Source organism: uncultured Sphaerotilus sp., assembly GCF_963924895.1.
In the GTDB taxonomy this organism is placed as follows: Bacteria; Pseudomonadota; Gammaproteobacteria; order Burkholderiales; family Burkholderiaceae_C; genus Sphaerotilus.
Genome location: NZ_CAWURG010000010.1, coordinates 1 through 55,977, shown reverse-complemented (window position 1 = coordinate 55,977; position 55,977 = coordinate 1). Strand labels below are relative to the sequence as shown.

Annotated in this window: 53 protein-coding genes (1 of these 53 only partly in view); 26 read left to right on the top strand and 27 right to left on the bottom strand. The window is 65.8% G+C overall.

Annotated features, from left to right (window positions below):
* The 8 genes from AABN02_RS03805 to AABN02_RS03770 form a co-directional block, all read right to left on the bottom strand.
* A protein-coding gene (locus tag AABN02_RS03805) for a glycosyltransferase family 2 protein (RefSeq protein WP_338413587.1) crosses the window boundary here: on the bottom strand, positions 1-442 show its 5' end (the start). 1,016 nt of this gene lie to the left of the window's left edge; the window shows 442 of its 1,458 coding nt (coding positions 1-442); the start codon lies at positions 440-442; its stop codon lies off the left edge, out of view.
* Positions 443-496: 54 nt separating this feature from the next.
* Positions 497-2,605, bottom strand: a complete 2,109-nt coding sequence (locus AABN02_RS03800; RefSeq protein WP_338413586.1) for a glycosyltransferase — start codon at positions 2,603-2,605, stop codon at positions 497-499.
* Positions 2,606-2,682: 77 nt separating this feature from the next.
* Positions 2,683-4,998: an FkbM family methyltransferase gene (locus AABN02_RS03795; protein WP_338413585.1), complete on the bottom strand. Its 2,316-nt coding sequence runs from the start codon at positions 4,996-4,998 to the stop codon at positions 2,683-2,685.
* A gap of 66 nt (positions 4,999-5,064) precedes the next feature.
* Positions 5,065-7,212 carry a hypothetical protein gene (locus tag AABN02_RS03790; RefSeq protein ID WP_338413584.1) on the bottom strand — a complete coding sequence of 716 codons (2,148 nt, stop codon included), beginning with the start codon at positions 7,210-7,212 and terminating at the stop codon, positions 5,065-5,067.
* Positions 7,213-7,214: 2 nt separating this feature from the next.
* Positions 7,215-8,834: a polysaccharide biosynthesis/export family protein gene (locus tag AABN02_RS03785; protein ID WP_338413583.1), complete on the bottom strand. Its 1,620-nt coding sequence runs from the start codon at positions 8,832-8,834 to the stop codon at positions 7,215-7,217.
* Positions 8,835-8,836: 2 nt separating this feature from the next.
* Complete coding sequence (locus AABN02_RS03780; RefSeq protein ID WP_338413582.1) at positions 8,837-9,940, bottom strand: capsular biosynthesis protein; 1,104 nt, start codon at positions 9,938-9,940, stop codon at positions 8,837-8,839.
* On the bottom strand, positions 9,937-10,644 hold the full coding sequence (locus tag AABN02_RS03775; protein ID WP_338413581.1) for an ABC transporter ATP-binding protein: 708 nt from the start codon (positions 10,642-10,644) through the stop codon (positions 9,937-9,939). Before AABN02_RS03775 ends, AABN02_RS03780 begins: the two co-directional genes overlap by 4 nt.
* 6 nt (positions 10,645-10,650) lie before the next feature.
* Positions 10,651-11,487 carry an ABC transporter permease gene (locus tag AABN02_RS03770; RefSeq protein WP_338413580.1) on the bottom strand — a complete coding sequence of 279 codons (837 nt, stop codon included), beginning with the start codon at positions 11,485-11,487 and terminating at the stop codon, positions 10,651-10,653.
* Positions 11,488-11,783: 296 nt separating this feature from the next.
* Here AABN02_RS03770 and AABN02_RS03765 point away from each other — a divergent pair, with 296 nt between their 5' ends.
* Together AABN02_RS03765 and AABN02_RS03760 are read left to right on the top strand one after the other, a co-directional pair.
* Positions 11,784-12,236 (top strand): hypothetical protein, encoded by a 453-nt coding sequence (locus AABN02_RS03765; protein WP_338413579.1) that lies wholly within the window; start codon positions 11,784-11,786, stop codon positions 12,234-12,236.
* A gap of 64 nt (positions 12,237-12,300) precedes the next feature.
* Entirely contained in the window at positions 12,301-13,218 is a 918-nt protein-coding gene (locus AABN02_RS03760) for a DUF808 domain-containing protein (protein WP_338413578.1), read from the top strand.
* Here the strand turns inward: AABN02_RS03760 and AABN02_RS03755 are convergent.
* Positions 13,207-14,241: a hypothetical protein gene (locus tag AABN02_RS03755; RefSeq protein ID WP_338413577.1), complete on the bottom strand. Its 1,035-nt coding sequence runs from the start codon at positions 14,239-14,241 to the stop codon at positions 13,207-13,209. The genes AABN02_RS03760 and AABN02_RS03755 overlap by 12 nt on opposite strands.
* Before the next feature lie 71 nt (positions 14,242-14,312).
* On the opposite strand from AABN02_RS03755, the gene AABN02_RS03750 reads away from it, so the two are divergent.
* Entirely contained in the window at positions 14,313-15,368 is a 1,056-nt protein-coding gene (locus AABN02_RS03750; protein WP_338413576.1) for a tRNA-dihydrouridine synthase, read from the top strand.
* On the opposite strand, the gene AABN02_RS03745 is transcribed toward AABN02_RS03750, so the two are convergent.
* Entirely contained in the window at positions 15,299-15,508 is a 210-nt protein-coding gene (locus tag AABN02_RS03745) for a hypothetical protein (protein WP_338413575.1), read from the bottom strand. The genes AABN02_RS03750 and AABN02_RS03745 overlap by 70 nt on opposite strands.
* Before the next feature lie 421 nt (positions 15,509-15,929).
* Here AABN02_RS03745 and AABN02_RS03740 point away from each other — a divergent pair, with 421 nt between their 5' ends.
* Entirely contained in the window at positions 15,930-16,640 is a 711-nt protein-coding gene (locus tag AABN02_RS03740; RefSeq protein ID WP_338413574.1) for a hypothetical protein, read from the top strand.
* 27 nt (positions 16,641-16,667) lie between these two features.
* On the opposite strand, the gene AABN02_RS03735 is transcribed toward AABN02_RS03740, so the two are convergent.
* The gene (locus AABN02_RS03735) at positions 16,668-18,488 is read right to left on the bottom strand and encodes a glutamine--tRNA ligase/YqeY domain fusion protein (protein WP_338413573.1); all 1,821 of its coding nucleotides are present in this window, start codon (positions 18,486-18,488) and stop codon (positions 16,668-16,670) included.
* A gap of 232 nt (positions 18,489-18,720) precedes the next feature.
* On the opposite strand from AABN02_RS03735, the gene AABN02_RS03730 reads away from it, so the two are divergent.
* On the top strand, positions 18,721-19,548 hold the full coding sequence (locus tag AABN02_RS03730; protein WP_338413572.1) for a hypothetical protein: 828 nt from the start codon (positions 18,721-18,723) through the stop codon (positions 19,546-19,548).
* Positions 19,549-19,662: 114 nt separating this feature from the next.
* Here the strand turns inward: AABN02_RS03730 and AABN02_RS03725 are convergent, their stop codons facing one another.
* The 9 genes from AABN02_RS03725 to AABN02_RS03685 form a co-directional block, all read right to left on the bottom strand.
* On the bottom strand, positions 19,663-20,472 hold the full coding sequence (locus tag AABN02_RS03725; RefSeq protein ID WP_338413571.1) for a LytTR family DNA-binding domain-containing protein: 810 nt from the start codon (positions 20,470-20,472) through the stop codon (positions 19,663-19,665).
* A complete protein-coding gene (locus AABN02_RS03720; protein WP_338413570.1) occupies positions 20,469-21,599 on the bottom strand; it encodes a histidine kinase in 1,131 nt (376 codons plus the stop codon). Before AABN02_RS03720 ends, AABN02_RS03725 begins: the two co-directional genes overlap by 4 nt.
* 35 nt (positions 21,600-21,634) lie before the next feature.
* Positions 21,635-22,708, bottom strand: a complete 1,074-nt coding sequence (locus tag AABN02_RS03715; protein WP_338413569.1) for a hypothetical protein — start codon at positions 22,706-22,708, stop codon at positions 21,635-21,637.
* 76 nt (positions 22,709-22,784) lie between these two features.
* Complete coding sequence (locus AABN02_RS03710) at positions 22,785-23,540, bottom strand: outer membrane lipoprotein-sorting protein (RefSeq protein ID WP_338413568.1); 756 nt, start codon at positions 23,538-23,540, stop codon at positions 22,785-22,787.
* Between the two features lie 46 nt (positions 23,541-23,586).
* Positions 23,587-24,822, bottom strand: coding sequence for an FtsX-like permease family protein (locus AABN02_RS03705; protein WP_338413567.1), 1,236 nt, complete (start codon positions 24,820-24,822; stop codon positions 23,587-23,589).
* Positions 24,819-25,499: an ABC transporter ATP-binding protein gene (locus AABN02_RS03700; protein WP_338413566.1), complete on the bottom strand. Its 681-nt coding sequence runs from the start codon at positions 25,497-25,499 to the stop codon at positions 24,819-24,821. The genes AABN02_RS03705 and AABN02_RS03700 overlap by 4 nt, the downstream gene beginning before the upstream one ends.
* The gene (locus tag AABN02_RS03695; RefSeq protein WP_338413565.1) at positions 25,496-25,813 is read right to left on the bottom strand and encodes a hypothetical protein; all 318 of its coding nucleotides are present in this window, start codon (positions 25,811-25,813) and stop codon (positions 25,496-25,498) included. The genes AABN02_RS03700 and AABN02_RS03695 overlap by 4 nt, the downstream gene beginning before the upstream one ends.
* 134 nt (positions 25,814-25,947) lie before the next feature.
* A complete protein-coding gene (locus AABN02_RS03690) occupies positions 25,948-26,301 on the bottom strand; it encodes a heavy metal-binding domain-containing protein (protein ID WP_338413564.1) in 354 nt (117 codons plus the stop codon).
* 50 nt (positions 26,302-26,351) lie between these two features.
* Positions 26,352-27,914, bottom strand: coding sequence for a helicase HerA-like domain-containing protein (locus tag AABN02_RS03685; RefSeq protein WP_338413563.1), 1,563 nt, complete (start codon positions 27,912-27,914; stop codon positions 26,352-26,354).
* 80 nt (positions 27,915-27,994) lie between these two features.
* Here AABN02_RS03685 and AABN02_RS03680 point away from each other — a divergent pair, with 80 nt between their 5' ends.
* The 13 genes from AABN02_RS03680 (at position 27,995) to AABN02_RS03620 (ending at position 38,965) form a co-directional block, all read left to right on the top strand.
* Positions 27,995-28,720, top strand: coding sequence for a YebC/PmpR family DNA-binding transcriptional regulator (locus tag AABN02_RS03680; RefSeq protein ID WP_338413562.1), 726 nt, complete (start codon positions 27,995-27,997; stop codon positions 28,718-28,720).
* 89 nt (positions 28,721-28,809) lie between these two features.
* Positions 28,810-30,105 carry a phosphoribosylamine--glycine ligase gene (purD, locus tag AABN02_RS03675; RefSeq protein ID WP_338413561.1) on the top strand — a complete coding sequence of 432 codons (1,296 nt, stop codon included), beginning with the start codon at positions 28,810-28,812 and terminating at the stop codon, positions 30,103-30,105.
* 31 nt (positions 30,106-30,136) lie between these two features.
* Positions 30,137-31,102, top strand: coding sequence for an oxygen-dependent coproporphyrinogen oxidase (gene hemF / locus AABN02_RS03670; RefSeq protein ID WP_338413621.1), 966 nt, complete (start codon positions 30,137-30,139; stop codon positions 31,100-31,102).
* Entirely contained in the window at positions 31,092-31,727 is a 636-nt protein-coding gene (nadD, locus tag AABN02_RS03665; protein ID WP_338413560.1) for a nicotinate-nucleotide adenylyltransferase, read from the top strand. The genes hemF and nadD overlap by 11 nt, the downstream gene beginning before the upstream one ends.
* A 26-nt stretch (positions 31,728-31,753) precedes the next feature.
* A complete protein-coding gene (rsfS, locus tag AABN02_RS03660; protein WP_338413559.1) occupies positions 31,754-32,428 on the top strand; it encodes a ribosome silencing factor in 675 nt (224 codons plus the stop codon).
* A 36-nt stretch (positions 32,429-32,464) separates the two neighbouring features.
* The gene (rlmH, locus tag AABN02_RS03655) at positions 32,465-32,935 is read left to right on the top strand and encodes a 23S rRNA (pseudouridine(1915)-N(3))-methyltransferase RlmH (RefSeq protein WP_338413558.1); all 471 of its coding nucleotides are present in this window, start codon (positions 32,465-32,467) and stop codon (positions 32,933-32,935) included.
* A 13-nt stretch (positions 32,936-32,948) separates the two neighbouring features.
* Positions 32,949-34,121 (top strand): AAA family ATPase, encoded by a 1,173-nt coding sequence (locus AABN02_RS03650; RefSeq protein WP_338413557.1) that lies wholly within the window; start codon positions 32,949-32,951, stop codon positions 34,119-34,121.
* On the top strand, positions 34,118-34,753 hold the full coding sequence (locus AABN02_RS03645) for a DUF4276 family protein (RefSeq protein ID WP_338413556.1): 636 nt from the start codon (positions 34,118-34,120) through the stop codon (positions 34,751-34,753). The genes AABN02_RS03650 and AABN02_RS03645 overlap by 4 nt, the downstream gene beginning before the upstream one ends.
* Positions 34,754-34,759: 6 nt before the next feature.
* The gene (locus tag AABN02_RS03640) at positions 34,760-35,362 is read left to right on the top strand and encodes a Maf family protein (protein ID WP_338413555.1); all 603 of its coding nucleotides are present in this window, start codon (positions 34,760-34,762) and stop codon (positions 35,360-35,362) included.
* A 25-nt stretch (positions 35,363-35,387) separates the two neighbouring features.
* Entirely contained in the window at positions 35,388-36,869 is a 1,482-nt protein-coding gene (gene rng / locus AABN02_RS03635; RefSeq protein WP_338413554.1) for a ribonuclease G, read from the top strand.
* Positions 36,870-36,888: 19 nt separating this feature from the next.
* On the top strand, positions 36,889-37,209 hold the full coding sequence (locus tag AABN02_RS03630; RefSeq protein ID WP_338413553.1) for a 4a-hydroxytetrahydrobiopterin dehydratase: 321 nt from the start codon (positions 36,889-36,891) through the stop codon (positions 37,207-37,209).
* The gene (locus tag AABN02_RS03625; protein WP_338413552.1) at positions 37,206-37,850 is read left to right on the top strand and encodes a YitT family protein; all 645 of its coding nucleotides are present in this window, start codon (positions 37,206-37,208) and stop codon (positions 37,848-37,850) included. Before AABN02_RS03630 ends, AABN02_RS03625 begins: the two co-directional genes overlap by 4 nt.
* 380 nt (positions 37,851-38,230) lie before the next feature.
* On the top strand, positions 38,231-38,965 hold the full coding sequence (locus AABN02_RS03620; RefSeq protein WP_338413551.1) for a PEP-CTERM sorting domain-containing protein: 735 nt from the start codon (positions 38,231-38,233) through the stop codon (positions 38,963-38,965).
* A 150-nt stretch (positions 38,966-39,115) separates the two neighbouring features.
* On the opposite strand, the gene AABN02_RS03615 is transcribed toward AABN02_RS03620, so the two are convergent.
* The gene (locus AABN02_RS03615) at positions 39,116-39,319 is read right to left on the bottom strand and encodes a hypothetical protein (RefSeq protein ID WP_338413550.1); all 204 of its coding nucleotides are present in this window, start codon (positions 39,317-39,319) and stop codon (positions 39,116-39,118) included.
* A 100-nt stretch (positions 39,320-39,419) separates the two neighbouring features.
* Here AABN02_RS03615 and AABN02_RS03610 point away from each other — a divergent pair, with 100 nt between their 5' ends.
* Complete coding sequence (locus AABN02_RS03610; protein ID WP_338413549.1) at positions 39,420-39,716, top strand: PIN domain-containing protein; 297 nt, start codon at positions 39,420-39,422, stop codon at positions 39,714-39,716.
* Positions 39,717-39,918: 202 nt separating this feature from the next.
* On the opposite strand, the gene AABN02_RS03605 is transcribed toward AABN02_RS03610, so the two are convergent.
* The gene (locus AABN02_RS03605) at positions 39,919-40,458 is read right to left on the bottom strand and encodes a hypothetical protein (RefSeq protein WP_338413548.1); all 540 of its coding nucleotides are present in this window, start codon (positions 40,456-40,458) and stop codon (positions 39,919-39,921) included.
* Between the two features lie 175 nt (positions 40,459-40,633).
* On the opposite strand from AABN02_RS03605, the gene AABN02_RS03600 reads away from it, so the two are divergent.
* Complete coding sequence (locus tag AABN02_RS03600) at positions 40,634-41,077, top strand: helix-turn-helix domain-containing protein (protein ID WP_338413547.1); 444 nt, start codon at positions 40,634-40,636, stop codon at positions 41,075-41,077.
* A gap of 37 nt (positions 41,078-41,114) precedes the next feature.
* The gene (locus AABN02_RS03595; RefSeq protein ID WP_338413546.1) at positions 41,115-41,630 is read left to right on the top strand and encodes an IS630 family transposase; all 516 of its coding nucleotides are present in this window, start codon (positions 41,115-41,117) and stop codon (positions 41,628-41,630) included.
* Positions 41,631-41,639: 9 nt separating this feature from the next.
* On the opposite strand, the gene AABN02_RS03590 is transcribed toward AABN02_RS03595, so the two are convergent.
* The 3 genes from AABN02_RS03590 to AABN02_RS03580 all read right to left on the bottom strand — a co-directional run bounded on the left by AABN02_RS03590 (position 41,640) and on the right by AABN02_RS03580 (position 44,483).
* The gene (locus AABN02_RS03590) at positions 41,640-42,170 is read right to left on the bottom strand and encodes a hypothetical protein (RefSeq protein WP_338413545.1); all 531 of its coding nucleotides are present in this window, start codon (positions 42,168-42,170) and stop codon (positions 41,640-41,642) included.
* Positions 42,171-42,276: 106 nt separating this feature from the next.
* Positions 42,277-43,515 (bottom strand): PIN domain-containing protein, encoded by a 1,239-nt coding sequence (locus tag AABN02_RS03585; protein WP_338413544.1) that lies wholly within the window; start codon positions 43,513-43,515, stop codon positions 42,277-42,279.
* Positions 43,516-43,844: 329 nt separating this feature from the next.
* The gene (locus tag AABN02_RS03580; RefSeq protein ID WP_338413543.1) at positions 43,845-44,483 is read right to left on the bottom strand and encodes a TetR family transcriptional regulator; all 639 of its coding nucleotides are present in this window, start codon (positions 44,481-44,483) and stop codon (positions 43,845-43,847) included.
* 84 nt (positions 44,484-44,567) lie between these two features.
* On the opposite strand from AABN02_RS03580, the gene AABN02_RS03575 reads away from it, so the two are divergent.
* The 5 genes from AABN02_RS03575 (at position 44,568) to AABN02_RS03555 (ending at position 52,666) form a co-directional block, all read left to right on the top strand.
* On the top strand, positions 44,568-45,875 hold the full coding sequence (locus AABN02_RS03575) for an efflux RND transporter periplasmic adaptor subunit (protein WP_338413542.1): 1,308 nt from the start codon (positions 44,568-44,570) through the stop codon (positions 45,873-45,875).
* A 15-nt stretch (positions 45,876-45,890) separates the two neighbouring features.
* The gene (locus AABN02_RS03570) at positions 45,891-49,061 is read left to right on the top strand and encodes an efflux RND transporter permease subunit (RefSeq protein WP_338413541.1); all 3,171 of its coding nucleotides are present in this window, start codon (positions 45,891-45,893) and stop codon (positions 49,059-49,061) included.
* Complete coding sequence (locus tag AABN02_RS03565) at positions 49,058-50,599, top strand: efflux transporter outer membrane subunit (protein ID WP_338413540.1); 1,542 nt, start codon at positions 49,058-49,060, stop codon at positions 50,597-50,599. The genes AABN02_RS03570 and AABN02_RS03565 overlap by 4 nt, the downstream gene beginning before the upstream one ends.
* Before the next feature lie 84 nt (positions 50,600-50,683).
* Positions 50,684-52,066, top strand: a complete 1,383-nt coding sequence (gene fumC / locus AABN02_RS03560) for a class II fumarate hydratase (protein WP_338413539.1) — start codon at positions 50,684-50,686, stop codon at positions 52,064-52,066.
* Positions 52,067-52,093: 27 nt separating this feature from the next.
* Positions 52,094-52,666 (top strand): DUF1003 domain-containing protein, encoded by a 573-nt coding sequence (locus AABN02_RS03555; RefSeq protein WP_338413538.1) that lies wholly within the window; start codon positions 52,094-52,096, stop codon positions 52,664-52,666.
* On the opposite strand, the gene mgtA is transcribed toward AABN02_RS03555, so the two are convergent.
* The gene (gene mgtA / locus AABN02_RS03550) at positions 52,651-55,434 is read right to left on the bottom strand and encodes a magnesium-translocating P-type ATPase (protein WP_338413537.1); all 2,784 of its coding nucleotides are present in this window, start codon (positions 55,432-55,434) and stop codon (positions 52,651-52,653) included. The two genes, AABN02_RS03555 and mgtA, sit on opposite strands and share 16 nt — an antisense overlap.
* A gap of 16 nt (positions 55,435-55,450) precedes the next feature.
* Positions 55,451-55,702, bottom strand: a complete 252-nt coding sequence (locus tag AABN02_RS03545; RefSeq protein ID WP_338413536.1) for a CDGSH iron-sulfur domain-containing protein — start codon at positions 55,700-55,702, stop codon at positions 55,451-55,453.
* Between the last annotated feature and the right edge of the window lie 275 nt (positions 55,703-55,977).

Here is a 55,977-nt window from a genome sequence, read left to right as displayed (position 1 = left end):
CGTCCCGCGCTGCGCGCAGCTGGCGTCCCGCCTCCTCGTGTTCGCCCAGGCGCAGCAGCAAGGCACAACGGAGTGTCCAGGGAGCCTTTGAATGGCCAGCGAGCGTGAGCGCCAGATCAGGAAGGAAGGGCGCGAGGGCTTCCGCCAGCACCGCCTCGTACGCGCCGGTGGCCTGTCGTCTGCGCAGCAGGGCCACCAGGTTTCGGGCCTCGTCTGCTCGTCCCAGGGTGGCCATCGAGATCGCCATCGCCATGCCGCCCTGCCAGTGGCGACCGTCCCAGGCTGCATCGGCCACGAGGGTGTGCAGGCCCAGCTTGTGCGCGGCCCAGAGTTCGGCGCCTGTTCGCGGCCACGACTGCGGCGGCAGGCACGCCAGTGCCTTGGCGAAGCGTGCATTCGCGTGGTGCCTGAGGAAGCCGATGCGGGACAGCAGCAGACTCAACGAGGGACTCCGGGAGACCGGTGGACCGGGCAGTCGTTCGGCATGCGCAGCATGTCAGCCAGCCTGTGTCTGCGCGTCCATGAACTGGTACTTCCTGCAGGTATCGCTCTGCGTGTCGAGCGGCATATAGGTCTTGGACCGGACATTCTGGCGCGCCAGGGACTTGTTCACGACGGCGTAGTGGTTGATTTTCTGGACGCCGAGTTTCTTGATCGATGTGTTCTCGCCATGCAGTACCCGGTTGTAGGCAATCTTGTTGACATGCTTGAACGGGCCGACTTCACTCAGCTTGAGATACATGTCGTAGTCGACCGCATTGGTGATGCTTTCGTCGAAACCCTCCGTCAATTGCCACGCGCGCATGGTGAACATGCGGAAATGGTGGGCAATCATGGCGGTCGTGAGTTTTTCTCGCGAGAATTCCGGCCAGTTGTAGCCGTTGTTGATCAGCTCGCCGTCGGGTCTGACATTGCGGTTCGTGGTGTAGACACAGGCCAGCGACTTGTCGGAGAGAAACTGTTCGAGGCAAATGGCGATCGCATCTGGCTCCAGGTAATCATCCGAATCCAGCTGGCCGATGTAGTAGCCGCGCGCCATCCTGACCGCACCATTGGAGGCCGAACCGATGCCGCCGTTCTCCTTGCTCGCGATGCGGACGCGGGGGTGCTGCCCATAGTGCTGCTGCAGCACCGCGCGCGTGTTGTCGGTGGATCCGTCATCGCAGATGCAGACTTCCAGATCCACGACGGTCTGGTTGAGTGCGCTGTCGACACACCGGACGATGTGCTGCGCGCAGTTGTAGGCCGGGATGTAGACCGATACCAGCGGAACGGTGTGGATGCGCGCCGATTCGATGGGGGCCGGCTTGCGGTAGAAGTAGGGCACCTTCTCCCGGACGATGTTGATCGTGACCTTCTTGCCTTCGGCACGATCGGTTTCGTTTTCCTTGCCGGGCGGCTCCTGGTGAAAGGCCATGGCGCCGTCCAGCGACTTGAAGAAGCACCCCTGGCGGTACAGGCGATAGCCGAACTCGTTGTCCTCACCACCCCAGTGGGTGAATTCCTCGTCGAACCAGCCGGCCCGGTCCAGCCACTTCCGGGCGAACGCGACATTGCCGCCGCTGAAATAGCGGAACGGCGTGTCGCACAGGCGCAGGTTGTCGCTCTGCCGAAAGTGATCGACGCGCCAGTCGACCGTGACGGCGTTGTCGGTCTTGCCCGCGACCGTGTTGTTGGACATCACCTCGGGCAGGCTTTCGAGCAGAGCCGGATTGGCCAGAAAGGCGCTGACTTCGTGGACGCTGGTATCGACGTACTTGCGCGGGCCGATCAGGGCCACGTCATCGTCGTCGACCAATTGGTCCATGCAGGCTTGCACCCACCCGGGATTGGGTGCCATGTCGCAGTCGAGGATGGAGACGAAGGGGAAGCGCCCGGTTCTCAGTCCGAGATTGCGGACTGCGCAGAGCTGGTAGCCGTAGTCCTTCTGGCGGACGTACTTGATGTCCAGCGTTGCTTCGAACTGCCGCACCACCTCGACGATGTTTTCCTGGCTGCCGTCGTCGGCGACGATCACTTCGAAGGGGTAGGTGCTCTTCTGGTTCACGAGGCAAGCTAGCGTGACACCGAGAATGCGGCTGCGGTTGAAGGTGGGGATGACGATGCTCAGGCCGTCCTGTTCCGTCCGTGCGGGTGATGCAGTGCGGGAATCCTTCCGCCGTCGGTTCCAGACGTAGTCATTGGTGCTGTCCGGCAGCGGGGCGAGTTGAAGCCCCTCAGGCCAGTCGGCGGGCACCGGTTTGACGGACTTGGTCTCCACGCTCTCCGACCTGCGGCTGGTTGCTTGCTTGAAGCGTGCCAGCAAGGTCTTGCGTTCCTGTTCGCCGAGCGTGGTTTGTCCGGCGTTGGCGATCATGAGCCGGGTCGCAGCGTCGAGTGCGGCTGGAGTGGATGCAGCCTGAACGGTGGGAGCGTGCACAGCCTTGGCTGCCGCGGGAGGCGTCCAACCCTCCCTGGCGAGCGCCTTGCGACACATCTGGATGTTCACCTCGACGATTTCCGCCCCGTAACGCTCTCCGGCCTTGCGGAACAGCGTCAGGGCTTCTTCGAAGTTCCTGTTCCGGTAGTGGTTGATGGCGTGGTGGAGAACTGCGGACTCGCTCATGATCAGCTTTCGGTGGTCACCGGGGTGAATTGGCGTGGAGTTGGGGACCTGCAGCTGCAGATGATCCGGATGGATGCTCAGGTCGGTGCAGGCGTGAGAGGCTGGGACTGGGTCGATTTCAGCCGATGGATTTCTTCCTGCAATGCCTGAACCCGAAGGGTGAGTTTCGAGGGGTTGGCGCGCGCGAAGCGCTCGCTCATGTAGGCCATATTGCAGCGCCGCAGCAGCGGAGAGTCCTCCGTCCATTCGTTCATCTGCTCGTAGATGCGAAAGGCGCGGTAGCCCTTGTCCTGGAGGAACCGGTCGATGCTGGCGAAATAGGTTTGCTGCGTGCCCAGGCTGTTGAAGCCGACTTCGATGTAAAGCATGTCGATGCGCTGGGATTCGAGCAGTTGTGTGGCGCCGACCAGCACGTCCAGCTCCTTGCCTTCGACATCGATTTTCAGCAGATTGATCTTCTGGTCGGTGAACAGGCGCGCCTGCTCGTCCAGCGAGACGCTGCGGGCGGTGAAGGTATTGCTGACCTGTGGCGATCCAGGCTCCGGCTCGACGACCCGGGTCATCGACTGCGCGGCATTGAAATGCAGCGTTTCCGGTCTGGCGCCGACCGCGAGGTGGTACGCGTGCAGGGTCGGGAGTCGGCAGGATTCCAGCTTCGAGGTGAGCGTCTGGTAGCTGGAAGGGTTGGGTTCGTAGAGGTGGGCCTCCCGAATCCGGAGCAGCTTGGACCCCGTCAGCTTCAGGAACACATCGCCCACATAGGCCCCGACGTCTACATAGGTGATCGACCGTTCGGTGAAGAAAGGCGAAATGTCCCGGATCAGATCGTCGATGTCGGCATCGCCTCTGGAGCGGCCTGCGGCTTGCTGGGCTTGGGCGCGCACGTCCGTGAGCAGCTTTTCCGCGGCAGCACGGGCTTGGCTCTGTTTCTCGAACTGGGTGGTCAGCTCCTGCTGGCGCTGTACCGCCGATGTCTGCTGCTGTTCGGCCTTTTTGCGCGCCTGTTCGAGACGGGCGATCTCGTCGGTGTGTGCCCGGACGGTGGCTGCGGTCTCGGTCGCTGCTTGCGTAGCGGTCTGACGCAGGTCGGCGATGGTCTGGAGGTGGTCAGCGGCCAGCTGGTCAGCCGCAGCCTTTTCCTTGGCGAGGCGGGCGATCTCGTCGGTGTGCGCCCGGACGATGGATGCGGTCTCGGTCGCTGCTTGCTTGGCGGTCTGGCGCAACTCGGCGACGGTCTGGAGGTGGTCAGCGGCCAGTTGGTCAGCCGCAGCCTTTTCCTTGTTGAGGCGGGCGATCTCGTCGGCATGCGCCCGTGTGACGGTGGCGGTTTCGGCGGCCACTTGCGCAGCGGTCTGACGCAACTCGGCGATGGTGCGGAAGCGGTCGGCGGCGAGCGTTTCCGCCAGGTCCTTTGCCTTGCCCAGGCGGGCAATCTCCTCGGCGCTGGCTTGGTCGCGGGCAGCGGCGTCGGTCGCAGCCTGGGTGGTGGCCAGCAGCAGCTGGTCGAGCAGATCCTGGCGCTCGCGTACCTGTGCGTTTGTGGCTTCCAGCGTCTGAGTGACCTGAACGAGCTGCGTCGCTTGCTGGGAGAGCCGCTGGCTGGACGCCGCCTCGGACTGCTGCACCACGTCTTTCAGCCGGGCGATCTGGGTCCGGGCAGCTTCTGCGTCGCAACTGCTGGCAGTGCGGGCCGCCTCCAGCGTTTCCGCCAATTGCTGGTTGCGCTGTGTCGCTGCAGACAGCTGGCTGGCCAGTGCGCGAAGGCTCGCCTGCGTGTCCCGGACGAACAGGGTGTGACCGATGGCAGGGTGGCGCCCGGTCTCCGTGCCTAGCGGCAGGAAGCCGCGTTCCTCCAGCCACGCCTGAAGTGGAAGTTGCCCTGCGGGACCTTCGGCCAGCGCGTCGGTACCGACCAGGGCGCGCGCAGCAATGACGTCGATGCCTGGCAGGTGGTCCGTTGCGCCCTGAAGCAGCGACAGCGCGGGCAGGCAGTCCACCATCAACCAGTTCGGCGCGCGGTCGCTGTCCCGCATCAGCGCATCCAGTGTGGTCGCACGGTGGGTGCGGGTGAGCCGCGTGGTGAGACGGGGCCAGATCGGCTGCAGGGATTCAGGCTCGACCAACCCGCTTTCCATGGCCAGACTGGCATGGTGGTAGCTGACGTTGGTGGCCTCCGCAGCAACGACCTGCTGCACCAGTTGCCAGTCGCGCTGGTCGGTCACCCGGACTTGCAGATGCCGGAACTGGCGCTCGTCGGCCTCGACGAGAGTGACGTTGCTGGCGTCCCATTGCATCAGGCGATTCACCCAGGCGCTGGAGCCATCGCCAGCGCCGATCAGCATGACCCCGCGGGGCGGATGGAGCTTGTGCAGGAGGTCCAGCCAGAGGGACATTCGAGGATTGCTAGGCATGGCGTGTGCTGGGGGAAAGGTCAGGGCGTCGTGAGAGGGCGGAGTGCTTCAGTGCTGTCGTTGCAGCCGGAAGGCCTTGACCTCGCGTTGCAGGGCGAAGGGCAGGCTGAACCAGCCCACTGGCGTGGCCGCGTGCCGAACCAGGGTCTGGCCCAGGCGGTAGGACAGGTGGTTCTTGACGCGGTCGGCCTCCTGCGCATCGCGGTACTTGTGCAGCGGCGGCAGCTTGACCGTCGCGCTGGCGCGCTGTTCGCGGCGGTACTGGCGAGTCACCCGGGCCAGGGCGAAGGGCATGCACAACCAGCCGGTCAGGCTGCGCGAGTGCTGGACCATGGTGGAGCCCAGGCGGTAGGACAGGTGGGACTTGACCCGCTCTGCCGCCCCGACGGGTGCGGGCGGAATCGCCGCGGCGGCACGGGCCTGGGCCTGGCGGACTTGCTGCAGTTCGAGGAAGTGGCGCTCCAGCTCCACCTGGACCTGGTGGAGCTGGGTGAGCAGCTGGGCATTTTCCTGTGCCAGCTCGACGTTGGTGGTGCTCGTCTCCTGCAGCCTTGCGAGATGCTGGTCCGCCTGGGCCTGGATTTCCGCTTGCATCTGCGACCGGAGTTGTTCGCCGTGGCGGACGAGCCCGGCGATCCGTTCCTCGGACGCCTTGAGGGTGGTTTCCAGGTGAACGCGCTGCGCTTCCTGCTGGCCATGCGCTGCCTGCAATTGCCCGATTCGAATGGCGGACGCCTGCAGCTCCGCATCCCGGCCCGCGACCAGCTGCCGCTGCTGGTCGAGCTGCCGTTCCAGCAGGGCGACCTGCTCCTGGCGGTCCGTCGCCAGTTTTTCCATCTGCCGGAGGCCGGCGGTCAGGGACTGCACTTCGGCGGTGAGCTGCTGGCGTTGCAGGAAGTGGGTTTCGAGTTCCAGCTGGATCTGGTGGATCTGGCCGAGCAATTGCTCCTGGCCCTGCTGGCTGGCCTGTTCCAGTTGCGCCTGCGTGGCCTGCAGTTGCTCGATCCGGGTGTTCGCCGATTGCAGGGCTGTTTCCCGGTCTGAAACGAGCAGCTGGTGCTGCGCCAACTGGAGGTTCAGCTGGACAACCTGCGCCCGGTGTTCGGCGGCGACCTGCTCGATGTGCTGCAACTCGTCGGTCAGGGCTTGCACCTCGGTCGTGAGCTGCTGGCGCTGCTGGCCTTGCGTCTCGAACGCTGCGTGCAACTGCTGGAGTTGCGCCGTCAGCCGCTCCCGCTCCTGCTGGCTGGAATGCGCGCGGGCTTCGAGGACCCGGGCCTGCTGCTGGTGCTGCTGGATGACGGTGTCGCGGTGCGTCAGACACAGGCCCAGTGCGTCGATCCGCGTCCGCTGCTCGGCGATCCGCTGGCGCAGCTCCAGCTGGTCGTGGTTGAGTGTGGCCAGATCCAGCCAGGCCGCCATCGGTGCACTGTTGTCTCCAGGATCGGTCTCGACCGCAGGCAGATCGGCGCAGGCCTGCAGGGCTTCATACAGGTGTTGGCACTCCGGATGCTGGCGCATCAGCGCTTCGCTCAGGAATGCCACTGCCCCGGACGCTTCCTTTCGGGCGGGGCATTCGGTCAGGGCCGAGGCGGGCCTCGGTTCCCAGCCTCCGCGCAGTCGGCTTTGAATAGTCTGGAAGTAGCCGTCCGCCGACACGCGCGCCTGGCGGCCCTGCACGAGTACGCAGCGCCCCGGGTTGTGCAGGAAGAACCGCAGCAAGGTGGCATTGCAGGCGAGCCAGTTGCGCAGCAGGCGCGCCAGACTGTCGGGGGTGAGTTGTGCCGCTTCCTGGGCTGTCATGCTGGCCAGCACGCTGTCGGGTGCCTCGTAGACCAGTGTGAACAGCATGTCCGGGTCGATCTCGCGCCAGTAGTCGAGCAGCACGACCGACTGCGGATCGGACCAGCCCCAGACCGGCTGGTCGATGTTGGCGAGCAGGAGGTCCAGTGCCAGACCTTGCCAGACCGGGCCGATCTCGAGCTGGCGGAGTGCGCCGTCCGCGTCGGGTGCTTCCAGCAGCGCGCGGGTGTTGGCCCGGCACAGTGCCGAGCTGATCTCGTCCGGCCGGAGCCCCTCGCGCCGCGAAGGGCGTGCCGGCGCCATGCCGGCTGCTGCCAGCATGCGTTCGATGGTGTCGTGTCCCGAATGGGGATGGCCGACGATCAGGATCTTGTCCATAACAGTTGCCTTCATGTTCAAAGTCCGAGGGCGATCTTGGCCACCACCGCAATCTGATAAAGAATCTGCGTGATTCCGCGCGTGACCTCGATGTTCTTGGCTCCCGCCGCGGGCAGCACCATCAGTTCCTCGCCCTGCGAGGGAATGGCGTCCAGGCGGGTCTCGGTCACGGTGCCGTTGAGCGCCATGCGCAGGACGCGGGAGGTGTCCGCGTTCTGCGTGTAGCCGCCGGCCAGGCCGATGTAGCTGGCCACCGTGCGTTGCGGGTCGTGCTGGATCGCCAGCGGGAACAGCACCTCGCCATGGACCGTGACCTGCGACGAGCGCTCGGGCAGGACCAGCGTGTCACCGTCTTCCAGCAAGGTCTGGCCGGCGCTGTCCAGGCTCGGCAACACCAGTTGCCCTTTCGGCTCGATCGTCCTGACGCGCGAGGTGAACTTCATCACCAGCTCGGCTTCGCGGGTGCGCAGGGCCGCTTCCTCGCTGGTGGCGGAGCGTGCGGTGAGCACCTGGGTCTCGAGCTTGTCCAGCGACAGGGTGATCATTTCCTTCTGCCGGGTCGCGATGGATTTCCGGAAGACCTGCAGCGCCTCCAGTTGCGCCTGCGGCGCCGGCCGCAGCAGCGCCATCGCGTCGGACAGCTTCGCGCCATAGGGCAGCACCACCGAGCGTTCGCCGCGGTGTGCCCCCTCGATGCGGACCAGGATCGTGCCGGGAACCTTGTCCGACATGAGCGTCACCTCGTCGCCGTTGCCGATCCGGACGGTGGCCGCGTCGGCGATGGGGTAGTGCTCGCTGCGACGTTCCGGGCCGACCTGGCGCACGATGGAAATGTGGGTGGCGGTAGCCTTGGGTTGGGCCATGGCCAGGATCTGGCTCGCCGGAATGCCCGTGCCCCGGAATTCGAAGGTGCCTGCGTTCGCGACGTCACCGGCGACCCGCACGCTGGCCTGACGTGGCGCCACGAAGATGGTGTCGCCATCGTGGAGCTGCAGCATCTCCATGCGACCTTCGAGCAGGAAGCGGTAGAGGTCGATGCTGGCGTGCGGCCGGCCGTTGCGCAGCACGTCGACGGCGAGGTAGCTGCCGCGATCGGTGTCGATGCCACCCGCCAGATCGAGGTAGTGGAGTACCGAGTCCGAGGACAGGCCGTTGTACAGCCCGGGCTGCCGCACGAAGCCGGTCACGTACACCTTCACTGGCTGCGCGGCCTCCAGCGTCGCGTAGCTGTAGACGCTGGCGCGGTAGACCCGCTTGACGCTGTTCTGGATGAGCGCGCCCAACTCGCCATTGCGAACACCCTGGACCCGCACTGGGCCCAGGCTCGGCAGAAAGATGTTGCCCTGGGCGTCCACCGCCTGTGTGCTCTCCAGCGTGAACGTTCCCCACAGGCGAACGCTGACCCGGTCTCCCGGTGCGATCTGGTAATCCGGGTTGAAGCCGGAAAAGGACTGACCTGCAAAACGTCCGTTGAACATCTGGGCGCCGAACACGGGCGCGGTCGGTGCGGGCTCCGCCGCGAACACGACGGTCCCGATCCACAGGCCTGCGCAGACCACGGCGGCTGTCGACAGACGGTGCCCGGCCCTGTGGCCCATGCGGTCGAGGAGGGAGGATTTTGCTGCGGTGTGGTTCATGGTCAGTCGCGGTGTTCCTGGATCGTGGCCCGTGCCAGCAGCACGGTGGCGTAGACCATCAGGCAGGCCAGCAGCAGCGTGGCGATGTCATAGAGGCGGCGCGGAAACTCGGCCATCTCGGGCAGGGTGGGCGGCTCGATGACCACCAGGCTCTTGAGCTTGCGGCTGGACTCGATCCGGGTCGCCTCGACCGACACCAGTGCGCTCTTGTAGGCGCCGTCCGCGAGCGAGACCCTGGTTTTCAGCCCGTGGAACTCGACGGCCAGCTTGCCGAGCGTGCCGTTTGCGTTCGGCTTCGAGGACGTGGCACTGCTGGTTTCATGACCGATCTGCTGCCTGACTGCGGCCAGTTCGGCCTTCAGCGTGAGGATGTCGGGCGCATCGTCGTTCAGGAAGGCTTGCTTGGCGTTCAGGTCCGCTTCCAGCCGGGTCAGGCGGCTGCGCAGTTCGATGGCGCGGGCGCCAGTGGCCTGTGCGTCCGCCAATGGATCGAGCATCTGGTGGCGTGCCTGGAACTCGATCATCGACTGCTGTCCGAGCGCGAGCTGTTCGGCGGCGCGGGACAGCTCTGTTTTGGCGAACGCGAGCTGCTCGTTGGCGATGCGCTGCGAAATGTCGTTGATGAAGGCTTCGGACTCTGCGAGCAGGGCCTGATTCACCAGCTGGGCGAAGTTCGGATCAAAGCCCTGGACCCGCAGCGTCAGCAGCCCGCTGACTTCGTCCAGGGACACCTCGACCCGCTGGCGCCAGTAGTCCAGCATGTCTTCCTGGCTCGTGCCGGTCTCCAGGCGCATCAGCACGTCGGAGCGGGCGGCCTCGAAGTGCGCCCTGAGCTGCAGCCGGGCATCGAGCTTGCGCATCAGGCCAAGCGAGTGCAGGTATTCGCGCAGGTAGCGGGTGTCCTCCACCGAGGCGCCCGCTGTGCCGGACAGCAGCATCGACAGTCCGCCGAGCGAGGGCGCGTCGTGGCCAGCGCGGCGCACGCTGAGCACCGCCGTGCTGACATAGCGATCGCGCGACATCAGCGTGAAGTAGAGGGCGGCGAGGAGCATCGGCACGCCGATGATCAGCAGGGCCAGACGGTGGCGAATGAGATGACGCTTCATGCGGGGCAGACCTCTGGCTGGCGTGCGGAGGCTGGCGGCTCGGACGCCAGTTGCCGGTAGGCGGCGATGCCCTCTTGAACGTCTTCGTAGAGCACCGGCGACTGGCCCGGACGCAGCAGAACCACGGTGTTGCACAGCCGGGCGATCTCGCCCATGTTGTGGCTGGTGTAGATGACCTGGGCGCGCTCCAGGCGCTCGCGCAGCATGTCCTGGCTCTTCTTGCGGAAGGCTGCGTCCCCGACCGCCGTGATCTCGTCGATGAGGTACAGGTCGAAGTCGAAGGCCATCGCCACGCCGAAAGTCAGGCGCGAGCGCATGCCCGACGAGTAGCTTTTCACCGGCAGGTCGAAGGCGTCACCGATTTCGGCGAACGCCTGCACGAACGCCACCTTTTCGCGCATTTCCTCGGCCGACGCCGCGTGGATGCGGCAGACGAAGCGCACATTGTCCCGCCCGGTCAGCGAGCCCTGGAAGCCACCGGCCAGCCCGATCGGCCAGGACACCCGCCGATCCGTGACGATCCGGCCACTGTCCAGGTGCTCCAGCCCGCCCAGCAGCCTCATCAGCGTGGACTTGCCGGCGCCGTTCGGGCCGATCAGACCGGCGTTGCATCCCGCGGGGATCGACAGATTGAACTGGCGAAAGATGTAGCGCCGGCCGAGGCGGCTCGGGTAGCTCTTGGTGATGTCGACGAGGTCCAGCATGTCCGTTCAGCCCGTCTGCAGCCGGTGACTCCGGCCTCGGTACAGGCCCAGTGCCAGCAGCACGGTGCCCAGCGCCCACGCAAGGGGCAGGGTCCAGCCGACGTGCGGGCTGGCCTGGTAGGCAGCACCCAGCCAGGCACCGCGCAACAGCTCGAGCAGGTGGGTGATGGGGTTGTAGAGACAGAGTCCTTGCAGACCCTGTGGCAGGTTGGCCAGCGGCACCAGCGCGCCGGAGGTGATGTAGATCGGGAGAAAGGCCATCGAGACCAGACCGCGCAAGCGGTTGAGCGGTGGTGCGGTACCGACCGCCATGAACAGCCCCAGGGCGCCGCCAATCAAGGTCATCAACGCCAGTGCGGCGAACAGCTCCAGCGGACGGTGGGGCACGACCGGGTGGCCGGCCCATCCCAGTGCGGCGATGCAGGCGCCTGCGACCATGGCGAACACCAGCACTTCGACCACACTCCGCGCGAGCACGGCGTCAATGGGTTGCACCTGGCGGTAGGCAAACAGCCCGTGGTTCGATTCGATCGCCTCCATCAGGCGAAGCACCAGCGACTTGAACAGCAGATACGGCATCTGACCGCTGACCAGAAACAGCAGCGTGTCCACACCGCCGATGGTCTGGGCGCGCATCGCGCTGTAGACGGCGAGCATGGCCAGCATGTTGAGCAGCGGCTCGCCGATCACCCACACCGCGCCACCCCAGCGGCCATCCAGCCGGGTCTTCAGCTCACGCAGCGAGAGCGCGAACACGACGCTGCACATCACGGCCCAACTGCTGCGTCTGGGGGCAGCAGCGGGCAGTCGGGGCGCTGGTTCGACGAGGGTCTGGGTGGGCATGGCGCCATGCTAGAGGCCCCCCGGCAAAACTTAAGTGCGAAAAAGACACCGTTCCCCGCCCGTTTCGCTGGCCGGCCAGCGACGGAATCGCGCGCCGGCAGATCCCGCATCTGCGGTCCAGATACCTGCGTTCCGGGTCTGGCAACGGGTGTGGTCGCTACTTACGCTCCGGACTTCGTGAACAAACACCGAAAGTCTGGACCGACATGGCGCGCAGCACTTCAGATTGGATCCGACGGCTGTGGCTCGGAGGTGCTTGCACCCTGGTCGGCTGGGCGGCGGTGTCCAGCCCGGTCATGGCACAGACCCAGTGGCTGCTGCACACCGCCGGTGTCTCCCACCATTTCGAGCAGACCCGCGCAGCCGGCCGCCAGTGGAACGAGCAGCACCCCGGACTGGGGCTGGAACGCCGGGAGGGCAACCTGGCCGACTGGAACTGGCGACAGTCGGCCGGCGTGATGCAGGACTCGCGCAGCGTCTGGGGCGGCTATGCGGGTGCCGCGCTGATGAAGGAATGGCGGGCGCCGGGGGCGGCCAGTGTCGGGCTGGGGCTGGGGGCGTTCGCGTTCTACCGATCGGTCAGCTGGAGCGGGCGGCGGGCCCTGGTGCCGGCGCTGCTGCCGACGCTGTCGCTGGGGCTGCTGGACGACCGGCTCGGCGTCAACCTGATGCTGGTGCCCCCCATGGGGGCGGATGGCGACAGCCGGCCCGCGCTGGTCTATCTGCAGATGACGTACCGGATGCAATAGGACGGGCGGCGTCTTCGCACTGCGCTAGGATCTTCGGGTTCTACACCCACCCGGAGTTCTGCCCATGGCTGCTGCCAGCTTGCTTGCCCTGCTCGACGACATCACCACGATGCTGGACGATGTCGCCCTTCTGACCAAGGTCGCAGCCAAGCAGACCGCAGGCGTGCTCGGTGACGATCTGGCGCTCAACGCGCAGCAGGTCAGCGGGGTCTCGGCGGAGCGTGAACTGCCGGTGGTGTGGGCGGTCGCCAAGGGCTCGCTGCTCAACAAGGCGATCCTGGTGCCGGTGGCGCTGCTCATCAGCGTGTTCGCCCCCTGGCTGATCACGCCGCTGCTGATGGTGGGCGGCACCTACCTGTGTTTCGAAGGCTTCGAGAAGCTGGCCCACCGCTTCCTGCACAGCCCCGCCGAGGACGAGGCCCACCATGCCGAGCTGACCCAGGCGCTGGTCGATCCGCAGACCGATCTGGTCGCCTTCGAGCGCGACAAGATCAAGGGCGCGGTCCGCACCGACTTCATCCTCTCGGGCGAGATCATCGCCATCGCGCTGGGCACTGTGGCCGGCACGGACTTCATGACGCAGGTCGCCGTGCTGGCGGGCGTGGCGTTGCTGATGACGGTGGGTGTGTACGGCTTCGTCGCCGGCATCGTCAAGATGGACGACCTCGGGCTCTACCTGGTACGCACCCGGCGCGGCCTGATGGCAGCGGTCGGCGAGGGTCTGCTCAAGGCGGCGCCGGTGCTGATGCGGGTCCTGACCGTGGCGGGGACGGCCGCGATGTTCCTGGTCGGTGGGGGCATCCTGACCCACGGTCTGCCGGCCGCCCACCACCTGCTCGAGGACTGGACCCTGCGCGCCGCCACGCTGGGCAGCGTCGGGCAGGCCGTGCTGCCGATGCTGGTGAATGGCGTCGCCGGTGTGCTCGTCGGTGCGCTGGCGCTGGGACTCTGGACGCTGGGGCGCCGGGTGTCAGGCCGGTGAGCGGGTCGGAACCCGGCTTTCGAACCAGACCTTGAGCGTCTGGGGCGTGGCGACGAACAGGCCGTGGTGGCGCGAGAGGTCCGCGGCCTGCTGTTCGGACAGGTCGCTGACGCAGAGCAGGTAGTTTTCCGGCGCGACGCCGAGACGGTCGCGCACGTGCACTAGGCGGTCCAGATAGGGAATGACCTCGCCGGTGCGGCACTGCACGCACAGCGGCATGTCCTGACCGATCAGGAACATCAGGTCCAGCCCGTGTCCCTCGTCCTTGGGCCAGGACAGGCTCACGTCGCGGGCGACCGAGAACTCCACGCCGGCACTGACCAGATGGCGCAGACCGAGCATGAAGCTGAACCAGCTCAGCCAGCCGCCATCGAAGAAGCGGCGCACCGCCTCGGCCTTCTGCAGCGACAGGCGCACCACCTGGTCGCCTTCCTGGCGGTGGTACTTCGACAGGAAACCGCTCTCGCCCAGGGTCTGGCAGAAGTCGTTCAGCGTCGTCACCTCGTCGGGGGTGCGCTTGCTCAGGTCGATGTTGATGAAGCTGTAGTCCTGCTTCTGCGCCAGGCGAATGCGTTCGACGATCTCGTGCAGGCGCTGGTACTGCGCGCCGATGTTGGCCGACACTTCGTCGAAGTGGCCCGAGGTCTCGAGCGAGCGGGGGTCCAGATCGGCCGTCACGCCCGCATGGCGGAACCAGTCCAGCACCGGCGCGACCTGCACGCGGCTGCAGAAATGGTCGGTGTTGCGGGTGTCGAAATCGGTGGGCAGGGAGTGGGCGTTCAGTGCTGGCTCGGCCGGGGCCACGGTTTCGCCGACATGCAGGCGCAGGCGTTCGATTTCGGCACGGGCTTCGTTCAGTTCGCGGCGTGTGGCGAAGTAGCGGTCCAGCATCGTCCGCATGAACGGGATGGTGGGGTAGGCCTGGTTGTCGGTGCCGCAGGCCGGGCAGGCCGAGGTCGTGCCGATCTGGTCATCGGCGGGCTCGGACAGGTGCCCGCATCGGTTGCATCGGTATAGGGCCATGGGATTCGTTAGCTGGGCTCGCCGGATTATGCGCTGCAGGTCACCCGCCGGGATCGGGGACACTGCGGGGCATGAACACCCCACGATTGTTGCTGGCCCCCATGGAGGGGCTGCTGGATTGCACCTTGCGAGATCTGCTCACCCGGGCCGGTGGCATCGAGCGCTGCGTCGGCGAATTCATCCGCGTCACCGACACGCTGCTGCCGGACCGTGTATTTCACCGCATCCTGCCCGAATTGCGCCGCGGCGGCCACACACCTGCGGGGGTGCCGGTGCGTGCGCAGCTGCTGGGATCCGATCCGGTGTGTCTCGCTGACAACGCCGCGCGGCTGGCTGCACTCGGTCCGGCCGGCATCGACCTGAACTTCGGCTGCCCGGCCAAGACCGTCAACCGCCACCGCGGTGGCGCGGCGCTGCTGGACGAACCGGAGCTGATGGGCCGCATCGTGGCGGCGGTGCGCGCCGCCGTGCCGCCGGAGATGCCGGTGTCGGCCAAGATGCGGCTCGGCGTGACGGACGACAGCCGCGCCGGGGACTGCGCCCGGGCGGTGGCCGAGGCGGGCGCGTCAGAGCTGGTGATCCACGCCCGCACGCGCGACCAGGGCTACCGACCACCCGCTTATTGGGCGCGCATCGCCGAGGTCCGCGCTGAGGTGCCGGGCTTGCCGATCGTGGCCAATGGCGAAATCTGGACTGCGGACGACGCGCGGCGCTGCCAGGCCGAGTCCGGCTGCGACACCCTGATGCTGGGCCGCGGCCTGGTGGCCGATCCGGGGCTGGCGCTGGCCATCGTCGGCCTGGGGCCGCAGGTGATGGACTGGCCGACCGTGCTGCGTCTGCTTGCAGATTTCTGGGCGCAGGTGGGCGCGCAGTTCGAACCCCGCTACCGGGCCGGGCGCCTCAAGCAGTGGCTGCAGCTGTTGCGGCGGCGCCATCCGGAGGCCGCGTTGGCCCACGACCGGCTCAGGACGGTCAACGATCCCCAGGCGCTGGCGCTGGGGCTGTTCGGCGCGACTGGTGGCTGGCCGCTGTCACCGGCCGATGCCGACGGCGTGGATCAGGACGTCGCGTGGTCTTCCTCGAACCGCGACGGCGTGGCGGAACGGTCGGTCTGCCTGGGGGCGTAAGCCGCCTCGTAGCCCAGGTCCATCCGGGCGCTGTCGATGCCGTTCGATCCGGCGCGCGCGCCCTTGTCGGTGTCGAGCCAGCGCGTCAGGCGCCGCAGGAGCGGCATCGGTGGAGTGCCGGGGGTCTGGTGATCTGACATGGTTCATCCTTCCTCAGTGAGCGAGTTGGCCTGAAAGCTGCTGTTTCAGATTTCCTGTCTGACTTGATCTTGTTGTGCGAGTTTATTTTCCTCTCAGAGTTCCCGCATGCAAACAGAAATGTCCTTAAATTGGGCGATTGATTTCAGGTGGGATTCGGGGATAGTTCGTCGACATTCCCATGTAAATCTTGTTTTTTGATTTAGTTGGGAAACTTGTTTCCAAATATCTGATATGGAAAATCACGTTTCTTTGTGAAATTTGGTAACAGATGGGACCAAATCGGCCCGCTCCGGGAAATGATGGCTCCATCAGAGCAGGGGATCGCGCATGTGGAATCGAATCAAGTCGGGAACGTCAGCAGGATGGGTCGTGGTCGTGTCCTGCGCCTGGCTGGTGCCGCTGGGGATGGCCGGGGACCGGATGCTCGCCTATCTGAACGACGATCTGGCCCGGCTCCAGTTCAAGGCGGCGACCACGGCGGTGCCCAGCCTGCTCGACATCAACGAGTCGCCCAACATCACCGCGGCTCGGATTTTCCTGATGGGGGCGGCCTTGCTGCTCGCGATGGCCATTGCGTACTGGGCCCTCCGGCTGCACCGGAACTTCAGGGCTGAAAGTGATCGCGTCGACGGTTTGCGCAGTCGCATGAAGGATCGCGAGGATGCGCTGGCGCAGCAGTTCCATTATCTGGAAGCCCAGGTGATGCGCGCACGCGACGCTTTGTCGGCCCACTACGACCGGCTGGCCAGCCATGCCTCACCAGAATCGGTCTTGTCGGCGTTCGATGGGCGTTTCGATCGGCTGGAAACCCTGCTCTCGCGGCATCTCGGCGAGATGGACCGCCGCCTGGTTGCCGTGGAAGGCGAGTTGCGCACCAGCGGCGAGCAACTCTCGCACCAGTTCGTCGATCTGCGGGACCGGGTGGTGCAGGTGCAGTCGGTGAACAGCTCCAACTTCGGCGATCTGGCGTCCGCCCCGATGCCCTTGAGCGGCATGGTCGGACCCGGCGCCCGCCTGCAGGACCTGGTGCTCAACCTGTCGCATCTGCAGGAGGATCTGCGCCTGGAGCGCCGGCAGCTGCGCAAGAAGCTGGCCGGGCTGCCGGACGCGGGCCGCGCGGCCGCGCCGTGAACGCGCGGTCGTGGACGGCGACCTGCGTTACTTCCAGCCGTCTTTCAGTCCCGTGATCTTGTTGAACACGGGACGACCGGGGGCGTGGTCGAGCCGGTCGGCCACGAAGTAGCCGAAGCGCTCGAACTGGAACTTCGCGTCCGGCGTCGCCTGGGCCAGCGAGGGCTCGACATAGGCGGTGATCGTGCGGATGCTGGCCGGGTTCAGGCTGGCCTTGAAGTCCTTGCCACCCGCGTCGGGCTGCGGATCGGTGAACAGGCGGTCGTAGAGGCGCACTTCCGCCGCCACGCCGTCCGCCACGCTGACCCAGGTGATGGCGGCCTTGACCTTGACCGCGTCCGCACCCGGCGTGCCGCTCTTGGTGTCGGGCACCACCGTCGCCAGCACGGCGGTGACGCGGCCGTCGGCATCCTTCTCGCAGCCGGTGCATTCGACGACGTAGCCGCCCTTGAGCCGGACCTTGTTACCGGGGAACAGGCGCTTGTAGCCCTTGGGCGGCACTTCCTCGAAGTCCTCGCGCTCGATCCAGACGTCGCGGCCCATCACGAACTGGCGGGCCGCCGGTGCCGGCTGGCCTTCCGGCGGGTGCGGCAGCGCGGGCAGCGTGCATGGCTCCAGATGGCCCGCGCCCATGACCTCGTCCCAGTTCGTCAGCACGAGCTTGACCGGGTCGAGCACGGCCATGCCGCGGTGGGCCTTGGTCTCCAGAACATCGCGCAGCGCGATGTCCAGCGTCGAATAGTCGATCCAGCTGTCGGCCTTGGTCACACCGATGCGCTCGGCGAAGAGCTGGATCGCCTCGGGCGTGTAGCCGCGCCGGCGCAGGCCGACGATGGTGGGCATGCGCGGGTCGTCCCAGCCGCTGACATGGCCTTCGTTGACCAGCTGCGCCAGCTTGCGCTTGCTGGTGATGACGTAGGTGAGGTTCAGGCGCGCGAACTCGTACTGGCGCGGCGGCGGCGCCTGCAGCAGGCCGGCCTCGGTCAGGCGCTCCAGCAGCCAGTCGTAGAAGGGGCGCTGGTCCTCGAATTCGAGCGTGCAGATCGAGTGGGTGATCTGCTCCAGCGCGTCCTCGATCGGGTGCGCGAAGGTGTACATCGGGTAGATGCACCAGCGGTCGCCCGTGTTGTGGTGGGTGGCGCGGCGGATGCGGTAGATCGCCGGGTCGCGCAGGTTGATGTTCGGGCTGGCCATGTCGATCCTGGCGCGCAGCACCATCGACCCATCGGCGTGCGCCCCGTCGCGCATCTCGCGGAAGCGGGCGAGGTTCTCGGCGGGCGTGCGGCTGCGGAAGGGGCTGTCCTTGCCGGGGTGCACGAAGTCACCGCGGTTGGCGCGCATCTCTTCGGGCGTCTGCTCGTCGACGTAGGCGTGGCCGTGTTCGATCAGCGCCTCGGCGGCGCGGTACATCAGGTCGAAATAATCGCTCGCGTAATAGAGATGGCGCTCCGTGCGGCCACCGAACGACGAGTCCCAGCCGAAGCCGAGCCACTGCACCGCGTCGAGGATGGAGTCGACGTATTCCTTCTCCTCCTTCTCGGGGTTGGTGTCGTCGAAGCGCATGTGGCAGACGCCGCCGAAGTCGCGCGCCAGCCCGAAGTTCAGGCAGATGCTCTTGGCGTGGCCGACGTGCAGGTAGCCGTTCGGCTCGGGCGGGAAGCGGGTGCGGATCTTCGCGGGGTCGGGCTGGCCGGCGGCATGGTGGGCGGCGTCGCCGGGGGTGCCGGCCCAGCGGCGGCTGGCGTAGGTGCCCTGGTCCAGGTCACGCTCGATGATGGCGCGCAGGAAATTGCTGGTTTTGTGCTCGACGGCGGCGCCGTCGGCAGTGATCTTGTTCGCGTCGCTCATGACAGAGGCGGGGTGGTCTGGTGCGTGAAGGATCGGCCGCCGGGTTGCGGCGGTGAGGTCGAATGATTGTAGCGACGGGGGGCCAGACGCCGATCCGGGACGCCGGATTCGCAAGTCCTGCACCGCGCAGGGTGGCTGCACCAGCAGTTGGGGGATCTGCCGGGCCGCGCACCCCCGCGTCGGGTGGGCGTATTCCAGGCGCCGAATCTCTAACATGGCGTCACACCTTGACATGACCATGATCGGATTGTGGAAAATGGCTCCAGATCTCGAAGCCTTGATTTCCGACCCCGCGGACGACGCGGCGCCGTACCCGCGTCTCGAGGCGTGGGAGCCGTTGCGCGGTGGTGCGCGTCGACGGCACAGCGGGAAGCGCTCTGACATGGTGCGTTGGGCCGCATCGCGTGCCGAGGCGCACGACCGTGGGGTGCAATTTCCTGGCGACGGTCCGCAGGCTCAGGCCATGAGCTTTGAATATCCGGTCATCCAGCCCGAGTTACTGCCCGTTCGCCGCGTGCCGGCGTCCATGCGTGGTCCTGTTTCCGCTGTCGAAACCACAAATCTCGTGGCACAGTCGGCATTTTTGAAGCCCTATCCTGCAAAACAAGTCGTTACCGAGTGCACAATGTCCTCAAGAGTTCTAGCAATGGGGGCCTTGATGCAAAAGTCTGACTTTTTTGGCGCGCGTGGCAATACTGGCGCCACGGCCTTGCCGGGTCTGTCAACGACCGGATTGTCCAGTTCCGCCGCGGGCGTCCGTCCGGGCTATTCCGATTTTCAGAATTCCGTACCGTCGATGCTCACGGCCGAGCGCCTGAACGGCTTTGGCGCCCGCTGGCTGCAATCCCTGCCGGTGACGGTTCGCCCACTCATCACGGCCAAAAGACACCCGCATATCGTGAACAAGTTATCGATTCTCTGGGGTGATGACGACGTGGTGAATGCCTATTTCGATGAACTGCTCATCAGTGCGCGGCCCGGCCGCCGCGGCTTTGCCACCGAGGTGCTCGACGAGCTGGTCGAGTTGCAGCGCGCGGTGCTGGAGCAGCGTCGCTTCTGAGACAGGTCCCACCGGAAGGTCGAGTGAAGGCGCCGATGGCGCCTTTTTCATTTCTGACCTGATCTGACCTGTCCGGGCTGATACCTGACAAATAAGGTCATATTCACCAGTTGTTCAAATGCCCTTGAACAGATGCGCATAGACCCGGCTCACTGGCAGGATCTCGCTGCGCTGGCGCAGTACCACACTGAGCTTGCCCTGTTCATCGCGCACGGCGCGGGAAATGCACCGCGTCTGCACCAGAATGCTGCGGTGGATCTGCCAGAAGCGCCGTTCATCAATTTGATTGATTAATTCGCGCAAGGGCATTCGAATCAGATGTTCGCGGTCAGCGGTCAGGACCCGGACGTACTTGTCGGCCGCTTCGAAATAGACCACCTCGTCGACGGGCACCATCTCCACCGTGTGGCCGGACTGGGCCGGGATGAATTCCAGGTGCGGCTGCGCGGACGCTGCGGGCGCGAGCAGCGTCTGCAACTGTCGGGCGAGGGTCTGCAATTCGTCAGGTCCTGAAGGATGCTGGAGATCGCGCTGCGACAGTTGACGTTGCAAGCGTTGGCAACAGGACTGCAGCCGCGCGCGAACCAGCGGCTTGAGCAGGTAGTCCACCGCCTGCAACTCGAAGGCCTGCACCGCGTGCTGGTCATAGGCGGTGACGAACACCAGCAGCGGGAAGGGCGTACCCGGGTCGTCCGGCCAGTCTTCGGCCAGTGCCCGCGCCACGTCCAGACCGGTCAGCCCCGGCATGCGGATGTCGAGGAAACACACGTCCGGCCGCAGATCCAGCGCCCGGTCCAGTGCCTGCAAACCATTCGCGGCCATGGCGACGACCGACAGCTCAGGCCAGGCTTGCGCGAGTTCGGCGCGCAGGTGGGCGGCCAGCAGGGGCTCGTCTTCGGCGATGAGGGCGGTGCGCAGGGTCATGGGGTCGGGGCCAGGTCGGGCAGGGGAAGGTCGAGGCGGACCAGCGTTCCCGCTGGATCGCTGGCGGACTCGCGCTCTCGGGTCAGCGCCAGGCTGGCATCTGCGCCATAGAGCGTGTGCAGGCGTTCTCGCACCTGGGTCAGGCCGAAGCCGGTGCCGGACGGCGGAGCGTCCGGCGAGGCTGGGGCCAACGGGCCGCTCCCGCTGTCGAAGACGCACAAGTGCAGCCGCGCACCGTGGGGTCCGTCGATGCGGCTGGCGCTGATCCGCAGCACGCCGCCATCGATGGCCGGCTCCAGCCCGTGGCGGATGGCGTTCTCGACCAGCGGCTGCAGCAGCAGCGCAGGCACGGCGACGTCCGACAGCGCCGGCGGCAGCACGAACTCGGTCTGCAGGCGCTCGCCCATGCGCACGGTCATCAGCGCCAGGTAGTCGCGCAGCCGGTCGAACTCGGTGTGCAGCGGATGCAGTGCGGTGCGCGAGCCTTGCAGCGTGCCGCGCAGGAAGGCGATCAGGTGGTCGAGCATGGCCTGGGCCTGCGGTGGGTCGAGCGCGATCAGCACCCGCAGATTGGCCAGCGTGTTGAACAGCATGTGCGGCTCCAGCTGGCTTTCGAGCAGCTTCAGGCGGTTTTCTACCGCCACCCGCAAGGCCGACTCTGCTGCGGCGCGGCTGGCGGCGAGTTCGCCTTGCGACTTGAAGAAGAAGGTCGCCCCGAGCCCGAGCGTCAGCGACACCATCAGCATCGCGGCATTGGGGCGCCAGTCGCCCAGACCGCTGTGGTAGCCGGTGATGGCGTCCCCCAGCGCGTGACCGCCGACATAGGCCAGCGGCACGCCGACCGCGATGCACACCCCCATCCAGCCCCAGCCCGGCCAGCCATTGCGCGCCGCTAGGTTGTCCGGCGCGCGGCGGCTGATGAGCCAGGCCAGCGCGCGCCGCCCGCCGTCCAGCATCAGCTCGCACAGCAGCCCGATGCACAGCGAATACACCAGGTTGTCAACGAAGCGGCCGTGGCTCACCAGCGTCAGGGCCGCCGCGATCATGGCGGCGATGCCGAGCGTGCTCAGCGTGCGGCGCAGCGCGGAGCAGTGCCAGCAGCGGGTCGGGTCCGGGTGGGTTGTCATGGACGAAGTTGTAGCAGGCATTGGCGCAGCCGCTTTCAAAAACTGCGGGTCAGTGCCAGCGCGCCGGTCTGGCGCGAGGGCGTGCGGCGCAGGGACGCGCTCGCCGGCCCACCGAGGACGCGCCACACGGCTTCCGCGCGCCACTGGTCACCTTGCCACCGCAGGCCGGCGCCGAGCACCCGTCCGCCATCGCCCGGTTGCCACAGCGCGTCGGCCGACACCTGCCAGCCCTCGTGCTGCCAGGCGAGCCGGCCGTAGACGTTGCGGCGTGCGCTCGATGGGCTGGCGAGACCGTCCTGCCACACCTCGGCGAGGGCGGTGAGATCCGGGCCGCCGGTCCAGCTCCCGCCGACGAGGCTCTGGTGCTGGCCGAGGGCGGGCAGCCAGCGGGTCGAGGCATGGAGTTCCACCGCGTCCGAGGCGACCCAGGCCAGCGCTGCGCCGAGGTTGCCCCGGGTCGCGGCGCTCCAGTGCGCGTGGCCGTAGACGTCCAGCGCGCCGAACCGGCGGTAGTGCCGCAGCGCCAGGGCGCGGTCGGTGGCGCCGCCCTGCGGGTCGATCCAGACGAGGCTGGTCGCGTCGTCGGCGCCGAAGTGCTCGACCTGCACGACGCTGCGGCCCTGCGGCGTGGCGGGCAGCAGGGGGCGGCGTTCCTCGCGCTGCACCACGTCGTTGGGCCGGAAGCCCTGGCCCACGTCCCAGCCGATGATGCGGCGGCCGGCGCTGAGCTGCCAGGCGTCGCTGCCGGTGCTGGCGTACAGCTCGTTGACGCGGCCGCTGGTCACCGGGTTGGCGTCGCCGTCGTCGCGCAGGACGGTGAGGGCGGCGTCCGCGTGCACCGACAGCGCGCTGCCGGTGCCCAGCGCGATCCGCCGGTCGCCCTTCAGGTCCAGCGTGCTGCGCCAGCGGCTGCGGGGCGCGAAGGCGGGTGCGGGGCCGAGGGGATTGGCCAGCCGCCACTCGCGGGCGGTCTGCCACTCGCCGGTCAGCAGGGGATGGTTGGCCGTGTCGTTCTCGGCGGCCTGTGCCTGGCACGGCACCAACAGGACGCTGGCCAGCACCCAGGCCACGCCCACAAGCCCGTCATGCCCGCGAACGCGGGCACCCACGATCGGGGAGGGCAGTGCAGGGGGTGGGTCCTCGCATTCGCGAGGATGACGGAGCTTGGGATGGTGCATGGCTCACTCACTCCAGCGTCGGGTTGCGGGCCAGCGACATCGGGTTGAACCACGACTCGGGCACGGCGCGCTTGTCCCGGGCGGTGTAGCGCACGCGGGTCTCGCGGTGGTTGCCGAGCTGGTCGCGCAGCACCATCTCGTCGATCTGCGTCGGCCGCTCCACCGAGTCGGGGATGAAGCGGGCCTGCTTGGCGAGCTTGTCGGACTGCAGGTAGAGGTCGGCCTTCAGCGGCTGGTGGCGGTCGCGACCGAGCCACAGCTCGATGCGCTGGTAGCTCACGCCCGGGCGCTGCGCCGCCAGACTCAAGTGCCAGCACGGCGCCGTGTCGCAGCGCTCCTCGCCGACGAGGGTGGCGCGGTAGTCCTCGCTCCAGCGCAGCGTGGCGATGTCACCGGTGGAGGCGTCGCCGAGCAGCTTCTGGCTCGGCGTGATGCGCATCGGGCGCTGCGTGCCGGGCATCAGCAGCCAGAAGTCGTCGCCGACCATCAGCACTTTCTGCCCTTGCTCGGCCGGCGAGCGCATCAGCACGAGCGAGCGCCGGCCGGTGCCGGTGTGGACGGTGTAGAGGCGCTCCTTGTCGGGCGTGCCGTCGGACTTGAAGGTGCTGACGCGGGTCTCGATGACGAGCTGCTCGTCGCTGACGCGGAAGCGGTCGGCGTCGGCGAGCAGGCGGGTGACGTCGGGCTCGGCGGCGTGCGCGGGGAGCAGGGCGGACAGCAGCAGCGCGGCGAACAGCGCGCGGGGCGTGTGGGTCAAGGTCATGGCGCGGTTCCTCGGGTTCGTTTCACGGGCATGCTTCATGGGTATTTCAGACATGGGCCAGCGCCTCGACCACTGGCCGCCGCACCGTCCTGCGCGCCACCAGCGCCGAGGCCAGCATCACCAGCGTGAGCATCCCGAGCAGCGTCGCGGTGCACAGGTCCGGGTGCAGGTCGATCACCAGCGGATAGCCGACCGTGCGGCCCGGCGGCGGCGGCATCTGCACCGGGAACAGCAGCAGCCCGACCGACACCGCCACCGCGATCAGCGCCCCGAGCAGCCCGCCCGCGCCGCCGAGCACCAGCCCTTCCAGCGCCAGGCTGCGCACGAGTTGACCGGGCAGCGTGCCCAGCGCCCGCAGCGTGCCGATCTCGCGGGTGCGCTCGATGACCGCCATCGCCATCGCGTTGGTGACGACGAAGACCACGATCACGCCGATGATCAGCCCGAGCGCGCCGAAGATGCGGTTGTAGAGCGCGCGCACGCTGCGGTAGAACGGCGCTTGCTGCTCCCATGTGCGCACTGCCAGCGTGCCGAGCGCGGGCTGCAGCCGGTCGCGAGCGGGCAGCGTCGCGTCCATCCGGTCCAGGAACACGCCCAGACTCGACACCTTGTCGGTCACCAGCAGCGACTGCGCCGTCGCAACGTCGGTGTAGACCAGCCGCTGGTCGATCTCGGCGATGCCGGTGGTGACGACGCCGGCGACCAGCACGTCGCGGGCGTTCAGCGCACCCGCCGTCGTGCTCACCAGCAGCGTGAGTGCGCTGCCCGCGTCCGCCTTGAGGCTGCGCGCCAGGCCGGCGCCGAGCATCACGGTGTCGCGGTCGCGGCTGGCGAGCACGCGGCCGGACTTCACCGTGAGGAACGGGCCTTTCACCGCGAACTCGGCGTCCGGCGCGATGCCGACCGCGGTCATCACGGTGGACTTGTCGCCGTTGCTGATCAGGCCGCTGAACTCGACCCGCGGCAGCACCTGGCGCACCTGCGGATCGGCGAGCAACTGGCGGGTGAGCGCATCGGCGCCGCTCAAGCCGTGTTGCAGCGGCACGTCCTCGTCGCCGTCGAACTGCGCGGCTTGCGCCACGACGAGGTGGCCGGTGGTGCGGGCGGCGGATTCGGCCAGCCCCCGGTAGGTGGACTGCGCGAAGCCGCTGGCGATGAGGATGGCGGCCGTGCCGAGCGCGGCGATGGTGACGGTGACGAGCGAGCGGCGGCGGTTGCGCAGCGTGTTGAGCCACGCAAAGCGCAGCCACGGCAGCCAGGACAGCAAGGGCAGGGCGTTCATGACTGGATCACTCCGTCTAGCAGGGCGATCACGCGGTCGCAGCGCCGGGTGAGGTGGCCGTCGTGCGTGGCGATGAGGAAGGACGCGCCCTCGCGGTGGCCGAGGTCGCGCATCAGGTCGAGCATCTGCTCGGCGGTGTGCGAGTCGAGGCTGGCGGTCGGCTCGTCGGCGATGACCAGCGCCGGGCGTTTCACCAGGGCGCGGGCGATGGCGACGCGCTGGCGCTGGCCGCCGGAGAGCGCGTCGGGCCGGTGCTGCGCGTGCTCGGTCAGCCCGACCGCGTCGAGCATGGCGGCCACCCGCGTGCGGCGCTCGGCGCTGGGCAGGCCGGCGAGGAACAGCGGGTAGTCCACGTTCTCGGCGACCGTGGCTACAGGGATCAAATTGAAGCCCTGGAACACGAAGCCGATCGTGTCGCGGCGCAGCAGCGTGGCGGCGTGTTCGGCGCGCGCATCGACCGTGGCGCCACGCAGCCGGACCTCGCCCGCGTCCGGCGCGTCGATCAGGCCGGCGAGGTTGAGGATCGTGCTCTTGCCGCTGCCGGACGGGCCGGTCAGCGCGACCATCTCGCCCGCGGCCACGCGCAGATCCACGCCCTGCAGCGCGGGAACGGTGTGCGTGCCGAGCCGGTAGGTCTTGCGCACGCCGCGCAGTTCGATGACGGCGGCGGCGCTCACGGTGCGGCCTTCGCGGCGATCTTGCGGGCGGCGTCCTGGAAGGTGGCCGGGGTGGCGGGGTAGACGGGGTGCGTCATCACCTCGTCGAGCAGGCGCCGGCCGCGCTCGCCGCGGTGGAACATCGACGGCAGCGCGAGGAAGGTGCCGATGGCGCTGTCATCCCCGCCGCTGGCGGGCTGGAACGTGGCGGTGGCGGTGGTGAAGTCGGTGGCCGTGGCCGGCGTTTCGGCCGATCCGAGTGGCGGCAGGGCGAGTGCGCCCAGCAAGGCGAGCTTGCCGGCGATGAGCAGAGGGATGAGGCGGCGGCGGTGCATGGCGGTGGGTCTCCCGGAGGGTGGACGGTGACGATGGCGTCATGGTCCGGGAGCCGCGCTGCGGGTGCAGCCGGTTTGCGACGAACGGTGGCTGGACGTCGCGAACGGTCAGAAACAGGAGGGTTCGGCGTGGATCAGGCCATCTTCACGGCGGTGCCGCTGACGGCGACCATCATCATCCCGTTGGCCTCGCCGAGCACTTCGTAGTCGAAGTCGATGCCGACGATGCCGTCGGCGCCGAGTTCCTTGGCCGCGGCCATCATGTCGTCGAGCGCGGCGTCGCGGGCGCCAGACAAGGCCCGCTCGTAGCCGCCCGCGCGCCCGCCGACCACGTCGCGCACCGACGAGAACAGGTCGCGGAAGATGTTCGCGCCGATGATGGCCTCGCCGTTGACGATGCCGAGGAAACGGTCCACGCGGGCGCCTTCACCGGTCGGCACGACCGTGGCGAGGAAAAATCCGGCGTCTTTCTTTGAAAACCAGCCCATGAGGTACTCCTTGGATTGAACGGTGGAAAGGTCCGTGGTGCCGGCCGTGCTCAGCGCCGCTTGCTGGCGCCGCCCAGCAGGGAGCCGAGCACGCCGCGCACGATCTCCCGGCCCACCGAGGAGCCGACGGTGCGCACGGCCGATTTCGCCATCGTCTGCACCAGCCCATCGCGCTTGGCGCCACGCGGGCCGGTGGTGCCGAAGAGCAGTCCGCCGAGCGCGCCCGAGAGCATGCCGCCCAGGCCGTCGCCGCCGGCTTCCTCGGTGGCTGACCGCGCACCATCGGCCACCGACTGACCCGCCTGGCTGCGCAGGTTGTCGCCCGCGTCCGACGAGGTGGCGGCGCGGCCCTTGAGCTTCTCGTAGGCCGACTCGCGGTCCACGGTCTTCTCGTAGACGCCGGCCACCAGCGAAGTCTCGCGCAGCTGCTGGCGCTGGGCGGCGCTGATCGGGCCGATCTGGCTGCCCGGCGGCAGCACGTAGACACGCTCGGTGACGGTGGGCCGGCCCTTCGCATCGAGCAGGCTGATCAGCGCCTCGCCGACGCCCATTTCCGTGATCGCGGCCGCGATGTCCAGCTTCGGATTCGGGCGCATCGTGTCGGCCGCCGACTTGACCGCCTTCTGGTCGCGTGGCGTGAACGCCCGCAAGGCATGTTGCACGCGGTTGCCGAGCTGGCCCAGCACGGTCTCGGGGATGTCGAGCGGGTTCTGGGTCACGAAATACACGCCCACGCCCTTGGAGCGCACGAGACGCACGACCAGCTCGATCCGCTCGGTCAGCGCCGCGGGCGCGTCCTTGAACAGCAGGTGGGCCTCGTCGAAGAAGAAGACCAGCTTTGGTTTTTCCAGATCGCCCACTTCGGGCAGCGTCTCGAACAGCTCCGACAGCATCCACAGCAGGAAGGTCGCGTACAGGCGCGGCGCGTTCATCAGCTTGTCGGCGGCGAGGATGTTGACGACGCCGTGGCCGTCCACCGTCTGCATGAAGTCCTCGATCGAGAGCATCGGCTCGCCGAAGAACTTGTCGCCACCTTGCTGCTCGATCTGCATCAGGCCGCGCTGGATCGCGCCGACGGACGCCGCGCTGATGTTGCCGTATTCGGTCTGGAATTCGCTGCTGTTGTCGCCGACGTACTGCAGCATCGCGCGCAGGTCCTTCAGGTCGAGCAGCAGCAGGCCGTTGTCGTCAGCGATCTTGAACACCAGCTGCAGCACACCCTGCTGGGTGTCGTTCAGGTTGAGCATGCGCGACAGCAGCAGCGGGCCCATGTCCGACACGGTCGCCCGCACCGGGTGGCCCTGTTCGCCGAACACGTCCCACAGCGTGGCGGGGCAGGCGTTCCATTCCGGCTCGTCCAGGCCCCGTTCCTGGAGGATCTGCGCCAGCTTGCCACCAAGCTGTCCTTGTTGGGTGATGCCGGTCAGGTCGCCCTTGATGTCGGCCATGAACACCGGAACGCCGACGCGCGAGAAGCTCTCGGCGAGCTTCTGCAGGGTGATGGTCTTGCCGGTGCCGGTGGCACCGGTGATGAGGCCGTGGCGGTTTGCCAGCGCGGGCAACAGATGACATTCAATGTCGCCATGGCGGGCAAGCAGGATCGGCTCAGTCATATTTGGTTCTCCGGGTCGGGCACGCGGCGCGGCAAAAGTAAAATGGCAGTCTAACGAACTCAGCGCATCCAGGAGCATTCATGGCCGGTCATTCCAAGTGGGCCAATATCCAGCATCGAAAAGGCCGCCAGGACGAGAAGCGCGGCAAGATCTGGACCCGCATCATCCGTGAGATCACGGTCGCTGCGCGGCAAGGTGGCTCCGACATCGGCACCAACCCGCGCCTGCGCCTGGCCATCGAGAAGGCCAAGGCCGCCAACATGCCGGCGGACCGCATCAAGTACAACATCGACAAGGCGTCCGGCAACCTCGAAGGCATCAACTACGAGGAAATCCGCTACGAGGGCTACGGCATCGGGGGTGCGGCCATCATCATCGACACGATGACCGACAACCGCGTGCGCACCGTGGCCGAAGTGCGCCACGCCTTCAGCAAGTACGGCGGCAACCTGGGTACGGACGGTTCGGTGGCCTTCCAGTTCAAGCACTGTGGCCAGCTGGTGTTCGCGCCGGGCACGGACGAGGACAAGGTCATGGACGTGGCGCTGGAGTCGGGCGCCGAGGACGTCATCACCGACGAGGACGGTGCCATCGAGGTGCTGACCGCGCCGCCGGAATTCGAGGCGGTCAAGGCGGCGCTCGAAGCGGCGGGTCTGGTGGCGGAGATCGCCGGCGTGACGATGCGGGCCGAGAACACGGTCGCGCTGGCGGGCGACGACGCCCAGCGCATGCAGAAGCTGCTGGATGTCATCGAGGACCTGGATGATGTGCAGGATGTCTATCACAACGCCGAACTGGGCGACTGAGCAGACTGACAAGGTAGGATTCCGAGGCGGGGACCGGATGCCAAGGGCGTCCCGGTTCAGTATCCAGACAAGATGATGAAGAAAGTCCCATGAAAGTTCTCGTGATAGGCGGCGGTGGCCGTGAGCATGCATTGGCCTGGAAACTGGCCCAGTCGACCCGCGTCCACAAGGTGTTCGTGGCGCCGGGCAATGGCGGCACCGCACTGGATCCGCGCATGACGAACGTGCCGATCTCGGACGTGGCGGCGCTGGCCGACTTCGCACAGGCCGAGAAGATCGGCATGACGGTGGTCGGCCCCGAGGTGTCGCTGGCGGCGGGTGTGGTGGACGAGTTCCGCGCCCGGGGCCTGCGCATTTTCGGCCCGACGCAGGCGGCCGCCCAGCTTGAAAGCTCCAAGGCCTTCGCCAAGGACTTCATGAAGCGGCACAAGATCCCGACCGCCGCCTACGAGACCTTCAGCGACGCCGTGCAGGCCCACGCCTATGTGGACCGCATGGGCGCGCCCATCGTCATCAAGGCCGATGGTCTGGCGGCGGGCAAGGGTGTGGTCGTGGCGATGTCGCTGGAAGAAGCGCACCAGGCGGTCGACTGGATGCTGCTCGACAACAAGCTCGGCGTGCAGCACAACGCCGACGGCGCCCGCGTCGTGATCGAGGAGTTCCTCGTCGGCGAGGAGGCCAGCTTCATCGTCATGGTGGACGGCCGCAACATCCTGGCGCTGGCCACCAGCCAGGACCACAAGCGCCTGCTGGACGCCGACCAGGGCCCGAACACCGGCGGCATGGGCGCGTACTCGCCCGCGCCGGTGGTCACGCCCAACGTCCACGCCAAGGTGATGCAGGACATCATCCGCCCGACCGTGGACGGCATGCGCAGCGACGGCATCCCCTTCACCGGCTTCCTCTACGCCGGTCTGATGATCGATGCCAAGGGCGGCGTGAAGACGCTGGAGTTCAACACCCGCATGGGCGACCCGGAAACGCAGCCGATCATGATGCGGCTGAAGAGCGATTTCCTGCAGGTGCTGCAACACGCCACCGACGGCACGCTCGACCAGGTCACGCTCGACTGGGACCGCCGCGTCGCGCTGGGCGTGGTGATGGCCGCGGCCGGCTATCCGCTGGACCCGAAGAAGGGCGATGTGATCCGCGGTCTGCCGGCAGAAGCCGAGGACTGCAAGGTCTTCCACGCTGGCACCGCGACCGGCCCGGCCGGGAGTGTGGTGACCAGCGGCGGACGCGTGCTCTGCGTGACCGCGCTGGGCGACTCGGTGCGCAACGCGCAATTGCGGGCCTACGACGCGACCCAGTCGATCCAGTACGCCGGTATGCAGTACCGCCGCGACATCGGCTACCGCGCCATCAAGCGCACGCCGCAGAGCTGAGCGCGGGCACGCCATGAGGACCGACGACACGATGCCGCCTGACACGCTGTCCAACGCCGAGGTGCGGGCCTACCTGCTGGGCCTGCAGCAGTCGATCTGCGACGCGGTCGGTGCCGAGGACGGGCAGACGTTCATCACCGACGCCTGGGAGCGTCCGCCGGGCGGCAAGCTCGAAGGTGCGGGCATCACGCGGCTGATCGAGAACGGCGGCTTGCTGGAGCGCGGCGGCTGCGCGTTCTCGCAGGTGCGCGGCACGGCGCTGCCCACGTCGGCGACCCAGCACCGACTGGAACTGGCCGGCGCACCCTTCGAGGCGATGGGCGTGTCGCTGGTCTTCCACCCGCGCAATCCGTACGTGCCGACCGTGCACATGAACGTCCGGATGCTGTCGGCCACGCCCACCGAAGGCCCGCTCGCCGGTCAGACCGTGCGCTGGTTCGGCGGCGGCATGGACCTGACGCCGTACTACGGGTTCGAGGACGACGCGGTGCACTTCCACCAGGCGTGCCGCGACGCGCTCGCACCGCACGACCCGGCGCTCTACCCGCGCTTCAAGACCTGGTGCGACGAGTACTTCTTCCTGAAACACCGCAACGAGCCGCGTGGCATCGGCGGTATCTTCTTCGACGACTTCTCGGCGCTGGGCGCGCGTGGCAGTTTCGCGATGCTGAAGGATGTCGGCGACGCGCTGCTCAAGGGCTGGCTGCCGATCGCGCAGCGGCGCCGTGACACGCCGTATGGCGAGCGCGAGCGCGACTTCCAGGCCTACCGGCGCGGCCGCTATGTCGAGTTCAACCTCGTCTGGGACCGCGGCACGCTGTTCGGCCTGCAGTCGGGCGGGCGCACCGAGTCGATCCTGATGTCGATGCCACCGCAAGTGACCTGGCGCTACCAGTGGGCACCGGAGCCGGGGACACCGGAGGCGCGGCTCTACACCGACTTTTTGCGCCCGCGCGACTGGCTGGCGCTGACCGACACCGGTGCCGATGGCCGCTGAACCCCGGCGCATCGGGCTCTACGGCGGCAGCTTCGACCCGGTGCACCAGGCGCACCGCGTGCTGGCCGACACCGCCTTGGCACAGCTCGCGCTGGACGAGTTGCGCTGGATTCCCGCGGGTCAGCCGTGGCAGAAAACCCGCCGTCTGGCCCCCGCCGAACACCGCGCCGAGATGGTCGCGCTCGCAATCGGCGACAATCCCGCTTTCGTGCTCGAAAAATGCGAGGTCGAGCGGACCGGTCCGAGCTACACGCTGGACACCGTGACACTGCTGCAGCAGCGCGAACGGCACCCGGCCCGCTGGTTTCTGATCATCGGGCAGGACCAGCTGGCGGGCTTCTGCACCTGGCATGGCTGGGCCGAGCTGCTGCAGCGGGTGACGCTGGCGGTGGCGGGGCGCGCAGGCGTTCCGGTGCAGGCCCCGGCTGAACTATTGAACACCGGACACCGCATCGTGGCACTCGACATGCCGTCGATGTCGGTGTCTTCGACTGATTTGAGGAAGCGGCTGGCCGCAGGCGAGCCGGCTTCCTCACTGGCACCCCGGATGGTGGCGCCGGCCGTGGCGCGCTATATTGATCGCCACGGGCTGTACCGAAACAACCCACCCTCTCCTCAATCCTGAATCCCCTGGAACAAGAACGGCGCTGAATGGACATCCGCAAGCTGCAACGCACCATCGTCGATGGACTCGAAGATGTGAAGGCCCAAGACATCGTGGTCTTCAACACCGAACACCTCTCGGCGATGTTCGAGCGCGTCGTCATCGCCTCCGGCACGAGCAACCGGCAGACCAAGTCGCTCGCCGCCAGCGTGCGCGACAAGGTCAAGTCGCTCGGGGGTGACATCCTGAGCGTCGAAGGCGAAGACAACGGGGAATGGATCATCGTGGACTGCGGCGCTGCCGTGGTGCACGTCATGCAACCTGCCATCCGCCAGTACTACCACCTCGAAGAGATCTGGGGCGGCAAGCCGGTGCGCATCAAGCTCGCCAGCGCCACGCAGGGGCTGGTCAAGGCCTCGCGCGACGAGGACGAAGACGAGGACGACGCCCCTGCCGCACCGGCCCGCAAGGCCGCGCCGCGCAAGCGTTCGTCGTCTGCCGCGGAAGCTGCGGCCGACGTGAAGAAGCCGGCCGCCAAGAAGGCTCCGGCGCGCAAGACGGCTGCGACGTCTGCCACCGGCGCCGCCGCCCGCAAGGCCCCGGCCCGCAAGACTGCGGGTGGCACTGCGCAGAAGATCAAGACCGTCGTGGTCAATGCGCCCGACCGCGAGCGCAAGACCCCCGCCCGCAAGAAGGCCGCCGCCCCCAAACGCGGCGCCTGATGCCGGTGCGGTGAGTCGCCCTGTGGGTCGTTCTTCTTGAAGCTGCACCTCGTCGCCGTCGGCCAGAAGATGCCGGAATGGGCCGAGACGGCCTACGCGGACTACGCCAAGCGTTTTCCGCCGGACTGCCGTCTCGAACTCAAGGCCGTCAAGACCGAGCCCCGCACCAGCGGCAAGCCGGTCGAGGCGCTGATGGCCGCGGAGCGGGTGCGCATCGAGGCGGCGCTGCCCAAGGGCGTGCGCCGGGTCGTGCTCGACGAGCGCGGCACGCGGGTCACCACCGTGGCGCTCGCCGAGCGGCTGAAGGTCTGGCAGCACGATGGCCGCGACGTGGCGCTGGTCATCGGCGGGCCGGACGGGCTCGACCCCGCACTGCGTGCCAGCGCGGACGAACTGCTGCGCCTGTCCGACCTGACGCTGCCGCACGCCTTCGTGCGCGTGATGCTGGCCGAGGCGCTCTACCGGGCCTGGTCGGTCACGGTCGGACACCCCTACCACCGAGAGTGAACTCAAGATAATCATGTTGATCCATTCAATTAAGTTGGGCAACTTCTTGAGCTACGGCGCTCCGGATCTGCAGCAGGCTGTCGAGCTTGGTCCCTTGAATATCATCATTGGTGCGAACGGATCTGGAAAATCAAATCTGCTGGAAGCCATTGAATTGTTGCGCAGTGCCCCTGATCAGTTTATCAGACCGATCAGCGAGGGTGGCGGGGTGCGGGATTGGTTGTGGAAAGGTGCCGAAAAAACGCCGACGGCCTCAATAGAGGTAGTGATTGATAATCCGAAAGGGAATCAAAATATAAGATACTGTCTGGAGTTCACGGAAATTTCGCAAAGATTTCAACTTGTGGATGAGCGCATTGAAAATGAAAAGCCGGTGAATGGGGATAAAGCGCAGGCTTATTTTTTTTACCATTTCAATAATGGCAGGCCGACGCTTAATATAAATAAGAAAAAAAGGCTGCTGCAGATAGAGCAGATCGACCTCAATGCATCGATTCTTTCGCAGCGCCGTGATCCTGAGCAGTACCCTGAAGTGACATATCTTGCCCAGGTACTTGGCAATATACGCTTGTATCGCGAATGGAGCTTTGGTCGATACACCATGCCAAGGGTTCCTCAGAAGGCTGATCTCGCTAATGATTTTCTGGATTCTGAAGCTCGGAATCTGGCACTGATTCTGAACGATCTGCAGGGCAATCCTCTGGTCAAAAAGCGCGTACTGACGGCATTAAAAAATTTATACGATGGGATTGATGACTATTTTGTGAGAATTGATGGTGGAACTGTTCAGGTGTATTTTCAGGAGGGAAAGTTCACCGTTCCGGCCACTCGCCTGTCCGATGGGACGCTGCGCTATTTGTCACTGCTAGCCATTCTCTGTCATCCGAAGCCGCCCCGGTTGGTCTGTATTGAGGAGCCGGAACTGGGTTTGCACCCAGATGTCATCCCCACACTGGCTGAATTATTGAAGGAAGCGTCGCAGCGGTGCCAGATCATTGTGACCACGCATTCTGATACGTTGATCGACGCGATGAGCGATCGACCCGATGCAGTCTTGGTTTCCGAAAAGGGTGAAGGGGGTACCAAACTCACCCGGTTGAATCCGCAGCAACTGAAGCCATGGCTTGAGAAGTACCGCCTTGGTCAGTTGTGGACCCGAGGTGAAATTGGGGGGACACGGTGGTGACCGTCAAGTTGTACGTTGAAGGTGGGGGCGATGCGGCTTCGCTCCGGACGGCCTGCCGGGAAGGATTCAAGAAATTCCTGGAATCGGCTGGACTGCGTGGACACATGCCCAGAATTGTGGCTTGCGGCACCCGCCGTGATGCTTATGATTCATTTTGCACGGCCCTGGAAAATGGTGAGGCTGCGTGTTTGCTGGTCGATGCAGAAGGCCCGGTGGCAGCGGACTGCCAATCAGGCGATCCGAAGGACTGGTTGCCATGGTCGCACCTTGCACAGCGAGCGGGGGATGAATGGAGCAAGCCACCCGGTGCCGCCGATTCTGATTGTCATTTGATGACGCAGTTCATGGAGAGCTGGTTTCTTGCGGATGTTGCCGTACTGGGTGATTTTTTTGGACAAGGCTTTCAGATCAATAAGCTTCCGAATGTCAGCTTTGGTATTGAGCCACTTGCCAAGGCAGAGGTCTATCGGGCGTTAGTACAAGCGACCAGTGCCTGCAAGACCAAAGCTTCATATGGTAAGGGTGAGCACTCTTTCAAGTTGCTGGCGCTGATCAGTTCCGACAAGGTAATGAATGCATCTCCTTGGGCGAACCGTTTTGTCGTCGCATTGAAATGCAAAATGGGCGTGTGATTCCAGATGCCTTCTTGGATCTACCTCGCCTCGCAAAGCCCGCGCCGCCGCCAGTTGCTCGACCAGATCGGCGTGCAGCATGAGCTGCTGCTGCCCGGCCCGGACGAGGACGCCGAGGCGCTCGAAACCGTGCGCCCGAATGAAGCCCCGCGCGCCTACGTGCAGCGCGTGACGCTGGCCAAGCTGGATGCTGCCCGCGCCCGCCTGCAGCGCGCCGGCCTGCCCGCCGCGCCCATCCTCTGCGCCGACACGACGGTCGCCCTCGGTCGCCGCATCCTGGGCAAGCCGGCCGACGCCGACGAGGCCTGTGAGATGCTCGGCGCGCTGGCCGGACAGGAACACCGCGTCCTCACCGCCGTGGCGCTGGCCGATGGCGAGCGTGTGCTGCAAGGCCTCAGCGTCTCGCGCGTGCGCTTCGCACAGGTCGATGCCGCGCGCATTGCCGCCTACGTCGCCAGCGGCGAGCCGATGGGCAAGGCTGGCGCCTATGCCATCCAGAGCGGCGCGGCCACCTGGGTCGAGCGGATCGCCGGCAGTTATTCGGGCATCATGGGCTTGCCCCTGTTCGAGACAGCCCGTCTGCTGCGGGACGCGGGCTGGTCCCTCTGAACCCACAAGAACATTGAAAAGTCCCATGCAAGACATCTTGGTGAACTGGTCGCCGCAGGAGACGCGCGTGGCCATCGTCGAACACGGCGCGGTGCAGGAGCTGCACGTCGAGCGCACGCTGGAGCGCGGCCTCGTCGGCAACATCTACGCCGGCAAGGTCGCCCGCGTGCTGCCGGGGATGCAGAGCGCCTTCATCGACATCGGGCTGGAGCGCGCTGCTTTTCTGCACGTCGCCGATGTGCAGGTCGCTGGCCAGACCGGCCGCGGTCACCACGCCGAAACGGGCACCATGCCGCCGATCGAGAAGCTGGTCTACGAAGGCCAGACGCTGGTGGTGCAGGTCATCAAGGACCCCATCGGCACCAAGGGCGCGCGGCTGTCCACGCAGGTCAGCGTCGCTGGCCGGCTGCTGGTGCACCTGCCGCAGGACGACCACATCGGCATCTCGCAGAAGATCGGCTCGCACGAGCTGCGCGAGCAGCTGCGCCAGCGCATGGGCGTGCTGGTGGGCAACCGGGAGACGGGCGGGGGAGGGGGTTTCATCCTGCGCACCAACGCCGAGGACGCGACCGACGACGAGCTGGCCGAAGACATCGCCTACCTGCGCAAGACCTGGGTCACGATCCGCGCGCTGGCGCTGAAGTCGCCGCCCGGCTCGCTGCTGCACGAGGACCTGAACCTCGTCCAGCGTGTGCTGCGCGATCTGGTGGACGAGCGCACCGCCACCATCCGCATCGACTCGCGCATGCAGTTCGACGCATTGCGCAGCTTCGGCCAGCAGTTCACGCCGAGTTCGGTGAACCGCCTGCAGCACTACAAGGGCGAGCGCCCGATCTTCGACCTGTTCGGCATCGACCAGGAAATCGAGAAGGCGCTGGCCCGGCGCGTCGATCTGAAGTCGGGCGGCTACCTTGTCGTCGACCAGACCGAGGCGCTGACGACGATCGACGTCAACACCGGCGGCTATGTGGGCGCGCGCAACTTCGACGACACGATCTTCAAGACCAACCTGGAGGCGGCGCAGGCCATCGCGCGGCAGCTGCGGCTGCGCAACCTGGGCGGGATCATCATCCTTGACTTCATCGACATGACCCGCGCCGACCACCAGGAGCAGGTGGTGTCGGAGCTGCGCAAGCAGCTTGCCCGCGACCGCACCAAGATCACGATCAGCGGCTTCACGCAGCTCGGCCTGATCGAGATGACGCGCAAGCGCACCCGCGAATCGCTGGCCCACATGCTCTGCCAGCCCTGCCCGACCTGTGGCGGGCGCGGGCAGGTGAAGACGCCGCGCTCGGTCTGCTACGACATCCTGCGCGAGATCCTGCGCGAGGCGCGGCAGTTCAATCCCAAGGAATTCCGTGTCATCGCCTGTCCGTCGGTGATCGAGATGCTGCTCGACGAGGAAAGCACCCACCTGGCCGGCCTGAGCGACTTCATCGGCAAGCCGATCTCGCTGCAGGCGGAAGCCGCGGTGAATCCGGAGCAGTACGACATCGTGCTGATGTGAGCAGCGAGCGGCCGGCCCCATGCAACACCAGGACCTCCTCGACCCTGAAGCGCTGCGCCTCGCGCTGGCCGATCTCCCGCTGTGGACTCTGGACGCGGACCGCGGCGCGCTGACCCGGCGCCTGCGCTTCGCCAGCTTCGCCGAGGCCTTCGGTTTCATGGCCGAGATCGCGCTGCATGCGGAGCGGCACGACCACCATCCCGAGTGGTTCAACGTCTACAACCGGGTCGATGTGACCTGGACCAGCCACGACGTGCAGGGCGTGTCGGCGCGGGATGTGGCGATGGCGCGGCTGTGTGACGCGGCGGCGGCACGCCGTTTGCAACCTGCCGCTCCATGACTGCTCCGCCCACTCCTTCTGCTTCTTCCCCCGCACTCGACAACCCCATCACTCCCCACTCGCTCGTCGAGGACCTCATCGCGCTGCTCAGCGGCACGGTGCTGGTCGTGCTCGGCGTGGCGATGTTCCGGCAGGCCTCGATGGTCGCGGGCGGCACCACCGGCATCGCCTTCCTGATCCACTACGCCAGCCACGTCAACTTCGGGCTGGCGCTGTTCCTGATCAACCTGCCGTTCTACTGGCTGGCGTGGCGCCACATGGGGCGCGAGTTCACGCTGAAGACCTTCGCCGCGGTGGCGCTGCTATCGGCCGAGATCGAGCTGCTGCCGCGGGTGCTGTCCTTCTCGACGCTGAACCCGCTGTTCGCGGCGGTCGCGGGCGGGCTGCTGATCGGCACCGGGATGCTGATCCTGTTCCGCCACCGGGCGAGCATCGGCGGCATCGGCGTGGTGGCCGTGCTGCTGCAGGAGCGCAAGGGCTGGCGCGCCGGCAAGGTGCAGATGACGATCGACTGCTGCATCGTCGCCGCGGCGCTCTTCGTCGTGCCGCTGCCGCAGGTGCTGCTGTCGGTGCTGGGGGCGTTGACGTTGAATCTGGTGCTGGCGATGAACCACCGGCCGGGGCGGTACGTGGCGCGGTGAATATTTACCTTGTTATTCCAGTTTCCAAGTGACTGGAATCGTCTGGCCGTGCGTTGTTGATTTTCTTGTCAACATATCGTTGGCAGTCGCAGCTCCGAAAAGTTTGATGTTTGACAGGTTCCGTATTTGAGCCACCCCCGCATTCAGGGGGGGGTGCCGTGCGGGGTATGTGAAAAATCAAAAATACGACGATACTTGTGCACATCGGGTAAGCAATTAATTTTTCCGGATACCCTGTCAAGGTGTCCGCTGGATGATTGCGTCCGATGGTCTGAATATCACTCGGCCACTCCGGCGAAGTGTTGTCAGATGGTGTTGAATAAATCGTTGATATAGGGGTGAAAATGAAATCTATCAATCGTTCGGCGTTGTCCATTGCGGTGACGCTGCTGGTGTCCGTCACGGCGGCACAGGCCCAGGTGGTCCGGATCGACGAAGGTGCATTCAATGCGCAGGCCGGTCTGATCACGTTCTCCGAAAAGGCCATGGGGACCGTGAACCCGGTCTACATGGCGGCCGAATACGGCGGCAGCTTCGGGGCGCCCACCGTGTCGTTCGGTGGATTTTTCACCGGGCAGTCGCTCGGTACGGCGCTGACCTGCCCGACCGGCGCAGCAGTGACCGGTTGCGTGAACGGGCTGCCCACGGGCGTTCTGTCGCTGAGCGGCCTGTCGCCGCAGACGTCGATCGTCGGGGACGGCGCCAACCCGACGAGTCCGGTGCTGTCAGGAACGCCGCTGTTCAATGGTCCGGTATCGATCCTGTTCGACCGTGACATGGCCGGCGTGGGCCTGGATGGTGGATATTTCGATTCCATCGGCGGAACGGCGATTACCGCGTTTGCACGGGATGGCTCCGTCATCGGCTCGGTCGCCAACACGACGACAGGCATCGAGTTTCTCGGCCTGGTCACTTCGGATGGCAGCCAGCGCATTGCCGGCCTTCAATACACCCTGGTGGGCTCCGAGCCGGCCGGCTTCGCGATCGACAATCTGCGTTTCGGTCTGGCCGGGCAGGTGGTCGTGCCGGTGCCGGAGCCGGAGTCCTACGCCATGATGGTCGCTGGACTGGGTGTGCTGGGCATGGTGGCACGTCGCCGCCGGCGTCAGGGCTGATTCCTGCTGCGGTTTGCGCCACTGTCCAGTGGCGCTGATACCAGCATATTGGGCCGGCGGATTTTCGGATCCGACCGGCCTTTTGCATGGAATCCGGGGATTCGCATTTCAATGTTGGCGTGTCGTGAATTGTTCGAATGCCTTGCAGCGCTAGAACCTGACGAAGTACGGCACGGCCGTGATGGCCGCGCCAGTCAGCGCCAACAGCACCGCGTTCGGGATGAAGTACGGAATGACCATCAGCACCAGGCCGCACAGGAAGGGAACGATGGCGCGCTGCTTCTTGCCATAGAGGAAGTAGCCGAAGCCGATCGAGCCGAACAGGACGCCCCACAGGAGTTGCGCTGTCGTCATGAGGGGGCTAGCTGCTCGACACGAATGTGGTGTCCGAGTTGCGCCGGCCGCGTCCGCACGGCGGCGTGGTGGCCTGGACAGCCAGTTGTATGTGTCCGCCGTGACGCTCGGCGAGATTCAGGCAGGTATCGGGCTGACGCGGGAGCAGGATCCCGACAAGGCCAAGGCACTGGAGGCGTGGCTGGAATTGGTGGCCGGCGCCTATAACGTCCTGCCCATAAATGCGGCGGCGTTCAGGGCTTGGGCGCGGCTGATGCACAGGAAGTCCGACACGCTCTACGAAGACGCGATGATCGCCGCGACGGCGAAAGTGCATGGGTTGAGGGTGGCCACGCGGAATGTGGCTGATTTCAATGCGCTTGGGGTTGCGGTCCTGAGTCCATTCGTTTCGGTGTAGAGCGTTGAAAATTAAGCGGGCATTTCTCTTCGCCCGTGAGTTGCTTGGCAGGGGTCAAAGACCTGTGGTGCAATGCCCAGGTGGTATTCGGCTTGACATCGAAATAGACTTCGTCGAGCGAGCCAACTTGTTGAATCGCCCACTGCGGACCCGCACGGTGGGTGGTGTGGGGGCTGGGAGCTAGATACTCCCGGCTACCCGATTAGGCCTCCGTGGGAAAGAGGGCGGTAGTTGGACCTTTTGCGTTTTGGTACTTGCCGCGATACACAGGGGTACGTCTTGAGGAACAGCGAAGGACGTACATCTGCGCAATCTTTGCTCGAATCGGAATGCTGATAGCGTTTGAACCGAGATTTGCGATCTCAAAAGTCACTTTGCCTTCATAGCCTGGCTCCACTTGCCCATCGCAACAAGTGATAGTTATGAATAGCCTCGCTAGTGATCCCTTTGTTTGCACGAGCCCAAAGAACCCCTCTGGCATGCGGACGGACTCAACTGAACATGCCAGAACCGCTTCAGACGGCTTGATTGTCAGATATGGTACTTGAAGACGCTCTTCAATTATTGCTTCGGGTGGTACCTCCTGGCCGAATATCAGCGCTCCTTCCATGGGCTTGTAGCGTTTTATCACGCTGTCTAAGCCAAGCGCAAGTGAGAAGTCCTCTTCCGGGAGTGCCAGTTCTCTAGATACGATAGAGAATTGTTTGTTGAGCCCCAAGAGCTGTTCGCCAACGACTACCATTATAAAAAGCTCCGAACAATGAACGCTGCACCAGCAAAGAATGCCCCTGCTGCAGCCCAAGCCCATCTGGGCATTCTTTTGGCGCGCAGTAAGCAGTCTCAATCAAGTTTGATTGTTTTTTAAAATTTATACGATTGCCTGTAGAATTTTGGAATCAAATCAATGATATGAGACCATGCTCAAGAGCCGTGACTTCTCGCTTTCCCCAGAAGACCTAGAAAAGCTCCGCAAAATCGAGGCCAGGGATGAGAACTGGCGCAAGAGAGAGCGGGCGAAGACGCTTTTGACACTGCATCAGACCAAGTCAACGGCTGAAACGGCTTTGCTGGTTGGAATTCATGACCGGACTGTAGGGCTGACAAAAAGAGACTGGGTTGCTCGCGGTTATGAAAGTTTGGTAGATCGCCCAAGAATTGGTGCACCATCGAAGATTACAGAAGCGCAGTTGCAGAATATTGTGAATCAGGCTCGCGCTGAACCAAGTTCAGCCAAGCAGTTATTGGCATTTCATATCGAGTGTGGCGGAGAAGCAGTGCATCCGGCTACGCTGAGCAATGCACTGAAGTCGGCTGGTTTCGTATGGAAGAGAACGCGATCGTCATTGAAAAAAAAGAAATGAGGAGGACTTTCGCAACGCAGAACAAGAGCTTGCAGCATTGAGGCAGAAGGCGAAGGACAACGAACTGGTCTTGGCGTACGTGGATGAGACCGGGTTTGATTCAGTGCATCCGAACCAATACGCATGGAGTCCCAAAGGAGAGCGGCATCTGATACAAGCGGATCGCGGAAGCCGACTCAATGTGATTGGGGCAATGTTATCGACTGGTTCTTTTTATAGTCAAAAATTATGGGGGAGTACAGACTCAGAAGCTTTCTCTGCATTCATTCAAAATCTTGCACATCATGTTGGAAAGCCACTGACGATTGTTCTTGACAATGCATCTATTCACACAAGCAAGTTAATGAAGAATATCATGGCGACCCTTAAGGAAAATAATGTGATTTTTTATCCCCTTCCAGCTTACAGCCCTGAGCTTAATCGAATCGAGCGACTGTGGCACAAGATGAAATACACTTGGATGAAAGCAAAGCGTCGGGATAAAGTGGTTCTTGAACAGGATGTCGCTGAAATTCTCGATGGATTTGGCAAAAAATATAAGTTTGAATTTTAAGTATTTAACTTATTTGAAATTGCTTACAAAGCGACCAAAGAAGCTTGGGGGCGGTGAAATGGAAGGAAAGCCTGCGCCAACGGCTTTTCCATCATATGGAGTCTCAATGTTGAAGAATGCAACCGACGCGATAACTTCACCGGGAGTGATGACTACATCCGCTCGGCCACCATTAAAGATATAAACGCGCAGGTGGCCAGAAAACGAGGGGTCAATCTTTCCCGGTGCTGCCATAATCCCACGAAAGAGAGCGCGCCCCTTTCCATGGATCTGACCAAAGGCATTTCTCGGCATCGAAACCAGTTGCTTGGATTCAACAACAAGAAAGTCACCGCCGCGCAGCGAAATGGGTTCTTCGAAGCGTTCCCGCGCGCCGGTAATTTGATTAAAGTAATGCGCGCCGGAATTGATCGTTAGCGTCGTGGCAGCATCAATGGTCGCGCCTTGCGGTTCGATCAGAATCTTGCTGTCGGGAGAGTTCTTGGCGCGTTCAAATTCATCATGAATGTGAGTGACGCGTCTCGAAAGATCGATGACCATAATTGCAGTTGAGATAGTGGTTGCGACAAGGACGGTGATTCGGAGGCCTAACGTTTGAATTCACCGGCCTGCGCGGCATTTCGCGCAGGTCCGGTGGAATGAGAGGTTAGATTTCTGGCGCTGTTTCTGCCGCGACATCAGCACTTGGAGTACCACATGACGCCTCATACGCAAACACATAAGAGCCGACCGGTAGCAGAACGCCCGGCTCTCCACAAATAATGTGAATATTGAAATCGTGGATTGTGCCTGTTCCGGCGCCAAGCCTATGCATTGGCAATGAGTCTGGAGCCTTTATTAAGCGAACACTGAGTTGTGGAACGTTATGCATATTGGGCTCAAGATGGCCGCTAACTGTAAAGTTCCGCACGGAACGTCGCAATTCAACGCTCAAGGTTCCTGTGTTTTTGAGAGTTGTAGCTTCAATCACTGATTGCTCTTGCAGTTTTACTGCTGCCTCGAACTCGGATCTCCAAGCACTCACTGCACGAATTTCTTCGATTGCTGTTTCATTGACCGGCTGCTTAAAGCGTTGTAGTGCGTGCTCCAAAAATCGTTCGGTTTGGTATATCAAAACTCGCTGCCCAGAAATCTGCCTCGCTTCTTTCAGGAGTTCCGGCCTTGGGCCAGTAGTTTTTCCAGAAATCTTCTCCCACCAGTCCTCTTTGCGCTCGGATGTGACCAGTATAACAGGGCAACCCTGTGCCTTCGCGTGCTCGATCACTTGAAGCCAAAGGAAGTAGTCACCGTAGGGTCTGTCTTCATCTTTTCCATCATCCAGATAGCCCGGCGGAATTTTGTCCTTCTTTCTCTGCTCGGCCTGTTCTTCCACCTTCTTCTTATCTGCATCGGGAAAATCCTCACCAACGGCACCATCAAATATGCTCAACAACTGATTGAGAATTGGGTCGTCTTGAAGAAACTTTGGATAGTTTTCTTTCGCCTCACTGATTTTCGCTTGAGCTTGAGAAATTGCCGGTTTCACAGCGTTCTCAAGCTCACCAGCAAGTGCTGTAGGGATAATGCGGTTCCCCTTTAGCTGAGTGACAGCAGTCTCCAAACTGGCACTTAGCTTCTCCGTTTCATCTTGAGCCTGCTTAAAAGCTTTTTCGGATGAAACAATTACCTTCGTTCTATTTCGAAAAAATTCCGTTGCTGCCTGATGCGAAAGCCATTTTTTTCCTTCAAATTTTTGAAGGCTTTGAATCAAGCTGTTTCGCGTGCCCTCGTGGTAACGATACAGATCGAGAAGCACGTTCGTATCCACTGTCAATATTCCGTCTTTCCATGCCTTGTCGAGTTCATCTTTCGATGGATTGAGATACCAGTCGAACTTATTTTTCATACACAAAGCCCAATCAATATAAGTCTGTTGCCGACCTCTGTCGGAAAGAAATCTAACTTAATTTAGACCTCACGGCCCTGCCGTCTAACATGCCCGCTGACATCTAACACATCAGCAAAAAACCGCCCAAGTCGTTGTCGGCATTGAACTTTTTCTGCACGTTGACGCATAACTCTCCCCTAAACGCTCCCCGAAACCCTGCAAGCCCATCCTGCAAAATCCAGTGGTCGCACAGAATAAAGCGCCATTCAAGTACCGTCCACGGTGCCCGAATGGCGCTTACTCTCCGGATTTCACAGATCCGGCTAATTCGTGATGAACGTCACATCTCAGCCATTCGCCCGCCGCAGCCCCCGCAGGAACACCTCGATCCCCCCCCGATACCCCTCGACCTCCCCCGCCTCGACCGCCAGCAGCGTCGCCCGCGACAGCATCCCGTCGATCAGCGCGATGAACCCGATCGACGCCGACCGCGCGCTGATCGCCGTGTCCAGCACGCCACGCGCCTGACCCACCGCGATCAGCCGCTCGGCCCGCGACCGGAAATCCTCGATCGCGGCCATGTGCCGCTCCAGCGCCGGGCGCATCTCGTCGCTGTATTCGGTGCAGTGGATGGCGATGGTGAAGACGCGCCGCGTGCGCGCGTCGTCCAGCATCCGCGCGATCGGCACCCACGCGAAATCGCGCAGCGCCTCCACCGGGTCCGTGTCTTGCGTGAGGCTCTGGACCTGCGCGTCGTGCGCTTCCTCGCAGGGCAGGCGCACCCGCTCCATCATCGCGTTGAAGACCTCCGCCTTGTCCTTGAAGTGCCAGTAGATGGCGCCCCGCGTCAGGCCGGCTTCGTCCGCGATGCGCTGCAGCGAGGTGCGCGCCACGCCCTCGCGCAGGAACACGACCTCGGCCGTGTCCAGCAGGTGCTCGCGGGTGATGGCGGCTTCTTCCTTCGTGCGTCGTACCACTGTGCTCATGCTCCTGACTACATACATTCGTGATTGTATGTAAGATGGCAGCCATCGTTCCCGATTCAAGCGTTCCCTTGGGAAAACACTGACATGCTTCACAGACAAGACCTCTCTTCGGTGCGCCGCACCAACGCCGGACTGGCCACGCTGGCCCTGGCGGCGGCGCTGGTGGCGTGTGGCGGCGGTTCGTCGACTTCGGGCGCTGCGCCCGGCGGCGGTGGCGCGCCCGCGGGCGGACCTGGGGCCGGCAAGCCGCCGCCGCCCGCCGTCGGCGTGATCACCGCGCAGCCGCAGGCGGTCGCGATCCGCGCCGAGCTGCCGGGCCGCCTCGAAGCCTGGCGCACCGCGCAGGTGCGGGCCCGCGTCGCCGGTATCGTCCAGCAGCGCCTGTTCACCGAAGGCGCCGAGGTCAAGGCCGGCCAGTCGCTCTACCAGTTGGACGCCGCGCCTTACCGCGCCACGCTCGACAGCGCCACCGCCGCCCAGTCCAAGGCCGAAGCCAACCTCGCGCAGGCCCAGGCCACGCTGACGCGCAACGAGCCGCTGGTCGCCGCCAAGGCCATCAGCCAGACCGAATGGGTCGCCGCGCAGACGGCGGTGAAGCAGGCGCAGGCCGATGTCGCCACCGCCAAGGCCGCCGTGCAGACCGCCAAGCTCAACGTCGATTACGCCGCCGTGCGCGCGCCGATCGCGGGCCGCATCGGCCGTGCCCTCGTCACCGAAGGCGCGCTGGTCGGGCAGGGCGAGGCGACCCAGATGGCGCTGATCCAGCAGGTGGACCGCCTGTATGTGAACTTCACGCAGTCGGCGTCCGAGGCGCTGCGCCTGCGCCGCGCCTACGAGTCCGGCCAGTTCAAGCGGGCGGGCGGGGCGGGCGCCGAGGTGCGGCTGGTGATGGAAGACGGCACCGAATACACCCATCCCGGCAAGCTGCTGTTCTCCGACCTGACGGTGGACGCCACCTCCGGCCAGGTCACGCTGCGCGCCGAAGTGCCGAACCCGGAAGGCGTGCTGCTGCCGGGTCTGTACGTGAAGGTGCGCCTCGCGCAGGCCGAGGCCGCGCAGGGCGTGCTGGTGCCGCAGCAGGCGGTCACGCGCGGCACGGCCGGCGACACCGTGATGGTGGTCGGCGAAGGCAACATGCCCGCGCCGCGGCCGGTGAAGATCGGCGGTGCGAATGGCGCGAACTGGGTCGTGCTGGACGGGCTGAAGCCAGGCGAGCAGGTCATCGTCGACGGCTTCCAGAAGATGCGCCCGAAGACGCCGGTCACGCCGGTGCCGTGGGCGCCGATGGGCAGTGCGCCCGCTGCGCCAGCCGCGGCGGCTTCTGCATCGATGCCTGCGCCGATGTCTGCGCCGATGCCCGCATCCGCCCCGGCGTCGGCCGCCAGTCGCTGAGCCGGAGGCCCACGCATGTCCTCCAAGTTCTTCATCGACCGACCGATCTTCGCCTGGGTGATCGCGCTGTTCATCGTCGTGCTCGGCACGGCGGCGATCACCAAGCTGCCGGTCGCGCAATACCCGACGGTCGCCCCCCCGTCCATCGTCATCACCACCGCCTACCCGGGTGCGTCGGCGCAGGTGCTCGAATCGAGCGTGCTCGCTGTCATCGAGCAGGAGCTGAATGGCGCGCCGAACCTGATCTACATGGAGTCCAGCGCCGACGCCAACGGCAGTGGCCAGATCACCGTCACCTTCGAGCCGGGCACCGACGTCGCCATCGCCCAGATCGAGGTGCAGAACCGCCTGAGCCGCGCCACGCCGCGGCTGCCGGCCTCGGTGACGCAGCAGGGCGTGCGTGTCGACAAGGCGCGCTCGAACTTCCTGCTGTTCGTGATGCTCACGTCCAAGAACCCGGCCTATGACCCGGTGGCGCTGGGCGACTACGCGGCGCGCAACATCCAGCCCGAGCTGCTGCGCGTGCCGGGGGTCGGCCAGGCGCAGCTGTTCGGCACGGAACGGGCGATGCGCGTCTGGATTGATCCCGGCAAGCTCGTTGGTCTGGGCCTGACGCCTGCGGACGTGACCAACGCGATCCGCGCCCAGAACCTGCAGGTCTCCGCCGGCACGGTCGGCGGCCTGCCCAACGTGGCCACGCAGACCACCTTCGCCACCGTCACGGTCGGCGGCCAGCTCTCGACGGTCGCCGAGTTCGGCCAGGTCATCGTGCGCGCCAACGCCGACGGCTCGTCGGTGCGGCTCAAGGACGTCGCCCGCATCGAGCTGGGCGGCCAGAACTACGCCAGCTCCTCGCGCCTGAATGGCGTCACCGCCACCGGCATGGGCATCCAGCTCGCGCCGAGCGGCAACGCGCTCGCCACCGCCAAGGCGATCAAGGCCCGCATGGCCGAGCTGTCCGCCTTCTTCCCCGAAGGCGTGAGCTACGAGGTGCCCTACGACAGCTCGAAGTTCGTCTCGATCTCGATCGAGCAGGTGATCAAGACGCTGATCGAGGCGGTCGCGCTGGTGTTCCTGGTGATGCTGCTGTTCCTGCAGAACCTCCGCTACACGCTGATCCCGACCATCGTGGTGCCGGTGGCGCTGCTGGGCACCTTCGCGGTGATGCTGGTGGCGGGGTTCTCGATCAACGTGCTGACGCTGTTTGGCATGGTGCTGGCCATCGGCATCCTGGTGGACGACGCCATCGTCGTGGTGGAAAACGTCGAGCGCCTGATGGCCGAAGAAGGACTCAGCCCGGTCGAGGCCACGCGCAAGGCGATGGGCCAGATCACGGGCGCCATCATCGGCATCACCGTGGTGCTGGTGTCGGTGTTCGTGCCGATGGCCTTCTTCGCCGGCTCGGTGGGCAACATCTACCGGCAGTTCTCGCTGTCGATGGTGGCCTCGATGCTGTTCTCGGCGCTGCTGGCGCTGACGCTGACGCCCGCGCTGTGCGCCACGCTGCTCAAGCCGGTCGATCCGGGCCACCACGAGAAGCGCGGCTTCTTCGGCTGGTTCAACCGCGGCTTCAAGCGCACGACGCACAGCTACGAAGGGCTGGTCGCCCGCCTCATCCGCAAGGCGGGGCGTTATCTGGTGATCTACGCGGCGGTGCTGGCGGCGGTGGGCTTCATGTACACCAAGCTGCCGACGTCCTTCCTGCCCAACGAGGACCAGGGCTATCTGATCGTCAACGTCCAGTTGCCGCCGGGCGCCACGCTCAGCCGCACCGAGGCGGTGATGCAGCAGGTGGAAGGGTTCCTGCTCAAGCAGCCGGAGGTGGACAAGGTCGTGGGCGTGCTGGGCTTCAGCTTCTCGGGTTCGGGCCAGAACGCCGCGCTCGCCTTCGTGCCGCTGAAGGACTGGAGCGAGCGCCAGGGGCCGCAGCACTCGGCGCAGGCCGTGGCGGGGCGGGCCTTCGGGGCGCTGATGGGGGTGCGCGATGCCTTCATCTTCCCGCTCAGCCCGCCGCCGATTCCGGAGCTGGGCAACGCGACCGGTTTCACCTTCCGCCTGCAGGACCGCACCGGCCAGGGCCACGACGCACTGCTCGCCGCCCGCAACCAGTTGCTGGGCATGGCGAGCCAGAGCAAGGTGCTGGCCGGCGTGCGCCCGGACGGGCTGGAAGACGCGCCGCAACTGCGCCTGGAGATCGACCGCGAACGCGCGGCGGCGCAGGGTGTCTCCTACGACAGCATCGCCAGTGTGCTGGCGACGGCCTTCGGCTCGACCTACGTCAACGACTTCCCGAACCAGGGCCGTCTGCAGCGGGTCATCGTCCAGGCGGAAGCCGCGGCGCGGATGCAGCCCGAGGATCTGCTGAAGCTCTATGTGCCGAACAACAAGGCCCAGCAGGTGCCAGTCTCGGCCTTTGCCACCACCCGCTGGGTGACCGGCCCGGTGCAGAAGATCCGCTACAACGGCTATCCGGCAATGAAGATCTCCGGGGACGCCGCCAAGGGTTCCAGCACCGGCGATGCGATGGCGGAGATGGAAGGCTTTGCCCGCCAGTTGCCGCCGGGTTTCGGCTTCGAGTGGACCGGCCAGTCGCGGGAGGAAAAGCTCTCCGGCTCGCAGGCGATGGTCCTGCTGGCGTTCTCGATGCTGGCGGTGTTCCTGTGCCTGGCGGCGCTGTATGAGAGCTGGAGCATCCCGGTGGCCGTGCTGCTGGTGGTGCCGCTGGGGATCCTGGGGGCGCTGTCGGGCGTGTGGCTGCGCGACATGCCCAACGACGTCTACTTCAAGGTCGGCCTGATCACCATCATCGGCCTGTCGGCGAAGAACGCGATCCTGATCATCGAGTTCGCCAAGGACCTGCAGGCCGAGGGCAAGGGCCTGCTGGAGGCGACGCTGGAGGCCTGTCACCTGCGCTTCCGGCCGATCATCATGACCTCGTTCGCGTTCATCCTCGGCGTGCTGCCGCTGGCGATTGCCTCGGGTGCCGGCTCGGCCAGCCAGCGCGCCATCGGCACCGGCGTGATGGGCGGCATGGTCACGGCGACGGTGCTGGCGGTGTTCTTCGTGCCGGTGTTCTTTGTCGTCGTGCGCAAGCTCTTCCCTGGTGGTCATGTCGTGCCGCACAGCACGGCGCTGTCGTCCCCGACCACGGATTCGGTGGCGGAACTGCTGAAGGACAAGTCATGAACAAGCAGGCCATGCCACACAACAACATGGGCAACAACACGGGCAACATCACCGTCATTCCCGCGCAAGCGGGAACCCACGCCACACAAGGACGTTTCGAGGGGTGGGTCCCCGCTTGCGCGGGGATGACGGCGAGGGCGAGGATGGCGAGGGTGGGGAGTGGCGCGCTGCTGGCCGCACTGGTGCTGGCTGGCTGTACCAACCTTGCGCCGCGCCACGAACGGCCGGCCTCGCCGATCCCGGCGCAGTTGCCGCTGTCGGCGGACGCCGCGGCCTCCGCGTCGGCGAATGCCGCGGTGCCACTGGGCTGGAAGGCCTTCGTGCAATCGCCGCAGCTCGCGCAACTGGTGCAGCGTGCGCTTGACCAGAACCGCGACCTGCGGGTGGCGGTGCTCAATGTGCAGCGCGCGGAAGCGCAGCTCGGCGTGGCACGGGCGGATCGCCTGCCCACCGTCAGCGCCGGTCTGATCGGTTCGGCCACCCCCAACGCGGCCAGCGGCCGGCAGGTGCAGAGCTACACCGCCGGCGTGCAGGTCACGGCGTGGGAGCTGGACCTCTTCGGCCGCATCGCCAACCTCGGCGAAGCCGCGCAGGCGCAGGTGCTCGCCACCGAGGCCGGCCGGCGCAGCGCCGAGCTGGCGCTGGTCAGCGCGGTCGTCTCCGGCTGGCTGACGCTGGGCGCGGACGCCGAGCTGCTCTCGGTCGCCGACCGCACGCTGGCCAGCCGCACCTCCACGCTGAAGCTGTCCCAACTGCGCTTCGATGCGGGTGCCGCCTCGGCGCTGGAATTGCAGACCGCGCAGAGCCTCATCGCCCAGGCCCGCAACACGCAGGCGCAACTGCGCCGCCAGCGCGAGCAGGACCTGAACGCGCTGGCGCTGCTGGTCGGCGGGCCGGTGCCGGCCGAGCTGCTGCCGGGGGCGTCCGCGGCACCAACTGCGGCAGCCGATCCGGGCGTGCTGGCGCCGGTGCCGGTGGGACTGGCCTCCGATGTGCTGCTGCAGCGTCCAGACGTGATCCAGGCCGAGCAGTCGCTGGTGGCGGCCAACGCCAACATTGGCGTGGCGCGCGCAGCCTTTTTCCCCCGGCTGGCCCTCACCGGCAGCGCGGGGCAGGCCGGCAGCCGCCTGAGCGACCTGTTCCAGGCGGGCAACTTCGCGTGGACGCTGAGCGCGCAGGCGCTGGTGGCGATCTTCGACTCCGGCCGCAACCAGGCCAACCTGAACGTCGCCAAGGTGAACCGTGACATCGCGGTGGCGCAGTACGAGAAGGCGGTGCAATCCGCCTTCCGCGAGACGGCGGACGCGCTGGCGGGCCTGTCGAGCTGGCGCGAGCAGCTCGATGCCCAAGGCCAGCAGCGCGACGCCGCCCGCGAGATCGCCCGGTTGACCGAACTGCGCTACACCAACGGCGCCGCCAGCGAGCTGGACCGGCTCGATGCGCAACGCAGCCTGCTCGCCGCCGAGCAGACGCTGGTGCAGACCCGACTGGCCGAGCAGGTGAACCGCGTGGGCTTGTTCAAGGCGCTGGGGGGCTGAGGCCGACCGTCCGGGTGGACATGCCGCGAGGAGGGATTGCCGTGGGCACCACAATCGGTGCACCTCGCTCCCAGGACCTCCGCCATGACCACCCGCACTGAATCCGACTCCTTTGGTCCGATCGAGGTGCCCGCGCGGGCCTTGTGGGGCGCCCAGACCGAGCGCAGCCGGCGCTTCTTCGCCATCGGCGAGCAGCGGATGCCGCTGGCCGTGGTCCACGCGCTGGCCGAGATCAAGCGTGCGGCGGCGGAGGTGAACCACACACTCGGCCTGCTGGACGCTCCGCGCGCCGAGGCCATCGCGTCGGCAGCGGCGCGGGTTGCGGCGGGGGAGTTCGATGCCGAATTCCCGCTCTCGGTCTGGCAGACCGGCTCCGGCACGCAGAGCAACATGAACGCCAACGAGGTCATCGCCAGTTTGGCCTCGCTGGCGCTGGGCGGCGCGCTCGGCACCGACCGGCGCGTCCACCCGAACGACCACGTCAACCTCGGCCAGTCGTCCAACGATGTCTTCCCGACCGCGATGCACCTTGCCGCCGTGCAGCAGATGCAGCCGCTGCTGGCGGCGCTGGCCCGCCTGCGCGGCGCGCTGCAGGACAAGGCCCACGTGTTCCGCGACGCGCTCAAGATCGGCCGCACCCACCTGCAGGACGCCACGCCCGTCACGCTGGGCCAGGAGTTCGGCGGCTACGACGCGCAGCTCGCGCTGGCCGAGGCGGCACTGCGCCAGGCGCTGCCGGCGGTTCACGCGCTGGCGATCGGTGGGACGGCGGTCGGCACTGGGCTGAACACCCATCCTGAATTCGGCGCCCGGGTCGCCGCTGTTCTGGCCGAGCGGCTGGGCGCGCCCTTCGTCGTCGCGGGCAACCGCTTCGCCGCGATGGCCGGGCACGAGGCGCTGGTCGGCCTGCACGCCGCGCTGCGGCTGCTGGCCATCGCGCTGAACAAGATCGCCAACGACATCCGCCTGATGGGCAGCGGGCCGCGCGCCGGGCTGGGCGAGCTGCAGTTGCCGGAGAACGAGCCCGGCAGCTCCATCATGCCGGGCAAGGTCAACCCGACCCAGGTCGAGGCGCTCACCATGGTCTGCGCACAGGTGATGGGCCACGACGTCGCGGTCGGCATCGCCGCCAGCCAGGGGCAGTTCGAGCTGAACGTCTACAAGCCGCTGATCGCCCACGACGTGCTCGACAGCCTGCGCCTGCTGGGCGACGCGATGGCGAGCTTCTCGGCGCATTGCATCGAGGGCCTGACGATGAACGCGGCGCGCATGGACGAGTTGCTGCAGCGCTCGCTGATGCTGGTCACCGCGCTCGCGCCGCACATCGGCTACGACCGCGCGGCGCTGATCGCCAAGCACGCGCACCACCACGGACTGGGTCTGCGCGAGGCAGCGCTGGCGGTGGGGGGCGTCACCGCTGCGCAGTTTGACCAGTGGGTCGACGCCCGGGCGATGATCGGGCCTTGACTGTTGATTGAAGGCTCCGAACCCGCCATGTCCGCCCGCCGCCATACCCGCGAAGAAATCGCGTCGACCTACCTCGGCGCGCCCTATGCCAAGCTGGACAAGCGCACGCAGAAGGTCGCCCGCCACGTGGCCGAGCGCCTGCGCATGGCCCACAGCGCGTCCGCCGATCTCGACGAGGAACAGTCCACCCGAGGGATGCGGGCGGCCGATGCGGTGGCGAAGTTCGGCGGGTCGTGGACCTTCGTCGGCTTGTTCGCGGCGGTGATGTTCGGGTGGGTCGCCGTCAATGGCTATCTGCTGGCGCACCGCGGATCGACCTTCGACCCCTATCCCTACATCCTGCTCAACCTGTTCCTGTCGATGCTGGCGGCGATCCAGGCACCCATCATCCTGATGTCCCAGAACCGCCAGTCACAGAAGGACCGCATCACCGCCGAGCACGACTACGAGATCAACCTCAAGGCCGAGCTGGAGATCATGCTGCTGCACGAGAAGATCGACACCCTGCGCGTGCACCAGTGGGACGAACTGCTGAACCTGCAGAAGCAGCAGCTCGCCCTGCTGACCGCGCTGCACCAGCCGCCTCACTGCCACCCGTAGCGCCGGATGTAGAGGCGCTTCATTCCCGTGGTGAGCGTGCAGTAACCCAGCAGGATCGCCACCAGCCAGCCGTAGTAGGCGACGGGCAGCGCCTCCAGCCGGAAGTAGCTGGCCAGCGGCCCCAGCGGCAGCCAGATCCCCAGCGCCATGATCGCCAGCGTCATCGCCATCAGCGGCGCGGCGGCGTGGCTCTGGATGAAAGGCAATCGGGGCGTGCGCACCATGTGCACCACCAGCGTCTGCGTCAGCAGGCCCACCACGAACCAGCCCGACTGGAACAGCGTCTGCCGGGCCACGCTGTTGGCGGCGAACACCCACCACATCACGCTGAAGGTGAGGATGTCGAACAGCGAGCTGATCGGCCCGAAGAAGAGCATGAAGCGGCCGATGTCCGACGGGTTCCACTTCAGCGGCTTGGCGACCAGTTCGGGATCGACGTTGTCGAAGGGGATGCCGGTCTGGCCGATGTCGTAGAGCAGGTTCTGCACCAGCAGCTGCAGCGGCAGCATCGGCAGGAAGGGCAGGAAGGCACTCGCCACCAGCACGCTCAGCACGTTGCCGAAGTTGGAGCTGGCCGTCATGCGGATGTACTTCAGCATGTTGCAGAAGGTGGTGCGGCCCTCGACCACGCCCTCGTCGAGCACCAGCAGGCTCTTCTCCAGCAGGATGATGTCGGCGGCTTCCTTGGCGATGTCCACCGCGCTGTCCACCGAGATGCCGATGTCGGCGGCGCGCAGCGCGGGGGCGTCGTTGATGCCGTCGCCCATGAAGCCGACCACGTGGCCGCCGGCCCGCAGCGCGCGCACGATGCGCTCCTTGTGCAGCGGCGAGAGCTTGGCGAAGACGCTGTGGGATTCGGCGGCGGCTTGCAGCGCGGCGTCGTCCATCGCCTCGACCTGCGCGCCCAGCAGCACGGCGGTGGCGGGCAGTCCGACTTGGCGGCAGACCTGGAGGGTCACGAGGTCGTTGTCGCCGGTCAGCACCTTGACGGTGATGCCGTGCGCGGCCAGCTGCTGCAGCGCGGGGGCGGCGGTTTCCTTGGGCGGATCGAGGAAGGCGATGTAGCCGATCAGCGTGAGGCCGACCTCGTCCGCCACGGAATAGGTGGTCTGGTCTGGCGGCAGGGTCTTGAGGGCCACGGCTACCACGCGCAGGCCCTCGGCATTCAGCGCGGCGGTGACGGCTTTGGTGCGGGCCAGCAGCGCGGCGTCCAGCGGCAGGGTGGGCATGGGGCGGTCACCGTCCAGGCTGGCGTCGACCGGCTCCTGCGTGCGCACCTGGGTGCAAGCGGCCAGCACTTCCTCGACCGCGCCCTTGCAGACCAGCTCGTGGTGGTGGTCCTGGCCATTCACCAGCGCGGCCACCACCACCGACATGCGCCTGCGCTCGAAGTCAAAGGGAATCTCGTCCACCTTGCGGTAGGCCTCGTGCAGCTGCAACTCGGCCGCCACGTCCACACGCTCCAGCACGGCGCGGTCCAGCAGGTTCTTCAACCCCGTCTGGTAGTGGCTGTTGAGGTAGGCGAAGTGCAGCACCTCCTCGGTGTCCTGCCCGTAGGCGTCGGCGTGGCGGGCCAGGGCGATCTTGTCCTGCGTCAGCGTGCCGGTCTTGTCGGTGCAGAGGATGTCCATCGCGCCGAAGTTCTGGATCGCGTCCAGCCGCTTGACCACCACCTGCTTGCTGGAGAGCCGCACCGCGCCCTTGGCCAGCGTGGTGGTGACGATCATCGGCAGCATCTCGGGCGTCAGCCCCACGGCCACCGACAGCGCGAACAGGAAGGCCTCCAGCCAGTCGCCCTTGGTGAACCCGTTGACCAGGAAGACGATCGGCACCATCACCGCCGCGAAGCGGATCAGCAGCCAGCTCACGCTGTTCACGCCGGCCTGGAAGGCGTTGGGGGTGGTCTCGGTGGCGGTGGCGTGGGCGGCGAGGGTGCCGAAGTAGCTGCGGCCACCGGTGGCGACGACCAGCGCGGTCGCGGTGCCGGAGGTGACGTTGGTGCCCATGAACACCAGATTGCGCTGCTCCAGCACGCCAGCGGTGGTGCCCGGACCCGCCGCGGCGTCAGCGCACTGGACGAACTTCTCCACCGGCAGCGACTCGCCCGTCATCGCCGCCTGGGCGACGAACAGGTCGCGCGCGGTGAGCACGCGGCAGTCGGCGGGGACCATGTCGCCGGCCGACAGCGCGACCACGTCGCCGGCCACGAGGGCGCGCACGGGGATCTCCTGCGGCGCCGGCTGGCCGGGCCGCAGCACGGTGGCGGTGTTGCTGACCAGTGCCCGCAGCCCTTCGGCGGCGCGGTGCGAGCGGCCCTCCTGCACGAAGCGGATGCCGGTGCTCAGCGCCACCATCACGCCGATGACCACGGCGGCCTTGGCGTCGGCGCTCAGGACGGACAGCAGCGCGAGCGCCGTCAGCAGCAGGTTGAAGGGGTTGAGGTAGCAGCGCCACAGCCGCAGCCAGCCTGGCAGTGGCGGCTCGTGCTGCACCTCGTTCGGGCCGTCGCGGGTGAGGCGCCGGGCGGCCTCGGCGGCGTCCAGTCCGTCGGCCTGCGTCTGCAGGCGGGCGAGGGCCTGGGCGGGGTCGGACCGGGCCGCGGTCAGCAGGTCCTGACCGAAGGCGGCCGGCGGCGCAGTTGTCGGCGGCAGGGTGGGCGCGACGGTGGGCGCAGCCACCAGCGCGTCCAGCAGCGGCCGGCGTTCGAAATGCCGCTTCGCGCGGCGCCGGCGCAGGAAGGTGCTGAAGCCTTGCTGGAGCGCCTTCATGGCCGGGTCGGGCGGCTCAGACGGGCTTCTTGTGCGAGCCGTCGCACAGCGGCGCGTGGCCAGTGGCCTTGCAGCCGCAGAAGTAGACCGTGGCGCTGGCGTCTGCCGTGTACTTGACGGGGGTGAAATCGCCGGCGGCCTTGTGCGAGCCATCGCAGAACGGCTGCGACTTGCTCAGGCCACAGGAGCACCACCAGTAGTCCTTGCCTTGCTCCACCTGGACGGCGAACGGCGACTCGGAGGCACGAACGGGAACGGGAGATGTCATGGTGATTCCTCAGGTTGATCGACGACCAGCATAGGCCGGTGGCGGCCGGACCACGGTGCGGTAGCACACAGACCATTGCAGGAGCGTAGCGCAGGCTCGGGTTCCTCCCACCCGATCTGGATCAATGATGAAGACTGACCCGGACGAAGCGACAAGCCCCGGGGTTCAGCCCGGGGTCGAGCGTTCAAGCCGGGACGGCTTGTCAACCGACATGTATGGAAATACAGTTGCCGGATGGAAGCCGTGAAGACCCTCAAGCTGCGCATCAAGGACAA

What these genes read in the sequence shown, in the direction of transcription:
- AABN02_RS03720 (WP_338413570.1), bottom strand. Translation starts at nt 21,599, where the DNA reads ATGACAACCCACCCGGACCCGACCCGCTGCTGGCACTGCTCCGCGCTG.
- AABN02_RS03710 (WP_338413568.1), bottom strand. Translation starts at nt 23,540, where the DNA reads ATGACCTTGACCCACACGCCCCGCGCGCTGTTCGCCGCGCTGCTGCTG.
- AABN02_RS03580 (WP_338413543.1), bottom strand. Translation starts at nt 44,483, where the DNA reads ATGAGCACAGTGGTACGACGCACGAAGGAAGAAGCCGCCATCACCCGC.
- AABN02_RS03565 (WP_338413540.1), top strand. Translation starts at nt 49,058, where the DNA reads ATGAACAAGCAGGCCATGCCACACAACAACATGGGCAACAACACGGGC.
- AABN02_RS03615 (WP_338413550.1), bottom strand. Translation starts at nt 39,319, where the DNA reads ATGACGACAGCGCAACTCCTGTGGGGCGTCCTGTTCGGCTCGATCGGC.
- AABN02_RS03695 (WP_338413565.1), bottom strand. Translation starts at nt 25,813, where the DNA reads ATGCACCGCCGCCGCCTCATCCCTCTGCTCATCGCCGGCAAGCTCGCC.
- AABN02_RS03685 (WP_338413563.1), bottom strand. Translation starts at nt 27,914, where the DNA reads ATGACTGAGCCGATCCTGCTTGCCCGCCATGGCGACATTGAATGTCAT.
- AABN02_RS03735 (WP_338413573.1), bottom strand. Translation starts at nt 18,488, where the DNA reads ATGAGCGACGCGAACAAGATCACTGCCGACGGCGCCGCCGTCGAGCAC.
- AABN02_RS03570 (WP_338413541.1), top strand. Translation starts at nt 45,891, where the DNA reads ATGTCCTCCAAGTTCTTCATCGACCGACCGATCTTCGCCTGGGTGATC.
- nadD (WP_338413560.1), top strand. Translation starts at nt 31,092, where the DNA reads ATGGCCGCTGAACCCCGGCGCATCGGGCTCTACGGCGGCAGCTTCGAC.
- AABN02_RS03690 (WP_338413564.1), bottom strand. Translation starts at nt 26,301, where the DNA reads ATGGGCTGGTTTTCAAAGAAAGACGCCGGATTTTTCCTCGCCACGGTC.
- AABN02_RS03745 (WP_338413575.1), bottom strand. Translation starts at nt 15,508, where the DNA reads ATGTCAGATCACCAGACCCCCGGCACTCCACCGATGCCGCTCCTGCGG.
- AABN02_RS03705 (WP_338413567.1), bottom strand. Translation starts at nt 24,822, where the DNA reads ATGAACGCCCTGCCCTTGCTGTCCTGGCTGCCGTGGCTGCGCTTTGCG.
- AABN02_RS03770 (WP_338413580.1), bottom strand. Translation starts at nt 11,487, where the DNA reads ATGCCCACCCAGACCCTCGTCGAACCAGCGCCCCGACTGCCCGCTGCT.
- purD (WP_338413561.1), top strand. Translation starts at nt 28,810, where the DNA reads ATGAAAGTTCTCGTGATAGGCGGCGGTGGCCGTGAGCATGCATTGGCC.
- AABN02_RS03630 (WP_338413553.1), top strand. Translation starts at nt 36,889, where the DNA reads ATGCAACACCAGGACCTCCTCGACCCTGAAGCGCTGCGCCTCGCGCTG.
- rsfS (WP_338413559.1), top strand. Translation starts at nt 31,754, where the DNA reads ATGGACATCCGCAAGCTGCAACGCACCATCGTCGATGGACTCGAAGAT.
- rng (WP_338413554.1), top strand. Translation starts at nt 35,388, where the DNA reads ATGCAAGACATCTTGGTGAACTGGTCGCCGCAGGAGACGCGCGTGGCC.
- fumC (WP_338413539.1), top strand. Translation starts at nt 50,684, where the DNA reads ATGACCACCCGCACTGAATCCGACTCCTTTGGTCCGATCGAGGTGCCC.
- AABN02_RS03790 (WP_338413584.1), bottom strand. Translation starts at nt 7,212, where the DNA reads ATGAAGGCAACTGTTATGGACAAGATCCTGATCGTCGGCCATCCCCAT.
- AABN02_RS03650 (WP_338413557.1), top strand. Translation starts at nt 32,949, where the DNA reads ATGTTGATCCATTCAATTAAGTTGGGCAACTTCTTGAGCTACGGCGCT.
- AABN02_RS03780 (WP_338413582.1), bottom strand. Translation starts at nt 9,940, where the DNA reads ATGAAGCGTCATCTCATTCGCCACCGTCTGGCCCTGCTGATCATCGGC.
- AABN02_RS03585 (WP_338413544.1), bottom strand. Translation starts at nt 43,515, where the DNA reads ATGAAAAATAAGTTCGACTGGTATCTCAATCCATCGAAAGATGAACTC.
- AABN02_RS03575 (WP_338413542.1), top strand. Translation starts at nt 44,568, where the DNA reads ATGCTTCACAGACAAGACCTCTCTTCGGTGCGCCGCACCAACGCCGGA.
- hemF (WP_338413621.1), top strand. Translation starts at nt 30,137, where the DNA reads ATGCCGCCTGACACGCTGTCCAACGCCGAGGTGCGGGCCTACCTGCTG.
- AABN02_RS03750 (WP_338413576.1), top strand. Translation starts at nt 14,313, where the DNA reads ATGAACACCCCACGATTGTTGCTGGCCCCCATGGAGGGGCTGCTGGAT.
- AABN02_RS03800 (WP_338413586.1), bottom strand. Translation starts at nt 2,605, where the DNA reads ATGAGCGAGTCCGCAGTTCTCCACCACGCCATCAACCACTACCGGAAC.
- AABN02_RS03680 (WP_338413562.1), top strand. Translation starts at nt 27,995, where the DNA reads ATGGCCGGTCATTCCAAGTGGGCCAATATCCAGCATCGAAAAGGCCGC.
- AABN02_RS03765 (WP_338413579.1), top strand. Translation starts at nt 11,784, where the DNA reads ATGGCACAGACCCAGTGGCTGCTGCACACCGCCGGTGTCTCCCACCAT.
- AABN02_RS03740 (WP_338413574.1), top strand. Translation starts at nt 15,930, where the DNA reads ATGCTCGCCTATCTGAACGACGATCTGGCCCGGCTCCAGTTCAAGGCG.
- AABN02_RS03755 (WP_338413577.1), bottom strand. Translation starts at nt 14,241, where the DNA reads ATGGCCCTATACCGATGCAACCGATGCGGGCACCTGTCCGAGCCCGCC.
- AABN02_RS03760 (WP_338413578.1), top strand. Translation starts at nt 12,301, where the DNA reads ATGGCTGCTGCCAGCTTGCTTGCCCTGCTCGACGACATCACCACGATG.
- AABN02_RS03785 (WP_338413583.1), bottom strand. Translation starts at nt 8,834, where the DNA reads ATGAACCACACCGCAGCAAAATCCTCCCTCCTCGACCGCATGGGCCAC.
- AABN02_RS03795 (WP_338413585.1), bottom strand. Translation starts at nt 4,998, where the DNA reads ATGTCCCTCTGGCTGGACCTCCTGCACAAGCTCCATCCGCCCCGCGGG.
- AABN02_RS03600 (WP_338413547.1), top strand. Translation starts at nt 40,634, where the DNA reads ATGCTCAAGAGCCGTGACTTCTCGCTTTCCCCAGAAGACCTAGAAAAG.
- AABN02_RS03640 (WP_338413555.1), top strand. Translation starts at nt 34,760, where the DNA reads ATGCCTTCTTGGATCTACCTCGCCTCGCAAAGCCCGCGCCGCCGCCAG.
- AABN02_RS03590 (WP_338413545.1), bottom strand. Translation starts at nt 42,170, where the DNA reads ATGGTCATCGATCTTTCGAGACGCGTCACTCACATTCATGATGAATTT.
- AABN02_RS03730 (WP_338413572.1), top strand. Translation starts at nt 18,721, where the DNA reads ATGACCATGATCGGATTGTGGAAAATGGCTCCAGATCTCGAAGCCTTG.
- AABN02_RS03555 (WP_338413538.1), top strand. Translation starts at nt 52,094, where the DNA reads ATGTCCGCCCGCCGCCATACCCGCGAAGAAATCGCGTCGACCTACCTC.
- AABN02_RS03605 (WP_338413548.1), bottom strand. Translation starts at nt 40,458, where the DNA reads ATGGTAGTCGTTGGCGAACAGCTCTTGGGGCTCAACAAACAATTCTCT.
- mgtA (WP_338413537.1), bottom strand. Translation starts at nt 55,434, where the DNA reads ATGAAGGCGCTCCAGCAAGGCTTCAGCACCTTCCTGCGCCGGCGCCGC.
- AABN02_RS03725 (WP_338413571.1), bottom strand. Translation starts at nt 20,472, where the DNA reads ATGACCCTGCGCACCGCCCTCATCGCCGAAGACGAGCCCCTGCTGGCC.
- AABN02_RS03775 (WP_338413581.1), bottom strand. Translation starts at nt 10,644, where the DNA reads ATGCTGGACCTCGTCGACATCACCAAGAGCTACCCGAGCCGCCTCGGC.
- AABN02_RS03625 (WP_338413552.1), top strand. Translation starts at nt 37,206, where the DNA reads ATGACTGCTCCGCCCACTCCTTCTGCTTCTTCCCCCGCACTCGACAAC.
- AABN02_RS03545 (WP_338413536.1), bottom strand. Translation starts at nt 55,702, where the DNA reads ATGACATCTCCCGTTCCCGTTCGTGCCTCCGAGTCGCCGTTCGCCGTC.